At 60.3% G+C, this 56,892-nt stretch carries 54 protein-coding genes and 1 pseudogene (2 of these 55 only partly in view); 18 read left to right on the top strand and 37 right to left on the bottom strand.

Translation table 11 applies throughout. From position 1 onward, the window contains the following. Window positions 1-750 carry the 5' portion of a sugar ABC transporter ATP-binding protein gene (locus tag G9X67_RS02390; protein WP_171597944.1) on the bottom strand. Its footprint begins 795 nt before the window's first position, so only the first 750 of its 1,545 coding nucleotides appear in the window; the start codon lies at window positions 748-750; its stop codon lies beyond the left edge, outside the window. Beyond that, on the bottom strand, window positions 747-1,403 hold the full coding sequence (locus G9X67_RS02385) for a DUF2291 family protein (protein ID WP_171597943.1): 657 nt from the start codon (window positions 1,401-1,403) through the stop codon (window positions 747-749). The genes G9X67_RS02390 and G9X67_RS02385 overlap by 4 nt, the downstream gene beginning before the upstream one ends. 756 nt (window positions 1,404-2,159) lie before the next feature. Between G9X67_RS02385 and G9X67_RS02380 the strand changes: the two genes are divergently transcribed. From G9X67_RS02380 to ligD (G9X67_RS02345), 8 genes are all read left to right on the top strand, one after another. After that, the gene (locus G9X67_RS02380; protein WP_246413284.1) at window positions 2,160-3,734 is read left to right on the top strand and encodes an FGGY-family carbohydrate kinase; all 1,575 of its coding nucleotides are present in this window, start codon (window positions 2,160-2,162) and stop codon (window positions 3,732-3,734) included. Window positions 3,735-3,766: 32 nt separating this feature from the next. Further along, window positions 3,767-5,278: a glycerol-3-phosphate dehydrogenase gene (locus tag G9X67_RS02375; RefSeq protein ID WP_138332990.1), complete on the top strand. Its 1,512-nt coding sequence runs from the start codon at window positions 3,767-3,769 to the stop codon at window positions 5,276-5,278. An 11-nt stretch (window positions 5,279-5,289) separates the two neighbouring features. Beyond that, the gene (locus tag G9X67_RS02370) at window positions 5,290-6,222 is read left to right on the top strand and encodes a TIM barrel protein (protein ID WP_138332991.1); all 933 of its coding nucleotides are present in this window, start codon (window positions 5,290-5,292) and stop codon (window positions 6,220-6,222) included. A 69-nt stretch (window positions 6,223-6,291) separates the two neighbouring features. Next, window positions 6,292-7,227, top strand: a complete 936-nt coding sequence (locus G9X67_RS02365; RefSeq protein WP_018480514.1) for a sugar-binding transcriptional regulator — start codon at window positions 6,292-6,294, stop codon at window positions 7,225-7,227. Between the two features lie 99 nt (window positions 7,228-7,326). Continuing rightward, the gene (locus G9X67_RS02360; RefSeq protein WP_017991649.1) at window positions 7,327-8,103 is read left to right on the top strand and encodes a DeoR/GlpR family DNA-binding transcription regulator; all 777 of its coding nucleotides are present in this window, start codon (window positions 7,327-7,329) and stop codon (window positions 8,101-8,103) included. Beyond that, a complete protein-coding gene (locus G9X67_RS02355; protein WP_171597942.1) occupies window positions 8,100-8,870 on the top strand; it encodes a triose-phosphate isomerase in 771 nt (256 codons plus the stop codon). Before G9X67_RS02360 ends, G9X67_RS02355 begins: the two co-directional genes overlap by 4 nt. Before the next feature lie 11 nt (window positions 8,871-8,881). Then, the gene (locus G9X67_RS02350; RefSeq protein ID WP_017996196.1) at window positions 8,882-9,337 is read left to right on the top strand and encodes an RpiB/LacA/LacB family sugar-phosphate isomerase; all 456 of its coding nucleotides are present in this window, start codon (window positions 8,882-8,884) and stop codon (window positions 9,335-9,337) included. A gap of 298 nt (window positions 9,338-9,635) precedes the next feature. Further along, the gene (gene ligD, locus G9X67_RS02345; protein WP_171597941.1) at window positions 9,636-10,685 is read left to right on the top strand and encodes a non-homologous end-joining DNA ligase; all 1,050 of its coding nucleotides are present in this window, start codon (window positions 9,636-9,638) and stop codon (window positions 10,683-10,685) included. 25 nt (window positions 10,686-10,710) lie between these two features. On the opposite strand, the gene G9X67_RS02340 is transcribed toward ligD (G9X67_RS02345), so the two are convergent. The 6 genes from G9X67_RS02340 to G9X67_RS02315 are packed head-to-tail and all read right to left on the bottom strand — an operon-like array spanning window position 10,711 to window position 15,742. Beyond that, window positions 10,711-11,007, bottom strand: a complete 297-nt coding sequence (locus G9X67_RS02340) for a YciI family protein (protein WP_171597940.1) — start codon at window positions 11,005-11,007, stop codon at window positions 10,711-10,713. Next, complete coding sequence (locus G9X67_RS02335) at window positions 11,004-11,852, bottom strand: dioxygenase (protein ID WP_171597939.1); 849 nt, start codon at window positions 11,850-11,852, stop codon at window positions 11,004-11,006. Before G9X67_RS02335 ends, G9X67_RS02340 begins: the two co-directional genes overlap by 4 nt. A gap of 19 nt (window positions 11,853-11,871) precedes the next feature. After that, a complete protein-coding gene (locus tag G9X67_RS02330) occupies window positions 11,872-12,930 on the bottom strand; it encodes a maleylacetate reductase (RefSeq protein ID WP_171597938.1) in 1,059 nt (352 codons plus the stop codon). A 1-nt stretch (window position 12,931) separates the two neighbouring features. Next, window positions 12,932-13,912 (bottom strand): gamma-resorcylate decarboxylase, encoded by a 981-nt coding sequence (gene tsdA / locus G9X67_RS02325; protein WP_171597937.1) that lies wholly within the window; start codon window positions 13,910-13,912, stop codon window positions 12,932-12,934. Between the two features lie 47 nt (window positions 13,913-13,959). Next, window positions 13,960-15,192 carry a flavin-dependent monooxygenase gene (locus tag G9X67_RS02320; protein ID WP_171597936.1) on the bottom strand — a complete coding sequence of 411 codons (1,233 nt, stop codon included), beginning with the start codon at window positions 15,190-15,192 and terminating at the stop codon, window positions 13,960-13,962. Between the two features lie 10 nt (window positions 15,193-15,202). Further along, window positions 15,203-15,742 carry a flavin reductase family protein gene (locus tag G9X67_RS02315; RefSeq protein ID WP_138333008.1) on the bottom strand — a complete coding sequence of 180 codons (540 nt, stop codon included), beginning with the start codon at window positions 15,740-15,742 and terminating at the stop codon, window positions 15,203-15,205. A 201-nt stretch (window positions 15,743-15,943) separates the two neighbouring features. On the opposite strand from G9X67_RS02315, the gene G9X67_RS02310 reads away from it, so the two are divergent. From G9X67_RS02310 to G9X67_RS02295, 4 genes are all read left to right on the top strand, one after another. Beyond that, the gene (locus tag G9X67_RS02310) at window positions 15,944-16,396 is read left to right on the top strand and encodes a MarR family transcriptional regulator (RefSeq protein ID WP_003562469.1); all 453 of its coding nucleotides are present in this window, start codon (window positions 15,944-15,946) and stop codon (window positions 16,394-16,396) included. Window positions 16,397-16,578: 182 nt separating this feature from the next. After that, window positions 16,579-17,880 (top strand): aromatic acid/H+ symport family MFS transporter, encoded by a 1,302-nt coding sequence (locus tag G9X67_RS02305; RefSeq protein ID WP_171597935.1) that lies wholly within the window; start codon window positions 16,579-16,581, stop codon window positions 17,878-17,880. Window positions 17,881-18,151: 271 nt separating this feature from the next. Then, on the top strand, window positions 18,152-18,385 hold the full coding sequence (locus G9X67_RS02300) for a BrnA antitoxin family protein (protein WP_171597934.1): 234 nt from the start codon (window positions 18,152-18,154) through the stop codon (window positions 18,383-18,385). A 27-nt stretch (window positions 18,386-18,412) separates the two neighbouring features. After that, on the top strand, window positions 18,413-18,820 hold the full coding sequence (locus tag G9X67_RS02295) for a hypothetical protein (protein ID WP_171597933.1): 408 nt from the start codon (window positions 18,413-18,415) through the stop codon (window positions 18,818-18,820). A gap of 102 nt (window positions 18,821-18,922) precedes the next feature. Here the strand turns inward: G9X67_RS02295 and G9X67_RS02290 are convergent, their stop codons facing one another. The 6 genes from G9X67_RS02290 to G9X67_RS02265 form a co-directional block, all read right to left on the bottom strand. Beyond that, window positions 18,923-19,822, bottom strand: coding sequence for a carbohydrate ABC transporter permease (locus tag G9X67_RS02290; protein ID WP_171597932.1), 900 nt, complete (start codon window positions 19,820-19,822; stop codon window positions 18,923-18,925). Between the two features lie 40 nt (window positions 19,823-19,862). Beyond that, window positions 19,863-20,795: a sugar ABC transporter permease gene (locus G9X67_RS02285; protein WP_171597931.1), complete on the bottom strand. Its 933-nt coding sequence runs from the start codon at window positions 20,793-20,795 to the stop codon at window positions 19,863-19,865. 83 nt (window positions 20,796-20,878) lie between these two features. After that, window positions 20,879-22,183, bottom strand: a complete 1,305-nt coding sequence (locus tag G9X67_RS02280) for an ABC transporter substrate-binding protein (protein ID WP_171597930.1) — start codon at window positions 22,181-22,183, stop codon at window positions 20,879-20,881. Window positions 22,184-22,331: 148 nt separating this feature from the next. Next, entirely contained in the window at window positions 22,332-23,399 is a 1,068-nt protein-coding gene (ugpC, locus tag G9X67_RS02275; protein ID WP_171597929.1) for a sn-glycerol-3-phosphate ABC transporter ATP-binding protein UgpC, read from the bottom strand. 166 nt (window positions 23,400-23,565) lie between these two features. Beyond that, window positions 23,566-24,552 carry a D-erythronate dehydrogenase gene (denD, locus tag G9X67_RS02270; protein ID WP_138333015.1) on the bottom strand — a complete coding sequence of 329 codons (987 nt, stop codon included), beginning with the start codon at window positions 24,550-24,552 and terminating at the stop codon, window positions 23,566-23,568. Between the two features lie 21 nt (window positions 24,553-24,573). Beyond that, entirely contained in the window at window positions 24,574-25,302 is a 729-nt protein-coding gene (locus tag G9X67_RS02265) for an FCD domain-containing protein (RefSeq protein ID WP_171597928.1), read from the bottom strand. A 309-nt stretch (window positions 25,303-25,611) separates the two neighbouring features. Here G9X67_RS02265 and G9X67_RS02260 point away from each other — a divergent pair. Together G9X67_RS02260 and G9X67_RS02255 are read left to right on the top strand one after the other, a co-directional pair. Then, window positions 25,612-25,785 (top strand): annotated as a pseudogene (locus G9X67_RS02260) (PRC-barrel domain containing protein); the annotation flags it as partial. A 73-nt stretch (window positions 25,786-25,858) separates the two neighbouring features. Then, window positions 25,859-26,494 (top strand): hypothetical protein, encoded by a 636-nt coding sequence (locus G9X67_RS02255; RefSeq protein ID WP_138389001.1) that lies wholly within the window; start codon window positions 25,859-25,861, stop codon window positions 26,492-26,494. 185 nt (window positions 26,495-26,679) lie between these two features. Here the strand turns inward: G9X67_RS02255 and G9X67_RS35385 are convergent, their stop codons facing one another. Beyond that, complete coding sequence (locus G9X67_RS35385; protein ID WP_129417473.1) at window positions 26,680-27,159, bottom strand: hypothetical protein; 480 nt, start codon at window positions 27,157-27,159, stop codon at window positions 26,680-26,682. 321 nt (window positions 27,160-27,480) lie between these two features. After that, the gene (locus G9X67_RS02245) at window positions 27,481-28,359 is read right to left on the bottom strand and encodes an alpha/beta hydrolase (protein WP_138333021.1); all 879 of its coding nucleotides are present in this window, start codon (window positions 28,357-28,359) and stop codon (window positions 27,481-27,483) included. A 213-nt stretch (window positions 28,360-28,572) separates the two neighbouring features. Here G9X67_RS02245 and G9X67_RS02240 point away from each other — a divergent pair, with 213 nt between their 5' ends. Next, on the top strand, window positions 28,573-29,127 hold the full coding sequence (locus tag G9X67_RS02240) for an isoprenylcysteine carboxylmethyltransferase family protein (protein ID WP_171597927.1): 555 nt from the start codon (window positions 28,573-28,575) through the stop codon (window positions 29,125-29,127). A gap of 345 nt (window positions 29,128-29,472) precedes the next feature. On the opposite strand, the gene ligD (G9X67_RS02235) is transcribed toward G9X67_RS02240, so the two are convergent. Then, the gene (gene ligD, locus G9X67_RS02235) at window positions 29,473-32,118 is read right to left on the bottom strand and encodes a DNA ligase D (RefSeq protein ID WP_171597926.1); all 2,646 of its coding nucleotides are present in this window, start codon (window positions 32,116-32,118) and stop codon (window positions 29,473-29,475) included. Between the two features lie 177 nt (window positions 32,119-32,295). On the opposite strand from ligD (G9X67_RS02235), the gene G9X67_RS02230 reads away from it, so the two are divergent. Further along, complete coding sequence (locus G9X67_RS02230; protein WP_171597925.1) at window positions 32,296-34,062, top strand: SLC13 family permease; 1,767 nt, start codon at window positions 32,296-32,298, stop codon at window positions 34,060-34,062. A 59-nt stretch (window positions 34,063-34,121) separates the two neighbouring features. Here G9X67_RS02230 and G9X67_RS02225 read toward each other — a convergent pair whose 3' ends face one another. The 7 genes from G9X67_RS02225 to araD all read right to left on the bottom strand — a co-directional run bounded on the left by G9X67_RS02225 (window position 34,122) and on the right by araD (window position 43,129). Continuing rightward, on the bottom strand, window positions 34,122-35,183 hold the full coding sequence (locus tag G9X67_RS02225) for an Ldh family oxidoreductase (RefSeq protein ID WP_138333027.1): 1,062 nt from the start codon (window positions 35,181-35,183) through the stop codon (window positions 34,122-34,124). 70 nt (window positions 35,184-35,253) lie between these two features. Next, on the bottom strand, window positions 35,254-36,774 hold the full coding sequence (locus G9X67_RS02220) for an ABC transporter substrate-binding protein (protein ID WP_012755645.1): 1,521 nt from the start codon (window positions 36,772-36,774) through the stop codon (window positions 35,254-35,256). A 186-nt stretch (window positions 36,775-36,960) separates the two neighbouring features. After that, window positions 36,961-37,866, bottom strand: coding sequence for a 5-dehydro-4-deoxyglucarate dehydratase (locus tag G9X67_RS02215; RefSeq protein WP_024321445.1), 906 nt, complete (start codon window positions 37,864-37,866; stop codon window positions 36,961-36,963). A 17-nt stretch (window positions 37,867-37,883) separates the two neighbouring features. Further along, a complete protein-coding gene (locus G9X67_RS02210; protein WP_171597924.1) occupies window positions 37,884-39,401 on the bottom strand; it encodes an aldehyde dehydrogenase (NADP(+)) in 1,518 nt (505 codons plus the stop codon). 60 nt (window positions 39,402-39,461) lie between these two features. Next, window positions 39,462-40,172: a ribonuclease activity regulator RraA gene (locus tag G9X67_RS02205; protein WP_138333031.1), complete on the bottom strand. Its 711-nt coding sequence runs from the start codon at window positions 40,170-40,172 to the stop codon at window positions 39,462-39,464. A gap of 20 nt (window positions 40,173-40,192) precedes the next feature. Beyond that, entirely contained in the window at window positions 40,193-41,383 is a 1,191-nt protein-coding gene (locus G9X67_RS02200) for a mandelate racemase/muconate lactonizing enzyme family protein (RefSeq protein ID WP_171597923.1), read from the bottom strand. Window positions 41,384-41,392: 9 nt separating this feature from the next. After that, window positions 41,393-43,129: an L-arabinonate dehydratase gene (araD, locus tag G9X67_RS02195; RefSeq protein ID WP_171597922.1), complete on the bottom strand. Its 1,737-nt coding sequence runs from the start codon at window positions 43,127-43,129 to the stop codon at window positions 41,393-41,395. A gap of 143 nt (window positions 43,130-43,272) precedes the next feature. On the opposite strand from araD, the gene G9X67_RS02190 reads away from it, so the two are divergent. Then, window positions 43,273-43,992 (top strand): GntR family transcriptional regulator, encoded by a 720-nt coding sequence (locus tag G9X67_RS02190; protein WP_138388954.1) that lies wholly within the window; start codon window positions 43,273-43,275, stop codon window positions 43,990-43,992. A 29-nt stretch (window positions 43,993-44,021) separates the two neighbouring features. On the opposite strand, the gene G9X67_RS02185 is transcribed toward G9X67_RS02190, so the two are convergent. From G9X67_RS02185 to G9X67_RS02150, 8 genes are all read right to left on the bottom strand, one after another. Further along, window positions 44,022-44,969: a 2-hydroxyacid dehydrogenase gene (locus G9X67_RS02185; RefSeq protein ID WP_138333038.1), complete on the bottom strand. Its 948-nt coding sequence runs from the start codon at window positions 44,967-44,969 to the stop codon at window positions 44,022-44,024. Further along, a complete protein-coding gene (locus G9X67_RS02180) occupies window positions 44,966-46,600 on the bottom strand; it encodes an ABC transporter ATP-binding protein (RefSeq protein WP_138388956.1) in 1,635 nt (544 codons plus the stop codon). Before G9X67_RS02180 ends, G9X67_RS02185 begins: the two co-directional genes overlap by 4 nt. Next, window positions 46,593-47,519 carry an ABC transporter permease gene (locus G9X67_RS02175; protein WP_171597921.1) on the bottom strand — a complete coding sequence of 309 codons (927 nt, stop codon included), beginning with the start codon at window positions 47,517-47,519 and terminating at the stop codon, window positions 46,593-46,595. The genes G9X67_RS02180 and G9X67_RS02175 overlap by 8 nt, the downstream gene beginning before the upstream one ends. 3 nt (window positions 47,520-47,522) lie before the next feature. Continuing rightward, on the bottom strand, window positions 47,523-48,437 hold the full coding sequence (locus G9X67_RS02170; protein WP_171597920.1) for an ABC transporter permease: 915 nt from the start codon (window positions 48,435-48,437) through the stop codon (window positions 47,523-47,525). A gap of 159 nt (window positions 48,438-48,596) precedes the next feature. Beyond that, entirely contained in the window at window positions 48,597-49,472 is an 876-nt protein-coding gene (locus G9X67_RS02165; RefSeq protein WP_171597919.1) for a DMT family transporter, read from the bottom strand. Window positions 49,473-49,743: 271 nt separating this feature from the next. Continuing rightward, on the bottom strand, window positions 49,744-50,202 hold the full coding sequence (locus G9X67_RS02160; protein WP_171597918.1) for a hypothetical protein: 459 nt from the start codon (window positions 50,200-50,202) through the stop codon (window positions 49,744-49,746). Beyond that, entirely contained in the window at window positions 50,199-50,663 is a 465-nt protein-coding gene (locus G9X67_RS02155) for an NUDIX domain-containing protein (protein ID WP_171597917.1), read from the bottom strand. Before G9X67_RS02155 ends, G9X67_RS02160 begins: the two co-directional genes overlap by 4 nt. Before the next feature lie 24 nt (window positions 50,664-50,687). Further along, window positions 50,688-50,855 (bottom strand): hypothetical protein, encoded by a 168-nt coding sequence (locus G9X67_RS02150; protein ID WP_171597916.1) that lies wholly within the window; start codon window positions 50,853-50,855, stop codon window positions 50,688-50,690. A 199-nt stretch (window positions 50,856-51,054) separates the two neighbouring features. Between G9X67_RS02150 and G9X67_RS02145 the strand changes: the two genes are divergently transcribed. After that, window positions 51,055-51,735 (top strand): redoxin domain-containing protein, encoded by a 681-nt coding sequence (locus tag G9X67_RS02145; protein ID WP_138333046.1) that lies wholly within the window; start codon window positions 51,055-51,057, stop codon window positions 51,733-51,735. Window positions 51,736-51,788: 53 nt separating this feature from the next. Here G9X67_RS02145 and ugpC (G9X67_RS02140) read toward each other — a convergent pair whose 3' ends face one another. The 5 genes from ugpC (G9X67_RS02140) to G9X67_RS02120 form a co-directional block, all read right to left on the bottom strand. Next, window positions 51,789-52,859 (bottom strand): sn-glycerol-3-phosphate ABC transporter ATP-binding protein UgpC, encoded by a 1,071-nt coding sequence (ugpC, locus tag G9X67_RS02140; RefSeq protein WP_138333125.1) that lies wholly within the window; start codon window positions 52,857-52,859, stop codon window positions 51,789-51,791. Between the two features lie 67 nt (window positions 52,860-52,926). Next, the gene (locus tag G9X67_RS02135) at window positions 52,927-54,225 is read right to left on the bottom strand and encodes a D-tagatose-bisphosphate aldolase, class II, non-catalytic subunit (protein WP_171597915.1); all 1,299 of its coding nucleotides are present in this window, start codon (window positions 54,223-54,225) and stop codon (window positions 52,927-52,929) included. Next, the gene (locus tag G9X67_RS02130; RefSeq protein ID WP_138333050.1) at window positions 54,222-55,175 is read right to left on the bottom strand and encodes an SIS domain-containing protein; all 954 of its coding nucleotides are present in this window, start codon (window positions 55,173-55,175) and stop codon (window positions 54,222-54,224) included. Before G9X67_RS02130 ends, G9X67_RS02135 begins: the two co-directional genes overlap by 4 nt. A gap of 11 nt (window positions 55,176-55,186) precedes the next feature. Next, window positions 55,187-56,020: a carbohydrate ABC transporter permease gene (locus tag G9X67_RS02125; protein ID WP_020486869.1), complete on the bottom strand. Its 834-nt coding sequence runs from the start codon at window positions 56,018-56,020 to the stop codon at window positions 55,187-55,189. A 23-nt stretch (window positions 56,021-56,043) separates the two neighbouring features. Beyond that, window positions 56,044-56,892: the 3' portion of a sugar ABC transporter permease gene (locus tag G9X67_RS02120; RefSeq protein WP_171597914.1), read on the bottom strand. It continues 69 nt past the right edge of the window; 849 of the gene's 918 nt are visible here — the last part of the coding sequence; its start codon lies off the right edge, out of view; the stop codon is at window positions 56,044-56,046.

Raw genomic sequence — 56,892 nt, 5'->3', positions numbered from 1 at the left:
CTCGCCGACCATGTTGCGGACGATCCACTCGAGATCGATATCCTTGCGCTCGGCATAGGCTGTCATGTTTCCGTCGCGCAGAACGACGGCGTGATTGGTGATCTGCAGCGCCTCTTCCAGATGATGCGAGATGTAGACGATCGACACGCCGCGACTCGTCAGATCGTGGATGACCTTGAAGAGCACTTCCACCTCGGTCGCGCTCAGCGCCGAGGTCGGCTCGTCCATGATCAGGATGCGCGAATTGACGGAGAGCGCCCGGGCAATTTCGACGATCTGCTGCTGGCCGAGGCGAAGATCCTCGACGCGCGTCAGTGGATCGATGTCTTCCTCGAGCTCCTCCATCAGCGCGCGGGTCTGACGCGCCTCTTCCGCGAAATCGACAACACCGCCCTTGATGATCTCCCGGCCCATGAAAATATTGTCGCGCACACTGAGATTGGGCGCGAGGCTGAGCTCCTGGTGAATGATGGAGATCCCGCACTCGCGGGCATGGGTCGACGAGGTAAAGCTGATCGGCGAGCCATCGAGAATGATCTCGCCGGAGCTTGGCTGCGCGACACCGGAAAGGATCTTCATCAAGGTCGACTTGCCCGCGCCATTCTCCCCGAATAGCGTTGTGACTTGGCCCCGATGGATGTCGAAGTTCACTCCCTTGAGGGCGTGAACGCTGCCGTAGGATTTTGCGATATTGCGGGCAGCGAGGACGACCTCGCCTATCGCCCCGTTGCTGCGTTGCGGCTGGTTCATTTGAGCTCGACCTTCACCGGCGTGACCAGCCAGTTCTTCGGGTTGATGAGCTTGAAAACGCCGACGACGGTCGCCTGCTTTCCGTCCAGGGCATCAGCATCCAGGCCCGCGAAAACCGCCTTCTTCATCTCGTTATTGATGGCCGAGCCGGCATCCTGATACTGGATCTGGTTGGTAAACTGGCCGAATTCGATGGTGCCGGTTGCATCGCGGAGGTCCGTGCCGTTGACCGCAGGGCCGGTCTGGACACGGACCACCGTCTCGGGAGGCAACCCATCGATCTTCATTTCGTTGGTGTTCGACTTGCGGGCGCCGAAAACGCCGGTCAGCGTGAGGGGAATAACCGGGCCGGTGCTCGTTGCGGTGCCGTATTTCTCGGCCGCCGCCTTCTTATCGGCGGCAATGGCGGCCGCGAGATCGGCGGCCGCAACGGCCCGCTCTTCGACATTCGCCTTGATCTTCGGGAACTGCTCGGCGCCGAAGGTTTCCGGAGAGAATACCTGCTGCCGGACATCGTTTTCGGAGCCGATCCTGACGACCGTCGTATCGAACGCGATCGCTGCAACGACGATGACCGCCAACGCCGCGCTGACAAGGAGCGTGCGATTGCCGCTGCTCGGCTTTGATGCTGGATAATCGGGCGAAGTACTCATGTCCGGACGGCCTTGGCTTGGAATGGCGAGATGGAGAGGGTTAGCGCGATGATGATCGCTGGTGTGCTGAAGCATTGCGTCGCACCGGAACAGATGCCGGCGGGCCGCCCGCAAGAGCGCAACTCTGGACGAAAATTCGCATCGGAAGCCTCCTCAACAAGACCGGCGCTTGTCTCCTCCAACCGCCTGGATCTGTAAATTCTCCATCAGGAAGAGCGCTTCCGTGATAGAAGTATGTTATTTATGCCGCAAATGATGTTATAAATTTTATGAGCTGTCAACGGCGCTTCCGCGGTATCTCGATTAAAATGCACGATCTCACATCTTGTTTATCATGCTGCGCTGCAGCAGAAAGGGGCGGCAAATGCTAACATCTTCACGCACGTCATTCGATTGCGTTACGGCTGTATATAGCTGATTTTAAATCAATAGTTTGCACGTTGAGCATCGCGGGCGCTGCCGTTTCCAATGCCGCACGGCAATCGCTGGGCGGCACAAGCTTAACTTCCGTACCCTTCTATTTTAGATGAAAAAAATTACATCGCTAGAAAAATCTTACTGGCATTATGGTATCTTTATGTTATATTTTCAAGCGAGCTTAGGAGGTTCGGCTGCGCGCTCGATCTGGGTTAAAAACCGAAGTTGGCAGCCGGATGCATCATGCCAGACGAGTTGAGGGATCGGGAGGACTGCAGATGAATTTGATGCGCGTATTGCCCGCCGTGACACTTGCTAGGATGGCGAGATAAGCCTGCAATGACATCGACCGAGAAGATCATCATTGGGATAGATGCCGGCACCTCGGTCATCAAGGCGGTCGCCTTCGATCTGTCCGGCCGCCAGCTCGCCACGGCCTCCGTTCGCAACCGATACGCGACCGGAGACGATGGTTCGGCAACGCAGTCGCTGGATCGGACCTGGCTCGATTGCGCCAGCGCGTTGCGTGGCCTTGGCGAAAAAGTCCCCGACCTCGCATCACGCACCGCAGCCATCGCCGTCACCGGACAGGGCGACGGCACATGGCTCGTCGGCCGCGGCAACAGGCCGGTTGCCGATGCTTGGCTGTGGCTCGACGCGCGCGCCGCGCCGACAGTGACGTCGCTGGCCGGCGGGGCGCAGAACCGTGCCCGCTTCGAGGCAACGGGCACCGGCCTCAACACGTGCCAGCAGGGCGCGCAACTCGCCCATATGGACCGCTTCACGCCGGACCTTCTCGATCGAGCGGAGACGGCGCTGCACTGCAAGGACTGGCTCTATCTCAACCTCACAGGCGTGCGGGCAACCGATCCATCGGAGGCGAGTTTCACCTTCGGCAATTTCAGAACGCGCCAGTATGATGCGGTCGTGATCGACGCGCTCGGCCTTGACCACCGACGGGGGCTTCTGCCCGAAATCATCGACGGCAGCGAGATCAGCCACCCGCTGACATCGGAGGCGGCGAAGGCCTGCGGGCTTCTTGCCGGAACGCCGGTCTGCCTCGGCTATGTCGACATGGTGATGACGGCGCTTGGTGCAGGCGTGCGCAGCGGCGCTCGCAACGCCGCCTGCTCGACGATCGGCTCGACCGGCGTGCATTTGCGCGCCAAGTCCGTTGCCGACGTTCAGCTCAATCGGGAGGGCACCGGCTATGTGATCGCCCTGCCCATTCCCGGCATCGTCACTCAGGTCCAGACGAATATGGGCGCCACGATCAACATCGACTGGATCCTCGATGTCGCCGCCTATCTCATGGCCGAGGCGGGCAAGCCTGCTTCGCATGCAGACCTCATTGCGCGCATCGACGGCTGGTTTGCAGAAAGCCGACCGGGGTCGGTGCTTTACCATCCCTACATTTCCGAAGCGGGCGAACGTGGTCCTTTCGTCAACGCCAATGCGCGCGCGGGCTTCACCGGGCTTTCGATGCGTCACGGCTTCCCCGACCTGCTGCGCAGCGTGATCGAAGGGTTGGGGCTTGCCACCCGCGACTGCTACTCGGCGATGGGCGCGATGCCCGAAGAGCTGCGGGTCACCGGCGGGGCAACACGCTCCGTCGCCCTTCGCCACTCACTTTCGGCCGCCGTCAACGCACCGATCCGCCAGTCGCGCCGCGAGGAGACAGGGGCGGCCGGCGTGGCGATGATGGCCGCGGTGGCTGTCGGCGTCTATTCCAGCATGGACGATTGCATTGACGACTGGGTGACGCCGCTGCTCGGCGATCCGGAGATACCGGATGCCAGCGAGGCCCACCGGTTCGACCGGCTTTTTTCTGCCTACACCGATGTACGCCAGGCAATGGCGCCCGCCTGGGACAAGCTTGCCGAAGCCGCAACGACGTCGCCGGTGGGCGCGTAATTCTGATGCAGCAGGCATCGAAGGAGCATGACATGACCGAACCCGAACTCCTGGATCTCTTCGTCATCGGCGGAGGCATCAACGGCGCGGGGATAGCACGCGATGCTGCCGGCCGCGGCCTGAAGGTCGTGCTGTGCGAAAAGGACGACCTGGCCCAGGGAACCTCGTCGCGCTCGGGCAAGCTGGTGCATGGAGGTCTGCGTTACCTCGAATATTACGAATTCCGCCTGGTGCGTGAGGCGCTGATCGAGCGTGAAGTGCTGCTCAACGCCGCGCCGCATATCATCTGGCCGATGCGCTTCGTCCTGCCGCACAGCCCTGAGGATCGCCCCGCATGGCTCGTGCGGCTCGGCCTCTTCCTCTACGATCATCTCGGCGGCCGCAAGAAGCTGCCCGGGACCCGAACGCTCAATCTGCTCCGCGACCCGGAAGGCACGCCGATCCTCGATCAATACACACGCGGCTTTGAATATTCCGATTGCTGGGTCGACGACGCCCGCCTCGTGACCTTGAATGCGGTCAGCGCAGCGGAAAACGGCGCTCTGGTGCTGACCCGCTCGCCGGCCGTGTCGGCCCGTCGCGAGAACGGCGGTTGGACCGTAGTCACGAAAAGCAACACCACGGGAGAGACGCGAACCTTCCGCGCCAAATGTCTGGTGAACTGCGCCGGCCCCTGGGTGATGGACATCATCAATCGCGTCGCCGGATCGAACTCCGGCCGCAACGTCCGCCTCGTCAAGGGCAGCCACATCATCGTGCCGAAGTTCTGGGCAGGCGCCAATGCCTATCTGGTGCAGAACCACGACAAACGCGTCATTTTCATCAATCCCTACGAGGGCGACAAGGCGCTGATCGGGACGACCGATATCGCTTACGAAGGCCGGGCCGAGGATGTTGCCGCCGACGAGACGGAGATCGAGTATCTGCTCCAGGCGGTCAATCGCTATTTCAAGGAAAAGCTGCGTCGCCACGACGTGCTGCACAGCTTCTCCGGCGTGCGCCCGCTGTTTGACGATGGAAAGGGCAACCCGTCCGCCGTTACCCGCGACTATGTCTTCGATCTCGACGAGACAGGCGGCGCTCCGCTGCTCAACGTCTTCGGCGGCAAGATCACCACATTCCGCGAGCTCGCCGAACGCGGCATGCAGCGCCTGAAGCATATCTTCCCGAACATGGGAGGCGACTGGACGGAGAAGGCGCCACTGCCCGGCGGCGAAATTCCGAATGCCGATTACGAGACCTTCGCCAACAGCCTGCGCGATATCTATCCCTGGATGCCGCGCAAACTCGTGCATCACTACGGCCGTCTCTATGGCGCCCGCGCCAGGAACGTGGTTGCCGGCGCGACAGGTATGGAAGGGCTTGGGCGGCATTTCGGCGGTCAGCTCTATGAGGCCGAGGCCCGCTATCTCGTCGCCACGGAATGGGCCGAAACGGCCGAGGACATCCTCTATCGCCGCACCAAACACTACCTCCATCTGAACGAAGCGGAGCGCGCGGCCTTTGGCGAGTGGTTTGCTTCCACCCGCCTTGCCGCCGCCTGAAGGATGCCGCCATGCCGCTGACCCTTTCGCTCAATACCAATCCGCTGGTGAACCGCTTCGCCGACCCAGACGATCTGATCGACACGGTTGCGCATGACTTGCGGATCCGCGACCTCCAACTGACCCACGAGTTCATCAATCCGAGCTGGCAAGCGCCGGTGATCCGCCGCCTGACGCGCACGATGAGCGCTGCGCTGAAGCGCACGGGGGTGCGGGTTACCTCGGGAATGACGGGCCCCTATGGGCGCCTCAACCATTTCGGACATCCGGATGCCGATGTGCGCCGCTACTACGTCGACTGGTTCAAGACCTTTGCCGACATCACCGCCGATCTCGGCGGCCATTCGGTCGGCACGCAATTTGCGATCTTCACCTATAAGGACTTCGACGATCCGGCCAGACGCGAGGAACTGATCAAGACCGCCATCGATTGTTGGGCCGATGTCGCCGAGCATGCGCGCGCCGCAGGCCTCTCCTACATGTTCTGGGAGCCGATGAGCATCGGCCGCGAGTTCGGCGAGACGATCGGCGCCTGCCTGTCGCTGCAGGAGCGGCTGACAGCCGCCGGAATGGCCATCCCGATGTGGATGATGGCCGACATCGATCATGGCGATATCACCTCTGCCAACCCCGACGACTACGACCCCTATGCCTGGGCGCGCGCCGTCCCACCGGTATCGCCGATCATCCACATCAAACAGAGCCTGATGGACAAGGGCGGGCACCGGCCCTTTACCGCCGAATTCAACGCCAAGGGCCGCATCCAGCCGGCACCTCTGCTCCAGGCGCTGGCCGAAGGTGGGGCGAAGGACAATGAAATCTGCCTGGAACTCTCCTTCAAGGAACGCGAGCCGAATGATCGCCAGGTCATTCCGCAGATTGCCGAAAGCGTCGCCTTCTGGGCGCCGCATATCGACACCGGCGCCGCCGACTTGAACATCTGAGGCGGAGATCTTTAAAAGGCAGCACTGCATACGGCGGAATCGCCGCATGACCTTCGAAAAGGAGCCGTGATGACGGACGCCGATGATACGCTTGCCGTGCGTGCTGCCTGGCTTCATTATGCCGGTGGCCTGACGCAGTCCGACGTTGCGCGCCGCCTCGGCGTGCCGTCGGTAAAGGCCCATCGCCTGATCGCCAGAGCGGTCGCCGATGGCGTCGTCAAAGTTACCATCGACGGGGATATCGTCGAATGCGTCGAGCTGGAGATGCGGCTTTCGGAACGGTTCGGGCTTCAATATTGCGAGGTCGCCCCCGATCTCGGCGAGGAAGGCTTGCCGCTGCGCGCGCTCGGCCATGCCGGCGCCGGCTATCTCAAGCGCGAGATCGAGCGCGGCGACAATACGGTCATCGGCCTTGGTCATGGCCGCACGCTTTCCGCTGCCGTGCAATATATGCCGAGGGTGAGTGCGAAGAACCTGCGCTTCGTCTCTTTGCTTGGCGGGCTGACACGAAACTACGGCGCCAATCCCTATGACGTGATGCATCGCATTGCCGAAAAGACCGGCGCCCATGCCTATGTCATGCCGGTTCCCTTTTTCGCCAATACCGGCGAGGATCGCGAAGTGCTGAAGGCGCAGCGTGCCGTCAAGGAAGTCTTCGATCTTGCCAATAATGCCGATCTGAAGCTCGTCGGCCTGGGAACTGTCGATGCCGAGGCGCAGCTGGTTTTGTCCGGCATGGTCGAACCCGGTGAAATCGACGACATCGCTGCCGCGGGCGGCGTCGGCGAAATCCTCGGTCATTTTTTCGACGCCGACGGCCATATCCTCGACACCGCGCTGACGGCGCGCACGCTCTCCGCGTCTTTTCCCAAGACCAAGAAAGAGCGGCTCGTGGCGCTGGCGGGCGGACAGTCGAAAGTGGCGGCCATCCGGGCAATTCTGAATAGCCGCCGTCTTTTCGGGCTGATCACCGACGAACGAACCGCGCAGGCGCTGCTGAAGTAGCTATGGAAACACAACAATATTTTATCGCAAAATAACATAATAAATGTTGATTATCGCGCATACTCCGTTATCTTAACATCAAATGAGGTGGAGACCGGGATGAGGCGGGAAGAGCGGCAGCAGTTGATCGTCAACCTGCTCGTCGAAAACAAGACCGTCGATCTCGACGATCTTGCCGATCGCTTCACCGTGTCAAAGATGACGATCCATCGCGATCTCGACGATCTCGAGCAGGCGGGCGTCCTGCGCAAGGTTCGCGGTGGCGCGACCATTGATGCCGGAACGCAGTTCGAAAGCGACTTCCGCATTCGCGAGCGCCAAGGCAGCGAGGCAAAGCTGGCAATGGCTGAGACCGCGCTGGAACTGGTCGAGCCGGGAATGACGGTGATGGTAAACGACGGCTCGATGGCCGCCGTGCTCGGCGAAATGCTGCTGCAGAAGCGGCCGCTGACGTTGATCACCAACAATGCGGCGATCATGGAGCGGCTGAAAGGCGAAACAGGCATCACGCTGATCGCGCTCGGCGGCATCTACTCGGCCAAATTCAACGCCTATCTCGGGGTTGTTACCGAGGAGGCACTGTCGCGGCTGAGAGCCGACATCGCCTTCATTTCGACGCCGGCCGTCAGCGGCGGGCGCGCCTATCACATGGACGATAACGTCGTGCGCGCCAAACGGGCGATGATCGCGTCATCGACCAGGACTTGCCTTCTGGTCAACCATCAGCGCATCGGCCACACCGCCTTGCATGTCATGGCGGATCTAGCCGACTTCGACGCGATTATCACCGACAGCGCACCGGATGCTGCTGTCCTGGAGGAATTCGAGCAGGCGGGCATTACGCTCACCATCGCATCAACGCAGGATCCGACATGACCGAAAAGCCGCGCTTCTGGATTGGCACCAGCTGGAAGATGAACAAGACGCTTGCTGAAGCCGGGCATTTCGCCCGCGGCCTCGAGGCTGCCGATGCCGCGCGCGAGCCGCGTATCCAGCGCTTTGTGATTCCGCCCTTCACAGCGGTGCGCGAGGTCAAGTCGCTGCTTGCCAAGACCTCGGTGAAGGTCGGCGCCCAGAACATGCATTGGGCCGACCAGGGCGCCTGGACCGGCGAAGTCTCGCCGGTAATGCTGAAGGACTGCAATCTCGATCTCGTGGAGCTCGGCCATTCCGAGCGGCGCGAACATTTTGGAGAGACCGACGAGACTGTGGGTCTGAAGACCGAAGCGGCCGTTCGCCACGGTCTCATTCCTCTGATCTGCATTGGCGAGACGCTTTCCGACCGCGAAAGTGGAAAGGCTGCCGACATCCTGGCAACCCAGGTGCGCGGCGCGCTTTCGAAACTTTCGGGCGCCCAGAAAGGCGCCGAAATCCTGCTGGCCTACGAGCCGGTCTGGGCGATCGGCGAGAAGGGCATCCCGGCGACCGCGGATTATGCGGATGCCCGCCAGTCTGAAATCATCGCCGTTGCCGAAACTGTGCTGGGCCGGAAGATCCCCTGCCTTTATGGCGGGTCGGTCAACCCGCAGAACTGCGAAGAACTGATTTCGAGCCCGCATATCGACGGGCTCTTCATCGGCCGTTCGGCCTGGAATGTCGAAGGCTACCTCGACATCCTGGCCAAATGCGCCGCCAAACTCTGAGGAGAAAGACAATGAAACTTGCCATTGCAGGAGACAGCGCCGGCGAAGGCCTCGCCAAGATCCTGGCCGACCATTTGAAAGAGCGCTTCGACGTCTACGAAGTCTCGCGCACGAGCGCCGGTGCCGATCCTTTCTACGCCAACCTCTCGGATCGCGTTGCCTCGGGCGTCATCGACGGCACCTACGACAAGGCGATCCTCGTTTGCGGCACCGGCATCGGCGTCTGCATCTCGGCCAACAAGGTTCCGGGCATCCGCGCCGCCCTGACGCACGACACCTATTCTGCCGAGCGTGCCGCGCTTTCCAACAATGCGCAGATCATCACCATGGGAGCCCGCGTCATCGGAACCGAGCTTGCAAAGTCGATCGCTGACGCGTTTCTTGCCCAGACCTTCGACGAGAACGGCCGCTCTGCCGGTAACGTCAAGGCCATGGATGATCTCGACGCGAAGTACAGCGCCCGTTGAAGAATGGGACGACTGCTCGGCCCGATCCAGATCCGGCAGCGATTTCGGGCCGGAGGCACCGACACGTTAAGTCGTTGAATTGAGATTCGTTTCGACTCGGAACAATCGGCCGAATGATTCGGTTGAGTCGCGTTGTTGCCATCGAAGCGAAGAAGAAGCAGATGAAAAGGCCGTACAGGGCAAAGCCCAAGAGCAGGGAAAAGCAAGGGCCGGCACCGAGCAATGTCATCAGAACCATGAATGTTCTGCGCAACTCGGTCGACGCCGAAATCCAGCCGGGGAGGCGTCGGACATACTCATGAAGCGCCCGCGCCGCCCCATTCTGCCCTTGCTCGACGAATCTCGCTCAACGCTGCAGTCTCGTCCGATCCGCAAGCGCGACCCCGACCAGCCCAGTCTGCCCTTCGATCCAATGCCGTCGCGCGTCGAGCCCTGCCTTGCGCTGCTGAAGCCGACCGTGCCCGTGGGACCGGACTGGCTCTACGAGGTGAAGCTGGATGGCTATCGTTTGGCAATCCACGTTGAGCCGAAAGGGGTGCGGGTCCTCACTCGCGGTGGCCATGACTGGACCCACCGCTTCCCCACCATCGCCGCCGCAGCGAAAAAGCTTGGCGTGACGACCGCCATTCTCGATGGCGAGGCGGTTGTACTCGATGATCATGGCCGATCGGATTTTGGCGCCCTGCAGCGCTCGCTCGGCGGGCGGGGCGGCAGGCGTGTCTCGACCGAGTCGATCCTCGTCGCCTTCGACCTTCTTTATCTCGATGGACACGATCTGACCGGCACCGAGCTTGAGGTACGCCGGCACCTGCTTGAAGACCTGATACCGGAAGGCGACGATAAAGCGATCCGCCTCTCCGAGGAGATAGAGCTGCCGGCCGAAGAACTCCTCGAGCACGCCTGCCATCGACATCTGGAAGGCATCATCGCCAAGCATCGCGACCGGCCCTACGGCAGCGGCCGCACGGGCGACTGGCTGAAGATCAAATGCGTCCAGAGCGAGAGCTTCATGATCGTCGGTTATGAGCAGTCCGCATCCGCCCGCGGCGGGATCGGCAGGCTGCTGTTGGCCGGCAGACGAGGCCTCGACTGGATTTACGTTGGCTCCGTCGGAACCGGTTTCGGTACGAGCGATGCTGAATACCTGAAAAAGACGCTGGACCGGTTGAAGACGAGCCGGCCCGTTGTTCCCCTGAAGGGCAAGCGCCTCGTCCTCGTGCAGCCGACGCTGATCGCCGAGATCGAGTTTCGCGGCTGGACGGATGATGGCAATCTCCGCCATGCCTCGTACAAGGGGCTGCGCGAGGTTCAAGACAACGCCGCTGTCTTCGATATGACCTACATCTGATCGCTTTCAGCAGGTAAAACGCCGATCAGAGACTCTCCAGAAGAAGCCCAAAACTGGGCCGCCATTCGAATATATCGACGCTCGCGTAAACACCGGAGCGGACGAAGGGGTCTCCTGCGCTGAACGCCTCGAACTCGGCGAGCGTTTCGACTCGCGCCATCACGATTGCGGTGGAACCCTTGCCCTCCGCTGGCGGTGCGGAAGGTCCGGACAGCAGGATGCGGATCGCCGCGCCATGCAGATAGGCCTTGTGCTCATCGAGCAATCGGGAGCGTTCGGCAGCCTTGCCGGGGTCGGATATCGCGTAGCGGGCTACGATCATTGTCTATTCTCCACCGGCGTCAGCACGAAATCGAAATCGGAGCGCCAGATCGTCGGATGATCGACACGCTCGAAAGGCGCGACCAGGCTGTTTTTGACACCAAACACCGTATCGGATTCCAGATAGGGGTCGTCGCCGACAAACGTGTGGGTTACCAGCTTCTGATAACCTGAAGCGGTGATCAGGTAATGGGTATGGGCAGGACGGTAGGGATGGCGGCCCAGGGACGTCAACATCTGGCCGACCGGGCCATCATCCGGGATCGGATAGGAAACCGGCTTTATGCCGGCGAAGCTATAGGCTCCATCTGCGCCGGTGACGAAAATGCCCCGGTTGTTCCACTTCGGCTGGATATCCGGCTGCTGGACGTCGTAGAAGCCATCGGAATTATCCGACCATACATCGATCCAAGCTCCCTCGATCGGATTGCCGTCAAGATCCAGCACTCGCCCGATGAAGAGACAGCTCTCTCCCTTGCCGTCGAGCGAGATGTTTTCACCCATCTGCCGGATGGGCGCCCCTTCGACATGGAATGGTCCAAACACGGTATTTTCCGTGGCGCCTGGCGGACGCCGGTTGTTGATTGCATCCACCAGCATCGACAAACCCAGCGTATCGCTGAGCAGGATGAACTCCTGCCGCTCGTCATGACAGAGATGGCCGGTGCGGGTCAGGAAGCCGATGGCCAGCTCCCATTCCTCCTGGGTCAGGCTGATGTCCTTGGCAAAGGCATGCAGGTGCTTGACCAGCGACGCCATGACTTCGGCAAGGCGCGGATCAACGCCCCGCCCCATCCGCGAGTTGACGGCTTCCACGGATCTCTCTTCGGTGAAATATTCAGGCACGTGGCCATCCTCCTAAACATTAACGCGGCCGCGAGCCTTCCCAGGCGCTCTGCAACAAAGCCCGGATCGCTTCCCGTTCGATCGGGCGCGGGTTCCAGTAGGGGTTCTGGGCGGCGAGTTCCGCCGCACGGTCCAGATCGGCTTCCTTCATACCCAGATCGCGCAGCGCCAAGGGCGCGCCGATCGAAGCGGCAAAATCATAAAGACCGCTGCCCGGCGAGCCGCCGAAAAGATCGGCAGCCGGTTTTAGCGCATCCGCTGCGGCTACGGCGTTATAGGCAGCAGAATGGGGAAGAATGACAGCATGGGTTTCCGCATGCGGCAGATCGAAGCTACCGCCCAGCGTATGGCAGAGCTTGTGATGCAGGGCCATGCCAACCGCTCCGAGCACCGTGCCGCACAGCCAGGAACCGTAAAGCGCTTCGCTTCGCGGCTCGATGTCCCCAGGGGCATTGACGATTTGAGGCAAAGCCTGCTTCAGCGCGCGCAGGCCCTCGATCGCCATCATTGACGAAATGGGATTGCGATCCTGCGCATAGAGACCTTCGACCGCATGCGCCATTGCATTGAGCCCGCTGCTGACGCTGATGTTGACCGGCAATCCCAATGTCAATTCAGGGTCGTAGATCACCACTTCGGGCAGGATGCCGGCCCCGCGGACCGTCGTCTTCTGCCCGTTTTCTGTCTGGCCGAGGATCGGTGTAACCTCCGACCCCGCATAGGTCGTCGCCACCACGATTTGTGGCGCGTCGTTGCGATAGGCGATTGCCTTGCCGAGACCGATCGTCGATCCGCCGCCGATCGCGACGACGCAATCGGCACCGGCTGCGTTATATGCCGCCATTGCGCGCTCGGTCACCTCGACCGGCGTATGCATCGTCGCATCGTGGAATAGTCCCGCCGCAAGCGGGCCGAGGGAAGCGGCGATGCGTTCAGCCTCCGCTTTCTGGTGCGGGGTCGAAAGGATCAGGGCGCGTTTGCCGCCCTGTCCTGCAATCGCCTCGGCGAGACGGTTCAACGAGCCACTCCCGAAGAAGACCTGGGCCGCGCTGGCCGTGTATCTGAAAGGTGTAACCATGCTATCGATCGAGTTTGAAGAGTGAAACCGCGTTGGTGCGACCGATCTTCAGACGGTCGGCTTCGGAGATGGTCGTGCTGTCGAACCAGTTTGCAGCATGGTCGATGTTCTCGAATGGCCAGTCTGTCGAGAACAGAATTCGGTCCGCGCCGATTTCCAGCATAGCATCGATCAGCGATTGCGTGCGGAAGTTCCCCGACGTCGTGATGTAGAAATTCTCGTTGAAATAATCGGCAATCGGGCGTTTGGCCGGATAGCTCTTTTCCACCTTGACCCACGCATTCCGGTTGTCGATGCGCCACATCATGTATGGCAGTCCCTCGCCCATGTGGCCAACGATGATCCGCAAGGCCGGATGTTCGTCAAACAGGCCGGATCCCATCAAGCGTAGCGCATGAACGGCGGTCTCCTGCGCGAACGCCCATGTCGGACCCATCAGCCAGGAATGGCCAGCATAGATCCGGCTGTCCTGCGGCAGAGGGTTGCGCGGATGCAGATAGAAGGGAACGTTGAGTTTTTCGACTTCGGCCCAGAACGGACGGTATTGCGGCAGGTCGTAGTAGAGCGGCGTCGTACCGTCGCCTTCCTGCGAGAAACCATTAACCAGTGCGCCGACGAAACCCATCGTCGTCACGCAGCGCTGCAATTCCTGTGTTGCGGCATCCGGATCCTGTAGCGGCAATGCTGCAAATCCCAGGAAGCGGTTCGGGTTCTTAACGCATTGCTCCGCCAGAAAGTCGTTGGCGCGTCGGGAAATCTCCAGGGCCTTTGCCTTATCCGGGATCGCCTGCACGGCCGGAGCGTTCAGCGACAGGATCATTTTCTCGATGCCGTGGGCATCCATCAGCCGCAAACGCTTTCCCTGGATATCCAGGAGACGGGCGGACAGTTCCGTCCAGTAGTCGCCCGGCACGAATCCAGCCGAATCCTGCAGTGTCTCGGGAATGGCGAAATGTTCTTCAAGCGCGATCTTGCCTTGCACGATATGCTCTCTTTCCTGTCTTGAATCGAAATGCTGAGGATGGCGGATCAGAATTGTCCCTTGGGCGGAAGACCGAGCAGTTGCTGGCCGGCCATGGTGCCGACTGCATCCCAGTTCATGGAAATGTGGCGTCCGACGGCATTTGCATCGCGCCAAGCCCGCTGGACGGGGTTGGACATCTGGAGGCCGAGGCCGCCTGTCGATGCATTGAGTGCTTCGACGGCCCGAAGCGCCAGGCTGACCGCAAAGGACTGGCTCCGACGGGCGAGAATCCGATCGTCCTCGGTGATCTCGCCGGTGCCATCCTCGCGGGCCTGGGCCAGTTGCTGTGCCCGGGCAATATCGCGCAGAATGATTTCGCGGGCGGCATCCACGGATGCGGAGGCTTCCGCCACGCGAAGCTGGATCGTCGGAAACTCCGCGATCTTGTTGTTGCCACCGGCAACTGCACCACGTGTCACACGTGTCCCGATCTGGTCGATATAGCTATCCAGTGCGCCCTTCGCCGCACCGACGGCTGCGCTGCCGAGGCAGAACGGAACGCCCATGAGAAGCGGAATGTTGAAAAGCCCGATACCCTTGTAGCCACGTCCCCCCGGCGTTCTGCCGGAGGTCGCATCCGGAAAGCTCAACATGCGGTATTCCGGAACGAAGACATCCTCGAGGATCAGGCTTTTTGAGCCGGTGCCCGCGAGGCCGACCACGTCCCAGGTCTCGGCAATGGCATAATCGCTGGCGGGAACCAGAAGGAACGCCGGCACAGGACGCTCCCCCTCGCCGTTTGGCGGAATGATCGCCGCACAGAGCGCCCATTGGGCATTTTCGCATCCGCTCGCAAAGGCCCAATCGCCGGATAGCCGGAAGCCACCCTCGACGCGTTCCGCCATGCGGACCGGCGCATAGGAACCGCAGAGCAGCGCATCCGGATTGCTGCCCCACACCTCCTGCTGAACCCTTTCATCGAACATGGCAAGGAGCCATTGATGCGCGGAAAGGAGGCCGGCAACCCAGCCGGTGGAGGCGCAGGCCGACGACAGCTCGATATTTGCATCGACGAGCTCGGCAAAGGATCCTTCGTCGCCGCCAAAGCGGGCCGGCTTGACGATATCGAAATAGCCGGCGGAGCGCAGCAGATCGATAGAGCGCGCCGGCACACGGCCGGATTTTTCGGTGTCGCGCGCGCCGGCACGGATTTCGTCCAGCACCGGGGCGATGCGATCTGCAAGACATGCGGTCTTGACCCGCGCCGAGGCGGGAAACAGGGCGGCTGTATTGTTCATGGAACTACCTTCAGTTCTGGGATGCAGGAAGCGCGTGCTGTGGCGCGCAATATTTCGAATTCTCGTACATCAGCGCGATCGTGTCGTCGGAATGGCGTGTATCCACCACCTGCCCGATGAAGATCGTGTGCGTACCATAGGGAACTGCGCCCATGCGGCGGCAGACAACCGAGGCATGAGCGGAATTCAGCACCATCATGCCGCGCTCATGGCGAACCCAATCGGCAGCGTCGAACCGACGCTCAGGCGCAATCTTGCCGCTGAAACCTTCCGATACGGCTGCCTGCCTGTCGGTCAGAATGCTGACTGCGAATTCCGGCACCTCAAGCAGCATGTCATGCAGGTAGGTGCGATTGTTCAGGCAGATGATAAGAGATGGCGGATCCATCGAAAGTGATGTGACGGCGGTGGCCGTCATTCCATGATCCGAACCGTTGCGACAAGCAGAAATGACCGTCACCGTCGCCGGGAAACGGCGCATGGTCGATCGAAACGCATCGCTGATGGGTGCGGGGGCCGGCGCTATATCGAGGGCAGCAGTGGCAGACATGATTTCCTCCCGTGTCTCCTTGGCATCTAGATTATTGCATTTGCAACTATTGTCAATGCAAGTTTATAAATTGGGCGGGAAAATGCTTGCCTTACTCAGCCTTTCTCGACGGCTGAAAGCCAATCGTGTTGTCATTCCGGTAATTTAGGTGCATGTCGGAGAGAGCCCTCAGCAAGCGAAATCCCGCCAGCAGACAGAGACATGTACAAACTTACCGATTCCGTTCCGTATCTTCTCAATCGCGCCGGCGTGCGGATAGCCGAGGTATTCGCGCAGAGAATCGCTGAAGACAATCTCAGCGTGGCGATGTACCGGGTTCTGGCCATGCTCAAGGAGCGCCGGGAAAGCACCCTTGGAGATCTCGCCGACGTTGTCTCTGTCGAGATTTCGACGCTTTCGCGCCTCGTCGGCACACTGGCCAAGCGCAAGCTGGTGTCGAGAACACGTCCGGAAGACAATGGCCGTATCGTCATCGTAAGGCTGACCCCGCAGGGAGAGGCGCTGACGGAAAGGCTCATGCCGCTTGCCGTCGAGCTTGAACGCACCGCGGTTCAGGACATGTCGGACGAGGAGGTCGCAGCACTGAAGAAGGCGCTGCGCCGCATGCACAGCAACCTGCCGGCAATGTCCGGAAAGGGAAAAGTTGCGAGCTGAAAAGTTTGCAGTTGCAAATATTTTATTCGCAAGTATTTAATAGCGTGTCATCGTTGTCTTGACATAGCCCGTTTGCGGGTGAGTCTGGCGCTGGGAGGAACCACGCCGGCAACGATCCAGGAGGGTTTGTACACGGATCGACGCGGACCTGCCGCTGGCAGGAGCGTACTTCCTGTACGCAAATGTATGGGGAGGGAAAATTGGCCATACAAGATCTCGCTATTATCAACGAACGCGTTCGCAGCCCGAATATCATCATCGCCCTTTGCGGTCTGCTGATCCTGTTCGACGGCTACGACCTGATCGTTTACGGCGCAGTCGCGCCGGCGTTGCTCGGTGAAGCCAGTTGGGGCCTGACTCCGGGCATGGTCGGACGGGCTGCCTCCATCACCCTGTTCGGTATGCTGCTGGGCGCTCTCGTTGCCGGAACACTTGCTGACAGGATAGGTCGTCGCAAGGTCATCATCGGCAGTCTGCTGAGCTTTTCCGTGATGATGATCGGCAGCGGTCTTGCGCCGAACTTTCTCGCTTTCGAGGGAACACGCTTTCTCGCCGGCCTGGGGCTTGGAGCTCTTTTTCCGACGGTAACCGCTTTGATCATCGAGTTTTCTCCGCCGAAGCGGAAGGCAATGGCCTATTCGATTGCTCTTCTCGGTTACCTGGCCGGCGGCATCATCTCGGGTATCCTCGGAATGCTGCTGATACAGAAATACGGATGGCGCCCACTGATGATTATTGGCGGTGCACCGATCCTGCTTCTGCCTTTCTTCATCCGCCTCATCCCCGAGTCTCCCGAATGGCTGGCAACAAAGAACCGCCAGACCGAAGCCAACCAGATCGCAAACCAGTACGGGCTGCCCAATCCCGTAGCCAGGCCCGTTGCGTCACGCCAGGTGGGCATCCGCTCGCTGTTTTCCGAAGGTCGCCTGCTGCCGACGTTGAACGCATGGGGCATTCACTTCTGTTCGCTTCTGCTCACATTCGGCATGGTCAATTGGCTTCCGACCATCATGAACAAGATGGGCTATGACCTCGGTTCTGCCCTCCTTTTCTCCGTAACGCTCAATCTCGGAGCGGCCGTCGGCCTCCTGATCGGCGCAAGGATTGCCGACCGCGGAAACGTCAAAATAGTCGTGGCAGGCATGTTTCTTCTCGGAGCCTGCTCGATCTGGTTGCTGACGCAAGTGGATCAGGGCCTCCAGGTTTATGGTCTCGTCGCACTTGCCGGTACGGGAACGATCGGCACGCAGATCCTCGCCAACGTTCTCGTTGGAAACCTCTATCCGGTCGAAATCCGTGGAACCGGCCTTGGCTTCTCGCTCGGCATCGGCCGTATCGGCGGCATGATAGGACCGGCCATCGGCGGTGCGGTTCTGGGTGCGGGCCTGGCTCCGCAGTGGAACTTCTACATCTTCGCATCGGTCGGAGTCTTGGGATGTGTCCTCGCGCTCATGACGTTGCTGTATCGCAAAAAGGCTGATTGACGGCCAGATTGTCGGCAGGTCTTACATCCAGAACCTGCCGGCAATGCAAACCTTGTGAAGCTGATTCCCGATCATAGCCGACGGCTTTACGCGGTCACCGAGGCGAAAGACCGGAAGCGCAAGGACAAGTGGTTTCTGCCGCCGCCACGCTGGCGATCGAGCAGGTCGGCTAAATTCCCGTGTCGTAAAACAAGCTAAATAGTCGACGAAGCAGCCGAGATCCCGTATGCCGCTCATATGTCGATCCGACAGGCAATAGAAAGTCATAACGATGGCAAACTCGCCCCGCAGACCTGTCAATCCAATGGATGCTGCCGAAGCGTTGTTCAAACCCGCGAAGAAGAAGGCGGAGCCAGCGGTTGAGCGGCCGGCGCTGCCGAATACAAAGGAGCTTGTTTCGCTCAAGATCGACAGCGATGTGCTTTCCTTTTTCCAGGAAGATGGCCCCGGCTGGCAGGATCGGATCAACGATATATTGCGCGCCGCGATGAAGAACGGGCTCTGACCTGTTGCACCATCTTGTCCGCTACGGGTGGTTGTTGTGATACCGAATGCACTGCAGCGGCTTCTCCGCAGCGGCGTTGTCCATGTTCTCTTCGCCTTTTTGGCAATGGGCAGCTGGGCGGTTTTCGCCAATCGCGCGCACGCCATGCCATTGCCGCTCTATGCCGGCCTTGTGCAGGGTACGATATCCGCCTGCCTGACGCTTTTCCTGAAATCTGTGATCGACTGGCTTTCGAAGCGCTTCGTCGGATCTGCGCGATTTTGGGCGCCGCCTCTCATTGCTTGTCTCGGCTCAGCCAGCATTCTCGTGGCAATTCATGCGGTGACCGGCACACCGGAAATACTCAAGACCATCGCACTTCCGCTGCTCGTATCGACGAGCTACGCGGCAATTTACAATTATTCGATCTCGGCACGACGAGGTTTCGATACATGATGGGAAGGCAGCTGATCCCATTTTGCGGACACTCCTCCTCCGGTGCGCGGTAACAAGCAGTCGCAACTGCTGCAGAAGCAGGGGCGTGTCCGCGCTAGACTGTCACTCCTTCACCGCCCCGGTCATCGATGAGACGTAGTAGTCCACGAAGAACGAGTAGAGGATCACCACCGGGAGCGAGCCGAACAATGCGCCCGCCATCAGTGCTCCCCATTCGAAGACGTCGCCGCGCACCAGTTCGGTCAGCACGCCGACCGGGATGGTTTTGTTTTCCGAGGACTGGATGAAAGTCAGCGCATAGATGAATTCGTTCCAGGACAGTGTGAAGGCGAAGATGCCAGCCGAAATCAGCCCTGGTACTGCGAGCGGCAGAATGATCTTGGTGAGAATCTGCCATCTGTTGGCGCCGTCCACCAGCGCGCTTTCCTCTAGCTCGAATGGGATCGAGCGGAAATAGCCCATCAGCAGCCAGGTGCAGAAGGGAATGAGGAAGGTCGGATAGGTGAAGATCAGCGCCAGCCGCGAGTCGTAGATCCCGAGCTTGAAGACGATGAAGGCAAGCGGGATGAAAAGGATCGACGGTGGCACGAGATAGGCGAGGAAGATGACGAGGCCGACCGAACGGGACCCTGTAAAGCGGACCCGCTCGATGGCATAGGCGCCGAAGACTGACGCCACCAACGAGAGGACGGTGGAGCAGACCGCGACCAGCATCGTGTTCCACAGCCAGCCCGGATAGGATGTCTCAAGGAACAGGTATTTGATGTGATCGAGCGTTGCTCCCACCACCCAGAAGGGGCTGTAGTTGCTGTAGTCGGTCAGCTGATCGTTCGGCTTCACCGCGGTGATCGCCATCCAGTAGAACGGGAAGAGCAGCACGACGACGAAGACGGCCATCGGCAGGTAGAGCATTACGATCCGCCGCGGCAGGCGGTTCAGATAGCTCATGCCTTCGGCATTGTCGGTCACGACCTGATCGGCGGCGTTTGAATTTATCGACATCATCACTCTCCCTAACCCCAATTTGGCTCTAACCCTGGCCTTAATCCTGGCCGCCCTGTTGCCATTTGCGCCGTTGCAGGCCGAAGAAGCTGAACATGATGGCGCCGAGCAGGAAGGGCACCATGGCGACTGCGATGGCCGCACCTTCACCGAGCTGACCGCCTGGAATGCCGCGCTGGAACGATAGCGTCGCCATCAGATGCGTCGCGTTGACCGGTCCACCCTTGGTCAGCACGTAGATGAGCTGGAAATCCGTAAAGGTGAAGAGCACCGAGAAGGTCATCACCACGGCGATGATCGGCGTCAGCATCGGCAGCGTCACATAGCGGAAACGCTGCCAGCTCGTGGCGCCGTCGAGCGAGGCGGCCTCCTGCAGCGACGCCGGAATGGTCTGCAGGCCCGCGAGCAGCGAGATCGCCACGAAGGGAATGCCGCGCCAGACATTGGCGACGATGACGGATATGCGCGCATTGATGGGATCGCCGAGGAAGTTGATCGGCCCGCTGATCAGCCCGAGCTTCATCAGCGACCAGGAGATGATCGAGAACTGGGAATCGTAGATCCACCAGAAGGCCAGCGCCGAAAGCACCGTCGGCACGACCCAGGGAAGCAGTACGATTGCCCGGAAGAAGGACTTGAACGGCAGGTGCTGATTGAGCAGCATCGCCAGCCAGAGGCCGAGCGCGAATTTCAGCACCGAGGCAACGGAGGTATAGAGAATGGTGTTGAAGACCGACAGCCAGAAGACGCTGTCGTCCATCAGGAACTGGTAGTTCTCCAACCCGATGAAGACGCCGTCGCGGCCGATCCTCGTATCGGTGAAGCCGAGCCAGACACCAAGCCCCAGCGGATAGGTCAGAAAGCAGACGAGGAACACCGCCGCCGGCAGCATGAACAGGAAGCCGAGCACATTGTTGTTCTGCAGGAGCGAGGAGATCGGCCCGCGTCTATCCTCCGGATTCACCATCGACATTGCTTATCTCCCAGATTGCACTGAACTCCCAGAGGACTTTGCGGCATGCCGAAGCCGGCATGCCGCTTGTTTTGAAGCGCGGCTCAGACGCGATAGTAGCGGTTTGCCCGCCGTTCAGCTTCCTTCATCGCATCCTCGGGCGACATCTGGCCGGTGACGGCGGCCGCATACATGTCGACCAGAACGTAATCGGCCATGGTCGCTGCCGAGGCATAACCGAGTGGGCCGGCATAGCCGTTCGGACGCAGCTTTTCCGAAGCACGTGCATAAGGCGCGTGGATCGGATCGGATGTCCAGATCGGGTTCTTGGCGAAAGCCTTGAGCGGCTGGCAGCAATAGGCGCTTGAGCCCTGGATCCAGGCATTCATCTGGTCGGCTTCCATCATGAACTTGATGTAGGCCTTCGCCGCCTCCGGATACTTCGTATGCTTGAAGAGAAGCAGTGAGCTCGTCTGGAAAAGCTCGACGCTCTGGCCAACCGGGCCGACGGGGAAATTCGTCGTGCGGATGTCCTTGGCGATCTCGGCGAGCTTCGGGTCGTTCTTGGCCGTGTAATAGACCGAGACGCCGTTGGCGATCAGCGACACTTGGCCCGCGAGGAAGGCGCGGTTGTTGTTGACGTCCTGCCAGCTTTCCGTGCCTGGAATGAAGGTCGCATAGAGCTCCTTGGCGTAGTTGATCGACGCCAGCGTTTCCGGGCTGGTGATCGTCACCTTGCCGCCTTCGTCGACCATCTTGCCGCCATGGCTCCAAAGCAGCCAATGGGCGTAGTTGTTGCCGTCGCCGACGGCCTTGCCGTGCGGGAAGCCGGCCGGCGTGCCCTTGGCTTTCATCGCCTTGCAAAGCTCGAGGAAGCCTGCCGTGTCTTTGGGGAACTCGCTGAAGCCGGCTGCTTTCACGTGAGTGTCGCGATAGACCACCGCATTGCCGATTGCCGCCAGCGGCATGGCGATGAAGGTGTCGCCGCGCGCGGCATAGCCCTTCACACCGTCATACCAGCCGTCATATTTGTTGCCGAGATAGTTGGCGAGTTCGGTCAGGTCGACCAGCTTGTCGGGATACTGGTGAGCGTCATCGAACCAGCACATGATGAGGTCCGGGCCGGAGCCGACATTGGCCGCGACGGCAGCCTTCGGGCGGATATCTTCCCAGCTTTCCTTGTCGATGCGCACCTCGACGCCGGTCGCTTCGGTGAACTTCTTTGTGTTGGCAAGCCATGCCTCCTCGTCGCCCTTGACGAAAGGTGTCCAGCGCAGCAGCCGCAGGCTGGCGCCGCTTTCCGGCGTGTAGGTCGGTTCAGCCTGCGCGAGGGATGGCCGAATGCCGAGGCCAGCGGCGCCGGCAACGGCAGCCGAGGCGGCAAGAAAGTCACGTCTCTTAAACCTCATGATATTCCTCCTCTTCAAAAAAGCGGGTGCGAACTCCCCCGCCATTCACCTCCCGCTTGGTGAACGACGGTCCTTGCATCCCTGAAACGGGGTGCTGCCGGCCTGCAGGCGACGGGGCTCCTCCGCCCCGCGCAGCCGCCGGACGGCGTCAGTCGGTCAATCTCCGGCCGCTCTCGGCATCGAAGAGATGAACATGCGCGGCGTCGATCGCAACGCGCAGGGCCTCGCCCGGCCGCGCGCTGACGCGTTCGCGGAAGACGCAGCTGAGATCGCTGCCGCCGAGCCTGAGGATAAGATGCGTCTCGTAGCCGGTCGGCTCGATCACCACGATTTCACCGGGCAGGCCATTGGCATCGAGCAGGATGTATTCCGGGCGAAGCCCGTAGACGAGGTCGCGGCCCAGGGCGTCGGCAGGCGGATTGGCAACCGGCAGCGCCGTGCCGTCCGGCGCCTTGAAACTTGTCGGGTTTTCGGGGTCGAGCCTGCCCTTGATCATGTTCATCGCCGGCGAGCCGATGAACCCGCCAACGAAGAGATTGGCCGGCTTGTCGTAAAGCTCGAGCGGCGTGCCGATCTGCTCGACGACGCCGTCATGCATGACCACGATCTTGTCGGCCATAGTCATGGCCTCGATCTGGTCGTGGGTGACGTAGACCGTCGTCGTTTTCAGCCGCTGGTGCAGTTCCTTGATTTCGGCGCGCATGGCGACGCGCAGCTTCGCATCGAGGTTGGATAGCGGTTCGTCGAACAGGAAGACTTCCGGATCGCGGACGATCGCCCGCCCCATGGCGACACGCTGGCGCTGGCCGCCGGAAAGCTGGCGCGGATAACGGTCGAGCAATTTGTCGAGACCGAGGATGCCGGCGGCATATTTCACCCGCTTCTCGGCTTCCGCCTTCGGCGCTTTGTTCAGCATCAGCGAGAAACCCATGTTCTCCTGTACCGTCATATGCGGATAGAGCGCATAGTTCTGGAACACCATGGCGATGTCGCGGTCCTTGGGCGGCAGCGTGTTGACCACGCGCCCGCCGATCTTGATCTCGCCGCCGGAAATATTCTCAAGTCCCGCCAGCATCCGCAGAAGAGTGGATTTTCCACAACCCGACGGGCCGACCAGGATCACGAACTCCCCGTCGGCAATGTCGATATCCACGCCTTTGATCACCGGAAATGTCCCGAATGATTTCCGCACATCCGCGAATTGAACGCCTGCCATACCCACTCCTCCCAGAAATCGAGCGCTACATGCTATGTATTCGTATTTTCGTATATCTTGCCGGTGGCCTTATCTTCTCAAGTCCTTCTGCCGCCGCAATCCCGCATCTGCGGGTGTGCCTGGGCCGTACTCTCCTCTTATGGGGCGGTTTTAGCCCAGCTCAATCTCATCCGGACGCACCCGGAGCGTCTTCGGCGAGGTAGACCTCGATCAGCTCGTCCACCGTGGTTTCGGCGACGAAACCCAGTTGCGTCGCGCGTTCGGGCGTAAAGGACTTCGGCCATCCGGCGACGATCCCTTCAATGACCTCGTCGCGGCGACGATCGATCAAGTCCGCCGCCTCAGGACCGGCAGCACGGCGCAAGGCGGCAATCTGGTCGGCAACGGTGGCGGCGACGCCCGGCATGGTGAGCGTGCGCCGAACACCCAGCGCTGCCGTGTCGAGCGTGGCAGCATGGATCAGGAACTTGATGGCGGAACGCGGGCTTGCCAGCCAGTGCTTGACCGTTTCCTCGACCGGAAGAACAGCCCGCTGGCCTGCAAGCGGTTCACGCAGGATTCCGGAAAAGAAGCCCGATGCGGCGGCATTCGGCGCACCCGGCCGGATCACGATGGTCGGCAATCGAATTCCGACGCCGTCGATAAAGCCGCGCCGCGAATAGTCGGCGAGCAGAAGCTCGGATATCGCTTTCTGGACTCCGTAGCTGGTCAGAGGTGCGAGCACGTAGTCGTCGGGAATGGGATCGGGAAACGGCGAGCCATAGACCGCGATCGACGAGGAGAATACGAACCGGGGAACATAGGCTTGGCGGCTTCCTTCCCGGCGGATCGCTTCCAACAGCAATCGCGTGCCGTCGAGATTGACCTTGTAGCCGAGGTCGAAATTGCGCTCGGCTTCACCGGAAACGATCGCGGCGAGATGGAAGATCACGTCGGCCCGGCGAGCCGCCAGGGCTTCCGCTGCGCCGCTTTCGGAAATATCGGCAGCCAGCGCTTCCGCCGGCACGGAGACGTCGGCGGGCACCGGCGGAGGCGTTACATCCACAAGCGTCATGCGCGTGATTGTATCGCCGCCGAGTGACCCGCTGCGCCCCAGTGTGGCGGCGAGCTTCCGGCCGATCATTCCTCCCGCCCCGATAATGAGAATATGCATCGTGTTTCGCCTCCCTGCGAACTACGAGAAGAGTAACTTGGTCGTCGTATAAATACGGGTTTCGTGGATTGCGAAGGCCGCGGCCGCGGCATCCGGCTCCCGCGTCTCCAAACCAGCGAGGATCAACCGGTGATCGGCGATGCTCGTGGCGATACTCCCGGGCTGCGATACGACGCGCCTTCGGTGGCTCAGAAGATAGGAATAGAGGTCGGCGGCCATATCAGCCAGCACCGCGTTGCCGCTGGAACGGTAGATAGCGGTGTGAAATTCCCGGTCACATATCAAAAAACGAACAGGATCGTCACAGGCGGCCTCCTGCGCTGCGATCGACTTGCGGAGATAATCAAAAGTTGAAGGCTCCATCTTGAGCGCGGCAGCCCTGACGACCTGTGCTTCGATAAGAAGCCGGGCCTCATGAACATTGTCGAGACTGTAGGCCGCGATGTCGCGATACCGCGCAGCCTGGACGGCCAATTCGCCGACGTCCTCCGATGCCACCACTGTGCGCGTTCCGTGCACAACCGAGAGAATCCCATGGGTGGAAAGGATCAGGATCGCCCCACGGACGGTCTCGCGGCTGACCGAGAGTGCGGAGGCGAGCTCCCGTTCGCTGGGCAGCGGGTCGCCGGCTTTGAGGATGCCGGTGGCGATGAAGGTCGCAATCTTCTGGACGACGAAGTCTTTTATCGACTTCTTCGGCGCTCCACCGAGCGCCGCAACGTCGTCTTCGAGCATCGCTCGAACGTCCATTGCTTTTTCCTCCCCACGCTCAGGTCTACTGGTCCGGTAAGTGGACCACTAGACCTGAGCAAAAGAGGATTGTCAACGCATGATGGCACGCGATCTACCCAACCGTTATTTGGAGCAGTTTTGTGAATGGCAATATCAGCACGCCGAGAAAACCAGCTGATCACAGTGCCGGACGGACTGTAGTCCGATAACGCTCAAGCCACTTTGGAGACTTTCCCGAGGAGCTTGATCGCCTGTTCCAGCGGACGCTTGCCGTCACTGTAATCTTCCCAGGCGGAAGATTTTGACAGCAGGCCGGAACGGTGCGCGGGCGCCGGCGGCTCCGCGGTCATCGACGTCGGAGGCTTTCTGGGTATCGGCGCGAAGCCTGTTGCAGTTCCGATCTTGGATCTTGAGTTCATGCGCGATGAAGACGGCGACGTTCATGCCTTTACGAGCTGGACCAAGGACGAGCTCAAGCAGATGCCCGTGTACCGCGACTGAGCGTAATCATATGATGCCTTCCGTCCTGGCGTAGTCGTTGACGCTGCAGAGCGGAAGGTCCATCTACTCGTACATGGCAAAACCCAAGACCACCGACGATGCGGAGCTGATCAAGGAGTGGCCCCTATCGACCGCAGCCACGCTCGGATCATCCGTTCGCGCGAAGGGGATTCTGCTGGAAATTCGCGCACGTCTGCCTTTGGCGGTGAGAAAGTCGCTCGAAATCGAGGCGGGTGCTCTGACATTGGCGATGGCTGAAACGGCGAAGAGTGCGTTCCGTGCTGCTTCGTCAGTCGTTTCCAACGCGCTCGAAGACATCGAAAGCCTGCCTGTGATCCCCCGTGAAATCCAGGATATCCTGACGATCTCTACTACCGAGAGACATCGCTGGCTCAGCGACGGGCGATTGCCCAGTGCAGGAACCCGCACGGTGAAGCTGCGTGGGCGGGCGAGGAAAATTACCTTCCACGTATTCGACCCGCGCGTGGTGGAGGACATCCTCGACCAAGACCTGGTGACAGTCTGGCGCGAAGAGGATGCTGAAGCTACGGCCGAGAAACGACGACGGGCAGCCTTGAAAGCGAAGTTGACGCGTTCGCTGAAGACCAAGGCCAAGACCCCTTCCAAGCCTGATGCCGCCCCCGACGATGCGTCACGTTCGAAACCTCTCGGCTGGGAAGAGTTCAGTCGCGATGGGTTGCTCCGCTAAGGCGGCGGAACCTCTGCAACGCAGTCTTCGATCCCTTCCCAATAGTCGCCGAAGGCATTTCGGCGACCGGGCACACAATGCGTGACTCCATCCCTCGCGTCTCACCGATGTCCTTCGTTCTAAGGCTGGAGACACTTTTCGGCGGCTTCAATCCGCAACTCTGTCTAACGGTGTCGATCCGCTGATCACTTCTCGCAAAGCTTGGCCAAGTTCTTCTCCAGACTTCGCCGGAGGGCGCCAGAGATTTCAGTCTCAAGTCCTTTGACGATGTCGCCGAACCTGCCACCGGTCTTCACGATCTCGATGGAGGTCTCGGTCATCTTGCAGGTCGTAAGGTCGACCTTCAGCCGAACCTCAGCGGTCGCTGAAAACCCTCCTTCTACCAGCGCTTCGTCCGAGGTCTTGCAAGCAAGCGTGCCGCGGGCGCTCGCCTCCGCGGTGTTGCCATTCACCGACAATTGCAGGTTTTCGATCTTCACGGAATCGAGCTTGTCGACGCCTACCTCCACACTGATGCCGAAGCTCGATACTTTGGTCTTCAACGACCTGCATGGCTGCGCATCTCCGATGGCCCTCTCCAGGGCATTCGGTGCCTGTGCGTTGGCGAAGGAGCATAGCTGGAGGAGAGAGACTCCTGCAGCTAGCAGGCCTAAACAATTCCGCATCGCTCTCCCATCTCCCTGGATTTCATGCAGGTGCCTCTGAATGATAGGGCGGGATCGGTCTGCGGGAAAGGCAATGACGGTTGCCCGACCATGACCGTCGCACAATGAACTTAGACGTCAAATATTGTCTAACGACCGATGGAAACTACGTCGTTTGCAGTACGAGCTCGTGGCCGCGGCGAATGGCGAGCCACATCCCTCGCATTCAGATCCGATTATCTGCCCTGAAAGATCCTGTGTCGTCTTTCGAGCCACTCGTCGATCTTCCCGCGACTGTTTCGGAAACTGTAAGCACAGGAACCGCATCTCTGCGGATCGCTCTTAGAACACTGATCTGTTCGAAAGAAAGTGATGATCTTTCAGACCGGTATTGGCTTCATGAGCGGCGACTGTGTTCAGGAACCGGTCGAGCATCGAGTTGAAGCTCTCCGGCTTTTCCCAGAAAGGCGCGTGACCAGCACCTTCCACTACATGCGCTTTGCCTTCGAAGAGCAACTGGATGTTCAGGCCCGAAAAATAGCTGAGTTTGACAAAGGGGTCATAAAATCCATTCACAAAAGCAATGGGTATATCTGCCTGTTCGACGGTGCGGCGCTGATCCACCCCCTGCCCCCGCAACATTGCGCGAGAAAAAACGCTCCTTAGTCTCCCGTCTGCGCGCGCTATAGCATCGCGAAAGGAGGGGTTGCTCGTGTCTCCAAAGCAAAGAGACTGAAACCGCTCCACGTCACGCGACGTAAAGTTCTCTTTTGATGCCAGAAGAACATCAAATGATGGATGGAATCCCCGCAGCATTCCGAGGAGACCGCTGGGGACCGGTGGCGTGCCGCACAACATCAGGCCCGAAATGCCGTTGCCGCTGCCCGCCATCTCAATCGCGACGTGACCGCCAAGCGACCATCCGAGCACGGGAAAGCGATGAAGCCCCAGGCGGGCTGCCACCTCTCCTATGCAGTCGGCAAGACCGGTGACAGTGTAAGTTGACTGCGGATCTCGAGCGTCGCTCGATTCGCCATGTCCCGGAAGATCGAGCGCAATCAGACGCCAATTCCGGGACAAATGGCTGTGTAGTTGCCGTGAAAAGACCGTCCGTGAGCTGCCGGAACCGTGTATCATAACCAGTGGTGCAGCGCCATCGATAGTGTCACTGATGCGTACAGCGCCGTGGCTGGTGTCGATTGTACAGTGAAATACGTCCATAAGCTGCGACCCCTAAAGCGCAGCCAAAATCTTGCACAAAAATATCTACGGCAGGTGCATGATCATCGTAAACCAGATCTAAACCAGGCCGTGCAATCACGACACGTTTCGGTGCGGTTACGTATCATACATCAATCATTTGCCTTGGCGTTTTATACGGGTTAGGTCTGTCGCAGCAGCAATTGTAACCAACCTTTCAAGCTGGGTATCGAGATGCAATTTCTTCTGGACTTCATTATTTCGATCACCAGCCTGATTATCGTCGGGTCCTACGCGTGGTCGTTGCGAGGCCACTTCAACTCACCGAAGATGGAAGCCGGAGCAAAGCTGATCACCGTCGGCGTCATCGCGACGACGGCGTTTTTCCTGTACCTGGTTTGGTCCGAGACGCAGATGCTATGGGTACAGGTAGTAGGACTGGGATTTGAAATCGGGTCGGCGGGCTTGTTCTGGTGGGCGGTGTCGGCGTCGCGAGAGGCCAGGTTGCGCTTTGTGTTCACCCTCGATCATCCAGATAGTCTTGTCACCGACGGTCCCTATCGCTACCTGCGGCACCCTTTTTACACGTCCTACCTGCTCTTCTGGTCGGGGTGGGCGCTGGCATCTTGGTCGATATGGTCGATCCTGCCGGTCTTATTTTTTACGGTTGTCTACGTGATTGCAGCCCGCAATGAGGAGAGGAAGTTCTCCCTATCACCGCTGGCATCCGAATATGAAGCCTATCGGCGCAAGACGGGCTTGCTGACACCGTGGTTCGATTGGCGGTAAACCCGCCTCCGAGGGAGGGTACGCATGGTGGAACCGCGTCAGACGCGATGAAGTAGTACCACGAGGCAGCGGCCCGATAGGCGACTGACCTCTCGACGATGCGATACAGCAATCAGCGTCGAAAGCCTCCGACCGATGGACTTTTCGGACTGCTCCACGGAAACTGTCGATCGTGGCCAGGCGAGTGTCGTTGCCTGCAACAAATCCAACTTCAACACCACGGCATTAATCCGACGCCTGGCCCGGCTGTCGCCACGGTGGATCGCCGGGCGGGACCCGAACTCCCAAAGCAATTCCGGTTTGGGCTAACTATCACCTCGAACCGGTCCGCGGTAAGCCCCTCAATCAAGCCGTCACCCGAGCCTTGGCAAGCCGCTTGATCGCCTGTTCCAGTGGCCGTTGGCCGTCGCAATAGTCTTCCCAGGCCGACGATTTCGCCAGAAGCGCAGGAACGGTGCGGATGGTGAAGCGCTTGGGGTCCAGATCTGATTTGACCTGCGTCCAGCTGAGCGGCATTGAGACGGTGGCTCCCGATCGGGCGCGCGGCGACAAAGGTGCAACCGCCGTCGCCATGCGGTCATTGCGCAGATAGTCGAGGAAGATCCGGCCGTTCCGCAGGCTCTTCGTCATCTTGATGAGATAGAGATCGGGATTGTCGCGCGCCATCTGCTGGCAGACACCGTGCGCAAAACCCTTCGCTTCGGCCCACGAAAGCGGCTTGCGCTTGTTGACCGCAAGCGGAGTGACGACGTGCAGACCCTTGCCGCCAGTCGTCTTGCAAAAGCTGATCAGACCCAGCGCGTCGAGACGGTCCCGCATTTCGCGGGCTGCCGAAACGACCGCGGAGAATGGCACGTCCGGACCTGGATCAAGGTCGAAGACGAGCCGGCCGGGCACCTCAGGCTGACGCGGTTCGCAATTCCAGGGATGCAGCTCGACGGCGCCGATCTGCGCGACGGCAGCCAAGCCTTCGACCCGGTCGATTTGCAGGTAGGGCTTTTTATCGCCGAAGACCTTGACCAGTTCGAGAAGGTTCGAGGTGCCGGGCATCGCATGACGCTGAAAAAACTGCTCGCCGCCGATCCCGTCGGGCGTACGGATGATCGAACATGGCCGTCCCTTGATGTGCTCGATCAGCCAGGAGCCGACGGCTTCGTAATAGCGGGCCAGTTCCTCCTTGGTGACGGGTTTGCGGTCATTGGCATCCGGCCATAGCGGCTTGTCCGGGTTGGAGATCAGCACCCCCATGACCTCGGCCTTGGCGCTTTTTCGGCGGACGGGTTTGGCCTTCGCCTCCACCGCCGGCTGCGGCACGTCAGTTTGCGAGGGCTTTGCCGGCCGTTCGGCCTTGACCTCTTTGGCCGGCTTGTCTTCCCGCAGTCCCTTGAAGGCCGCCTGCCGGACAATGCCGTCGGCGGTCCAGCCCGCGAATTCGATTTCCGCCACGAGCTCGGGCTTCAGCCAGGTGACCTCGGCCTCCTTCTTCGGCGCACCAATGCCGGTGAATGGTGATTTTGCCGTCTCGAGCGCTTTCAACTTCGGCAGCAGCGTTTCCACTTTCTTTACGCCATATCCCGTACCGACGCGGCCGACATAGACGAAGTGGTCACCGTGATAGACGCCGACCAGCAGGGATCGGAACTTCCCGTTGGTCTTGGCATAAGCGCCGATCACCACCTCGTGGCCGGCGCGGCATTTCGACTTCGCCCAGCTTTCGGTACGGCCGGATTGATAGGGTGCATCCGCCTCTTTCGAGACGATGCCTTCCAGTGAGAGTTTGCAGGCAGACCGGAGAACTGCGTCACCGCCGGTGTCGAAATGCTCGACGAAGCGGATGCGCGGATCATTGCCGGCGTCGGAGAGAAGGCTTTGAAGCCGCGTCTTGCGCTCGATGAGCGGCAGAGATCGCAAGTCCTCGCCACCCTCATAGAGAAGATCGAAGGCGAAATAGACGAGCTCGCCGGTCTTGCCTTCCGAAAGGGCCGCCTGCAGGGCAGCGAAATCAGGAACGCCATTATCGTCCAGGGCGCAGATCTCGCCGTCGATGATCGCATCGGGCAGCGTCGATGCCGCCTCGGCGATCTCGGGATATTTTGCCGTCCAGTCGAGCCCTTTCCTGGTCTTCAGAGTCGCCTCGCTATCCAGCACTCGCATCTGGATCCGGTAACCGTCGAACTTGATCTCGTGAAGCCAGCCGGTGCCGGCCGGAGGGCGTTCCAGTGTCCGGCAGAGCTGCGGCGCAATGAAATCCGGCAGATCGACCTTTGTGACTGGTTTCGATTTCCGACCGCCTCCGACGTTCTCTTTTCGCTCTTCGGCAGCCAGTCCGTGGTTGCTGTCCCAGACGGCATCAGCCTGAACGTCGCCATCCTCGATCATGAAAGGCTTGGGCTTTCGTCCCTTGCCGGCGGCAATCATCTCCATGGTTCGGCCGGAGGCGACAGAGGTGTTGTTCTCCTCGAGGATCGCTTCGCCATTGTTTTCGACGGAGAACTCATCATGGTGTTTGATGAGCAGCCAATTTGTCCGGTTGCCGCCGTTGCGATCATTGCGCATGCGCACCAGCACGAAGCTGCCGTGCAGGCGTTTGCCTTCCAAGGTGAACTTGAAGTCACCCTTGGCGAGTGCCTGCTCGGGGCTCTTATTTCCTTCCGGTTCCCAATAGCCCCGATCCCAGAGCATGACCGTCCCGCCGCCATACTGACCTTTAGGAATAGTGCCTTCGAAGTCGCCATAGTCGAGCGGATGATCCTCGACCTCAACTGCCAGCCGCTTGTCGTGCGGGTCGTGAGACGGGCCTTTGGTGACCGCCCAGGATTTGAAGACGCCATCCAACTCGAGCCGCAGATCGTAGTGCAGCCGGGTGGCATCATGTTTCTGGATCACGAAGCGACGGCGATTGCTGCGCGCGAGGCGTTTTTCGCCGCTTGGCTCATCCGTTTTTTTAAAGTCGCGCTTCGACCGATAGGTCGATAGTTTGTCACTGGCCATGGTCGTTCCCGAAAGCAACCCCGACAGCGAAATGCCGCCTGGCGGCTGGAAGTTCCATCAGAGTACTCCTCCAGCCGTCAGCGGACAAAACGGCTGGGATAGACGAGAAAAAATTTCACCACCTTGTCGCATCGTTCTCTTGCTTGAAACGTTAATTGCCACCACCGGGATGCAAACATGCGCGCTGATCAATGGCTTTCTCTTCTCATCATCGCGCTGATGATGGGCGCGTTCCTGTGGGGGCGTTATCGATACGATATAGTCGCCGTAAGCTCCCTTCTCGCTGCAATCATTGTCGGCATCGTCCCTGCCAAAAATGCTTTTTCCGGCTTTTCCGATGACATTGTTATCATCGTTGGCAGCGCGCTCATCGTCAGTGCGGCGATATCCAGATCGGGGATTATGGATGTCGCCTTGCGCAGATTTTCTCCCGAACGACGCGGGCCACGGATGCAGCTGATCATTCTGGTTGCCATTGTCGCAGCCCTGTCGGCTTTCATTAAAAACATTGGTGCGCTGGCGATCATGATCCCGGTCGCTGTGCAAATGGCCCGGAAATCACGCGTATCACCGTCGATGTTCCTGATGCCGATGTCTTTCGCCTCTCTGCTCGGAGGGCTTATGACGCAGATCGGCACATCGCCAAACATCATCGTTTCCCGGGTGCGCGAGGAGATCACCGGGCAGCCGTTCATGATGTTTGACTATACGCCTGTCGGCCTGGCGCTCTCGGTCGCCGGCGGTGTCTTTCTGGCGCTGTTCTACAAGCTGCTGCCTGAAAGATCACGGGTCGAAACGTCGATGGATGAGGCGGTGGCGATCAAAAACTACACGACCGAGGCCAAGGTCACCACGCCATCAGGGGCAATCGGGCGGTCCGTCAGCTGGCTACAGAAGCCGGCGGGCGGCGATGCGATGGTGACTGCGATTATCGGTGGCAACGGCCAAAGACGAACGCCCCTTCCCGACACGGTGCTTAAGGATGGCGACCTTCTTATTATAGAGGGGGAGCAGAGCGCCCTCGACAAGATCGTCAGTGAAGCCAAGCTTCAACTGTCCGACCGTAAACACGAGCCTGAGACACGCCAAGACATCAGTTCTGTTGAAGCTATCGTTGGCGAACATTCCCGATTGATCGGCGTCAGCGCAAAAGACGTTTCTCTCTTCCACAATACCGGGCTCAACCTTCTTGCCGTCAGCCGCCGCGACAGGCGCTTCACCGAGCGCCTGGGCGAGATCAAGATCCGCAATGGCGACGTCGTGGTCTTACAGGGCGACTTGCAGAAACTACCGGATCTTCTACGCGAATGGGGATGTTTGCCGCTGGTCGAACGAGATATGAAGCTCGGCAACGCCCGCAATGGCATGATCCCCGTCATTATCCTGATGGCAACGATGGGGGCGACAGCTTTCGGGGGCATTCCCGTCGCGACAGCGTTTTTCGCCGCCGCTTTTCTGATGGTGGTCACCGGATCCGTTCCTTTGCGGGAAGTTTATCAGCATCTCGATGCGCCCATTCTGATCATGCTGGCCGCTCTCATTCCGATCAGCGACTCGCTCAGGACCACAGGAACCACCGACATCATCGCGGACCTCCTCTCGCGAACCGCCGAAATGCTCCCGCCCTTCGGTGCCTTGGCTCTGATCCTGGTTGCGGCCATGGCCGTAACCCCGTTTTTGAACAACGCAGCGACGGTTCTGGTCATGGCCCCGATCGCCGCGACCTTTGCCGAGAAGCTGGGCTTCAGGCCCGATGCCTTTCTGATGGCGGTGGCAATTGGAGCCGGCTGCGACTTCCTCACGCCCATCGGACACCAATGCAACACGCTCGTGATGGGACCGGGCGGATATCGATTTGGTGACTACGCCCGACTGGGTCTGCCGCTCTCGCTCATTGTGGTGATCGTCAGTGTGCCGATCCTATTGCTGGTTTGGCCGATTTGATTACAACTGACACCGGGCATTGCGGCGACCGACAAGAAGGTTTGAAGCAGATGTGTTCCTCACGCGGCGACGTCGGGAATAGGCAAGCCTAGGATCTCGGCATGTTTGCAAAGCTTCGCCCAAGTTGCATCGCCGACCGGCACGCCCTCTTCCAACGCCGCGCGGCGCCTTCGCGCCGCATTGTCGCCCGGCATGCGAACGGGGCCATTGTTCCAGGGCGCCGGAGGATTGCTGCGGCATGCAGCGGCGAGAAAATCAGACTGCGCCGTAAAGGCGTCCAGCCCGGCGAAAAAGGCGGGATCGATGACCTGAAGGAAAGCGCTTTGCGAAAACACACCGGACGGCGTGTTGGCCCGTCCTTTGCCGGAAAGCCCCTGCCCCAGCAATTCGACGATCAGCCCGAGCCCAAAACCCTTGTGTCCCTTCAGCTGACCGCCAAGAGGCATCATTGTCCCGCCCCGTTCCGTCACCTCGCGCGGATCATCGGTCGGCTCGCCTGCGGCGGTGAAAGCCCAGGCCTCAGGAAATTTCTTGCCGGCCTTCGCCAGGTTTTGCGTCATGGTCGTGGTGGTGATCGAGGCCGAGACGTCGATCAGGATCGGATCCTTAGACGTCGGGAAGCCGGCAGCCATCGGATTGGGTGTCAGGAGCGGCTTCGTGCCGCCATAGGGCGCAACGCGGCTCGCCGCGGGATGCGAGACAGACAGCTGTACGATGAGGCCCCGTTCGGTCACCTGCCGCATGAAGGCTGAAAGCGCGCAGGTATGGTGGCAGTTGCGGATCGCGGCGGTGACGACGCCATGATCGCCGACCCGTTCGCAGGCCTGCTCGATCGCCTTTGTCAGCAGCCATGCGCCCGGCAGGGATTTGCCGTCCCAAACAAAGGCTGCGCCGCGGTCATTGACGACCTCATAGCTGCCGGACTTTGCCAGCGAGCCGTCTTCCAACGCCTCGACATACCAGTTCAAAAGACTGACGCCATGGGTTTCGTGGCCGATCATGTCGCCTTCCACCAGGACGGTGGCAGTCGTTTCGGCCTTGTCGGCCTCCATGCCGGCGCGGGTCAATATCTGCTTTGCGAATTGAGTCAGGGCAATGCGGTCAATCAGGGGCATCGGCATTTCTCCCTCACGTCATGGAAAGCACGGGCCGCTGTTCGCGGCGGCCCGTGGTTAAGTGCAGCATACCGGCTTACTTGAAGCGGATCTGCGACAGCTGCAGTTCGGAATTCGTCGCGATCGTCGGCTTGAAGTCGAGACGCGGCGAGACGCGGGTGAAACCGACCATGTGAAACATCGGGATGTCGGCGATGATTTCGGTGTTCACCTTGGCGAAAAGCTCCTTCCAGAGTTTTGTGCGCTCGTCGCCGGTGGCAGACGTCGCCTTGGCGATCAGCGCGTCGACGGCGGGATCGCGAACCATGGAGTGGGAACCGTCGGTCGCGTATTTCACGAATGCGGTGAAGACGGGGTCGCCGGTCGCGTTGTCGTGCTGCGATTGGGTCAGCGTCGGACCAGAATCGGCGACAAAGGGTGCAACGAAGTAGCCGTTCCACACGGACACGTCATACATGTCGAGCTTTACGTTCAAGCCGACTTCCTGAAGCATCGCCATCATCGCTTCCATCGCTTCGGTGGCATTGGGATATTGCCCATTGCGACCGATGATGCGGATCTCACGATCGACCGGGACGCCGTCCGCTTTCGCTGCTGCGACCAGTTCCTTTGCTTTTTCGGGATCATAGGGCCAAGCGGGGATATCGGCATTGTAGCCGATCGTGGTCGGCACGACGAGCTGTGTCGCGATCTTCGCCTGTTCGGGGAACAACGTTCCGAGCATCGCCTGACGATCGATAGCGAGGTTCATCGCTTCGCGGATGCGCCGGTCGTTAAGGGGTGCTGCGCGCGTATCGATGCGCAGCGATGTCGTCTCCGAATTCGGGTAGGCGAAATCGGTTTCCTTGTTGGTGGCATCCTGTACGGATACCGCCGGAACGATATCGGCTTCGCCGGCATCGACCATGGCGGCAGCAACGGCGCTGTCGGAGCGGAACAGATAGGTCGCCTGTTCCACCTGGGGTTTCTCCCCCCAATATTCCGGATTGCGTTTCAGCACGATTGACTGGCCGATTTCCCATTTGTCGAACGTATAAGGGCCGGTGCCAATCGGCTTGCGGGTGAATTCGTCGGCTGGTGTCGCCTCGGCCGATTCCACAGCCATCACCGTCATCAGAAGCGGAAGAATCGGCTGCGCCGGTTTTGTCGTAATCCGGATCGTGTTGGCATCGGGCGTTTCGAAGCTGAACTCCGTGCCGCCGAAATATTTGCCGCCGGTCTCACAGCTGAGCTTCTTATTCTTGTTGCGCTCGATGGTGAATTGGACATCCTTGGCGGTGAACGGCTTGCCATCGTGCCATTTGACATTCGGACGCAGCTTAAACTCCCAGGTGTCGTCATCGATCTTCGACCATTCCGTCGCCAGGCGGGGCTTGAGGCCGCCATTGACGTAGTCGAATTCCACCAGCATCTCGTTGACGTTTTCGGAAATGACCCGGCCGACGTCCTGGCGCGCTGCCATACAGGGTTCGACGACATCGACGGTTTCGGCAAGCACAACAGTGACGTTGCTCTTGGCATCCTGAGCGTGCGCCGTACCGCCGCTCAGCGCGAGCACCGTTGTTGAAAAGCAGGCAGCTAACAAATGCAGTTTCATTTCGTTCTCCTCCCATGCGCCTTTGGCGCTCCTCACAGTGAATCTGCGTCCCGTTTCCGGTGCTCCGGCATCCATCTCCTCATGGTTTTACAAAGCACAAGTGCACTAATATACTAGTTAACGACGGCCTTCAACTCAGGCGCTCCGAAGCATGGAGCCCTCAACCGTGTCCGGAACCCTTCATTTTTACCGGGCCGAGGCAATCAGTTCGCGCATCATCTCGACTTCCTCGTCGGTGAGATCCGTCAGCGGCGCCCGCACCGGTCCCGCCTCAAAGCCGCGCAAGCGCACGCCTGCCTTGACCGCGGATACCGCATAACCGGCTTTGCGATCGCGAATACGGGCAAAGGGATAGTAGAAATCGCGCAGCATCTGTTCACAGGCTGCGTCGTCACCGGCAAGGAATGCCTTGTGGAATTTCAATGCCGTTTCAGGCACGAAATTGAAGACTGCGGAGGAATAGGTCGGCATGCCGGCTCCGCGATAGGCCTGGGCAAACAGTTCGTGTGTCGGCATGCCGCCGATATAGGAAAGGCGGTCGCCGAGCGCGATCGTGACACGGCGCACCGTATCGATGTCACCGGTTCCATCCTTGAAGCCGATCAGATTCGGGCATTCGTCGGCAAGCTGAGCAAGCTGCTCGGCCGAAACCCGCGCCTGGCCACGATTATAAACGATAACGCCCATATTGGTGGCCTTGCAAACGGCCCGTACACGCGCGGCAATGCCATCTGCCGGCGCCTCGGTCAGGTAATGCGGCAGCAGAAGAATGCCGTCGCCACCGGCCGCCTCGATCTCGCGCGCCATGTCGCAGGCAATACGCGTGCCGTAGCCGCATCCGGCAATAACAGGTGCATCGCCGGACACGGCGCGGGCGGCCTTTACCACCTCAACCACCTCACCCGGCGTCAGCGAGAACAGCTCACCGGTGCCGCCGGCAACGATCAGGCCGGCAACGGGGTAGGATGACAGCCATTCCAGATGCGCTGAAAACGGCTTGGCGGCAAACCGGTCCTCGGCATCGAAAGGAGTGACGGGAAAAGACAGCAGGCCGTTGCGAATGATCTCGCGAAGTTCCGTCGGGGCAATCAATTTGGCACTCCTCGGTTTCAGTTGCGCAGGTCTTGCGGCAACAGGTCGGCGGGGAAATTCTGGTAGGCAACGGGGCGCAAAAACCTGCGGATCGACATGGTCCCGACGCTGGTCGCGCCGAAGTTGGTCGAGGCCGGGTAGGGTCCGCCATGCACCATGGAATCGACAACCTCGACGCCGGTTGGGAAGCCGTTGACCAGCACTCTGCCCGCCTTCCGTTCGAGGATTGGCAGCAGGTCGCGGGCAAGGCCCAGATCGGCGTCGTCCATATGGATCGTTGCAGTCAGCTGTCCCTGAAAGCTTTCGGCAAGGGTGAGCAACTTTTCAGGTGAGCCGACGCGCACGACGAGGCCGAGAGGACCGAATACTTCTTCGCTGAGCGAGTGATCGGCAAGCCAGGCCGAGCCGTTGGTCTCGAACAGGTTTGGCGTTGCTTCGCGGCCGTCGCTCTGTGCCGCGAGAACCGGCGCGACGGCATTGCTTGCCCGCATGCGCTCGACACCTTCGTGATAGGCCGTGGCGATGCCTTTGGTCAGCATCGTCTGCGGCGCCACCTTTTCAAGAGCCGCCTTGGCGGCACTGGTGAACTTGTCTGCCTCCGGCCCGTCGACGACGACGGCGATACCGGGTTTGGTGCAGAACTGGCCGGCACCAAGCGTCAGGGAACCGGCCCAGCCTGAACCGATCGCCTCTGCCCGGGCAGCGGTGGCGGCCGGCAGCAGGAACATCGGATTAACGCTGCCGAGTTCCCCGAAAAAGGGGATCGGCTCAGGGCGCTGGGCGCAAAGGTCGAAGAGCGCCCTTCCGCCGGCAAGCGAGCCGGTAAAGCCAACGGCTTTGATGGCCGGATGCGTCACCAGCGCCGTTCCGACATCACGACGGCCACCCTGGATCAGGCTGAAGACGCCGGCCGGCATTCCGGTGCGCTCGATAGCGGCTGCAATCGCCTCGGCAATGATCTCACCTGTGCCGGGATGGGCTGAATGTCCCTTCACCACGACCGGGCAGCCCGCGGCAAGCGCGGCTGCCGTATCGCCGCCGGCCGTCGAGAATGCCAGCGGAAAATTCGAAGCGCCGAAGACGGCGACCGGGCCGATCGGCCGCTGCACCAGACGGATCTCGGGCCGCGGCGCCGGCTGCCGATCGGGTTGGGCCGCATCGATCCGAGCGTCGAGATGCGCGCCCTTGCGGATATGGTCGGCAAACAGTCTGAGTTGGCCGGTGGTGCGAGCGCGTTCGCCGTTGAGCCGGCCCTCCGGAAGCCCGGTTTCCTGCGTTCCGATGAGGGTGACGGCCTCGCCGCGCTTGTCGATCTCCTCGGCGATTGCCTCGAGGAAAGTGGCGCGCTCCTCGCGTGTCGTTGCCGAAAATGCTGCAAAAGCAGCTTCGGCGGCGCGGCAGGCGCGGTCGACCAGTTCCGTTGTGCCGACAGCGAAGTCACGTGCCTGCCCATGCGCCGGCTCTGACCGAAATGTCGTCGTTCCGGCAATCCATTCGCCGGCGATGAAATGCTTGCCTGAAGGGGTCCAGCTCATTGTTATTCTCCTCGGCGGAGCCTTGCTCCGTCCTGATTCCGTTGTTCAAGATGCGCCGCCTTAGCGGCCATTCACCTTCCGCCATTCGGCAAAAAGCGTCAGATTGCTTTCGTCGGTGGCCGGGTAGAGGCCAATGATCGTGTGACCTTGCTTGACGCGTTCCGTCACGAAATCCTCGTAAGCGGTCATCTCCACCGCTTCATCGGCGATCTCGTCGGCAATCTCCGCAGGGATGACGATCACGCTGTCATCGTCGCCAACCATGATGTCGCCCGGGAAGACCGCCACATCGCCACAGCCTATCGGCACATTGATGTCGATTGCCTCATGCAGCGTCAGGTTCGTCGGGCTGGAGGGACGATGGTGATAGGCGGGGATATCGAGGCCGCCGATCGTCATGGCGTCCCGGAAGCCGCCATCGGTGACGACGCCGGCGCCGCCGCGCATCATCAGGCGGGTAATCAGGATGTCGCCGGCAGAGGCTGCACGCGGATCCTTGCGGCTGTCCATCACCATAACAGAGCCTTCCGGGCACGTCTCGATAGCAAGCCGTTGCGGATGTTTCGGGTTCCGAAAGACGTTCATTGCATTGCGGTCCTCGCGCGCCGGCATGTAGCGCAGCGTAAAGGCCGGTCCGACCATATTGCGGCCCTTCGGCTGCACCGGCCGAACATCCTGGACCGTCTGGTTTCTCAGGCCACGCTTGAACAGCGCTGAACAGAGCGTCGCGACGGAGACACCCATCAGCTTTTCACGGGTTGCGGGGTTCATGTTTCTCTCCTCGTTCTCATTCAGACGCCGAAACTGCGGGTTTCCACGGTCCAGTCGCGGGCTTTGCCCGCCAGGCTGCAACCAAGCCCCGGACGAGCCGGCACGATCATCCGGCCGTCCTTGATTTCGAGTTGTTCGTTGAACAGCGGCGCCAGCCAATCGAAATGCTCTACCCACGGCTCATGCGCATAGGCAGCCGCCAGGTGCAGATGGATTTCCATGGCGAAATGCGGCGCCAGGCGCATGCGTTTCGCCTCGGCGTGTGTGCAGATGCGCAAAAAGGGTGTGATGCCGCCGACACGCGGCGCATCCGGCTGAATGAAGTCGACCGCATCGGCCTGGATCAGCGCCATGTGCTCGTCGGCGCTTGCCAGCATTTCGCCGGTGGCGATCGGCGTGGCAAGTTCGCGCGCCAGCGCCGCATGGCCCTCGGCGTCATAGGCATCGAGCGGCTCTTCGATCCATTCGAGGTTGAGCGGTTCGACCAGCCGGCCGAAACGCAAGGCCGTGGTGCGGTCCCATTGCTGGTTTGCATCGACCATCAGCGGGACACGGCCATCGATATGGCTGGTCACCGCATCGAGCCGGCGAAGGTCGATCATCGGGTCCGGCTGCCCGACCTTGATCTTGATGCCGCCGATACCGGAGGCGATCGAGTGATCGATGGCATCGCGGATTTCCTCGACAGTCGATGACAGGAAGCCGCCGGAGGTGTTGTAGCAGGCGACACTGTCGCGATGGGCGCCAAGCAGTTTTGCGAGCGGCAGGCCGGCGCGTTTCGCCTTCAGGTCCCAGAGGCAGATGTCGATGGCGGCGATTGCCTGGGTTGCAATGCCGGAGCGGCCGACCGAGGCCCCGGCCCAGCAGAGCTTGTCCCAAATGCGCGCGGTATCGTTGGGATCTTCGCCAATCAGGTTGTCGGCAAGCTCGCAGGCATGTGCATAAAGGGCAGGTCCGCCTGCCCGCTTCGAGTAACTGAAACCGAGCCCATTATGGCCAGCCTCGGAGACGATCTCGCAAAACAGAAAGGCCACCTGCGTCAGCGGCTTCTGCCGGCCCGTCAACACCTTGGCATCGCTGATCGGCCGCGCCAACGGCAGGTAAACGAGCGACAGGGTGACCGATCGGATAGCGTCCAGCTTGGACGGACCGGCAGCGAAGCCAGCCTTCGGAGGCTGTGCGGGAATCGTACGTCGATCGGGATCAAACATCGTGGTGCCTCAGTTGATTGCCGGTTCCGGCGTCTTGCCACCGAATTCCGTGGTCAGGAAATCAAAGTCGCAGCCTTTGTCGGCCTGCTCGATATGGCCGGAGAACATGAAGCCGTAACCGCGCTCGTAATGCCGCGTCGGCGCCACCCAGGCGGCCCGCCGCGCTGTGATCTCTTCTTCGGAAACCAGCATATTGAGGCTGCGTGCCGGAATATTAAGCTCGACCATGTCCCCTGTTCTCAGCAGCGCCAGAGGCCCGCCAACATAAGATTCCGGTGCGACATGCAGCACGCAGGCACCGAAACTGGTTCCGGACATGCGGGCGTCCGAGATGCGTACCATGTCGCGCAAGCCGAGCTTCAACAGCGCCTTCGGCATCGGGATCATGCCCCATTCCGGCATGCCCGGCCCACCCTGGGGGCCGGCGTTGCGGAGCACGAGAACCGTGTCCGGCGTTAATGGATAGTCGGGATCATCGATGATCTTCTTCATCTCCGCATAACTGTCGGCGACCAGCGCCGGGCCGCAATGGCGATGGAATTTCGGGTCGCAGGCCGCTGGTTTGATAACCGCGCCATCGGGACAGAGGTTCCCCTTGAGCACGGCCAGCGAACCTTCGTGATAGACCGGGTTCGACAATGGCCGGATAACGTCGTCATTGTAGATCTTCACCTGGTCGAGACCATCCAACAAGGGTTTTCCCGTCACGGTAATCGCGGTGGGATCCAGTTTGTCGCCGAGCTGCTTCATCAGGGCGCGCAGGCCCCCTGCATAAAAGAAATCCTCCATCAGATAGGTCGAACCAGAAGGCCGGATGTTGGCGAGAACCGGCGTCGTGCGACCGATGCGATCGAGATCATCGAGCTCCAACGGGACACCGGCGCGGCGGGCCATGGCAATCAGGTGAATGATGGCATTGGTGGAGCAGCCGGTCGCCATGGCGACCGTGACCGCGTTGTCGACGGCCGCCGGAGTGATGATCTGATCCGGCGTCAGATCCTCCCACACCATGTCGACGATGCGGCGGCCACAGGCCGCCGACATGCGCTGATGGTTGGCGTCGGCCGCGGGGATCGAGGATGCGCCCGGCAGCGTCAACCCCATAGCCTCGGCGATCGCCGTCATCGTCGACGCCGTGCCCATGGTCATGCAATGGCCGTAACTGCGGGCGATCCCGCCTTCTATGCCCTGCCACTCCTCCTGGGTGATCGTGCCGGCACGCCGCTCGTCCCAGTATTTGAAGCCGTCGGTACCGGAGCCTAGCGTCTTGCCGGCATAGTTGCCGCGCAGCATCGGGCCGGCAGGGAGATAGACGAAGGGAATGCCCATGCTGACTGCGCCCATGACCAGGCCCGGTGTCGTCTTGTCGCAGCCACCCATCAGAACGGCGCCATCGACAGGATGGCTCCGCAGCAGTTCCTCGGTCTCCATCGCCAGCATATTGCGATAGAGCATCGTGGTCGGCTTGACGAAGTTTTCGGAAAGGGAAAGAGCAGGCAGTTCCATGGGGAACCCGCCCGACTGAAGAATTCCGCGCTTCACCCATTCGGCGCGTTCACGGAAATGCATGTGGCACGGCTGCGCATCGGACCAGGTGTTGATCACGGCAATGATCGGCTTCCCCTGCCAATCCTCCGGCGCGTAACCCATCTGCATGGTCCGCGACCGGTGGCCGAACGAGCGCTGATCATCCGGCAGCATCCATCGGGCGGACCGCAATTGCTCGTAGGTTTTCTTCGCGGTCACGGCTTTCTCCCACCTTTTCGCTTGCTTATCTCAGCGTTTGCACCAACTGATATTTTAGTTTGACATATATATCAATGGAAAGTTTGCATTCTTGTGCATTAGGTCGTGCAAAGCTATGAATGGAATCGAAAAGGACGCCTCACATGAATTCCCAGTTCGCCTCCACATTTGGCCTGACTGCGCCCGGCTTTCCGGTCGTCGCCGGCAGTACGGTCCAGCGGGTCTATGATGATCTGCGAAAGCGGATCATCACCATTCAGCTGCCGCCGGACACCACTCTGTCGCGCACCGAGCTCACCGAGACTTATGAAGTCAGCCAGACTCCCATTCGTGACGCATTGCAGCTTCTCAAACAGGAGGGTCTGGTTCGCATTTATCCGCAGTCCCGCACTGTGGTGACCAGGATCGACGTGCTGCAAATTTACGAGGCGCATTTCCTTCGCGTCGCGCTGGAATCGGAAGTCTGCCGCCGCCTCGCGACCGATCCGGATCCGGATCCAAGCGTCATCACCCGCGCCCGCTCGATCATCAAAATGCAGTCGGCGGTCGCCGACGACGCCGATCAGATCGCGATCTTCCAGGAGCTCGACGAGCTCTTTCACCAGACATTGTTCGCAGGCGCCAAGCGCAGCAGCCTGCATCAGCTGGTTCGCGAGCGGTCCGGCCATCTCGAGCGCATTCGTCGTCTGCATCTGCCCGAAAAGGGCAAGATCATGAGCATCCTCGAGGGTCACCACGCCATCATCGACGCAATTGCCGCCCGCGACGAACAGGGTGCCGTCGACGCGATCCGTGAGCATCTCAGCCAGACCGTCGCAAAAGTCGAAGAGCTCAGGAAGGAGTTCCCGGATTACTTCGTCTGAACCTGCCGCGTCGCGGGTTTCAGTCGGGGTCAATTGACCGGCGTCAGCAGCGGCCTGCCTGCGAAGAAGGCGGCAAGGTTGTCGACCGTCAATTGCGCCATCCTGTCGCGCGTTTCCTCGGTACCGCTGGCATGATGGGGATAGAGCACGACGTTGTCGAGCGCTGCGAAGCGCGGATCGGGATTGGGTTCGTTGAGGTAGACATCGATGCCGGCCGAGGCGATCCGCCTTTCCTGCAAGGCCTTAATCAAGGCCGGCTCGTCGACCACGGTGCCGCGGGCAATGTTGATGAAGCTGCCCGTCGGTCCGAGCGCATTCAGCACGTCTGCCGAAATCAACCCTTCGGTCGAGGGCCCGCCAGGGGTTGCGACGATCAGGATATCGGCCCAGTCCGCCAGTTTGACCGGTGTGTCGAAATAGGTAAAATCGTTGCCGGCTTTCTTCGTCCTTCCATAATAGCCGACCGTCAGCCCGACAGCTTCGCATCGCTTGGCAATCGCCATCCCTATGCGGCCGAGGCCGACGATCCCGGCCTTCTTGCCCGACGTCGACGTCGTCAGCGGCATCATGCCCTTCTGCCCCCAGTCGCCGGAGCGCACATAGCGATCGCCTTCCGGCAGGCGCCGTCGTGCCGCCAGCATCAGAAGCAGTGCCATGTCGGCAACGTCGTCGCAAAGCACCTCCGATGTGTTGGTGAGCTTGATGCCGCGCCGTGTCATCGCCTCGACATCCATCTGGTCGTAGCCAGCCGAGGAACAGGCGGCGAGCTTTAATGCCGGCAATTTCGAAAGCAGGGCTTCGTCGATCGTCACATGGCCGTTGCAGACCAGTGCGGAAGAGATCGGGCCGGCTTGCTGCAAGAGAGCATCCCGCTCTTCGCCTTTGACAAGATCGAGCCGGTGCAGCGTATAGGTCTCCTCCAGCATTGCCATCTGATGGGGCCGGAGCGGATAGGCGACGATGACATCGGGCTTCATGCGGAAACGAGTCCTTCCTGTAGTTGGCGGGCGGCGCGTCGGGTGGCCTGGATTTCCGGATCGGGATCGAGGCTCGCGGCAAGAAGCGCCTGCGTGTAGGGGTGGGAGGGCGCGTTGAAGATCTGTTCCACCGGCCCCTCCTCGACAATCTCGCCGGCCTTCATGACAATGACGCGATCGGCGAAATCGCGAACCACCGGCAGGTCGTGTGCGATGAAGAGGTAAGACAGGCCGAATTCGCGGCGCAGGCCCTCAAGCAGGGCAATCACCTGTGCCTGGATCGACACGTCGAGCGCGGAAACCGCCTCGTCGCAGATGATCAGTTTCGGCTCCATAGCCAGCGCCCGGGCAATCGCGATGCGCTGGCGCTGGCCGCCGGAAAACTGATGTGGATACCGATCGGCCATATCCGGTTTCAGGCCAACCTTGACCAGCAACTCGGCCACTCTCTCCTTCCACCTCGCTTTCGGCAGGATATCCGGGTGAATGACCCAGGCCTCCGAAATCAACCGGAACACGCTCATCCGCGGGTTCAGTGACTGGGTGGGGTCCTGAAAGACCATCTGCAAATCGCGACGCAGCCCGAATATTTCTCTCGGGGTCATCGCAAGCAGATCGTTGCCGCGGTAGAGAACCTGGCCCTCCTGCGGATCATCGAGCCGAACGATCGCCCGGGCAAGGGTTGACTTGCCGGAACCGCTCTCGCCGACAACGGCAACCGTTTCGCCGGGCATGATGACGAAATCCACGCCCTTCAGCGCCTGGAATGCGCCAAAACTCTTTTTCAAGCCAATGGCGCGCAGCAGCGGTTCGCCCTGCCGGTCACGCTCCTGGGCCATCGCACCCTTCCCCGGTGCGGCAGCAATCAGCTTCTTCGTATAGGCGTTCTGCGGGTTGCGATAGACTTCGGCCGCATTGCCGGTTTCGACGACACAGCCGGAATTCATCACCACGACCCGGTCGGCGATCTCGGCAACGACGCCCAAATCGTGGGTGATCAGCAACAGGCCCATGCCGGTTTCCTGCTGCAACTCCTGCAGAAGTTCGAGCACCTGCGCCTGCACGGTAACATCAAGCGCGGTGGTGGGTTCATCCGCGATCAGGATATCGGGCTTGCAGGCAATTGCCATGGCGATCATCAGGCGCTGCCGCTGGCCGCCGGAGAACTGGAACGGATATTTTCGCATCGCCGCCTGCGGATCGCTTATGCCGACGCGCCCGATCAATTCGAGCGCCCTCGCGCCAGCGCGTTCCGCCGACTGACCATGCGTCGTCATCATCTCGGTGATTTGCCAGCCGACCGGATAGACCGGATTGAGGTGGGCGAGAGGGTCCTGAAAGATCATGGCGATCTTGGCGCCGTTGATCGAGCGCCGCTCCTCGGGCGTCATTTTCAGCATGTCGCGGCCGTTGAGGAGAATGGTGCCGCTGGTGATCTTGCCAGGTGGCATGTCGATCAGGTTCATGATCGCCGAGGCCGACACGGACTTGCCCGAACCGCTTTCCCCAAGGATCGCCAGCGTCTCGCCGCGATCGAGATGCCAGCTGACATCCTGCACCGCCTTGACGGTCCCGCTGGCGGTGTGGAACTCGACCGAGAGGTCACGCACTTCCAAAAGATGTTCAGCCATTTTTCCTGCCCCTCATTTCAAGGCGCCAGCGTTGCGTCGGATCGAGTGCGATACGCAGCCAATTCGACAGAAGGTTCAGCGACAGCGTCGTCAGAATGATTGCAAGGCCCGGCCAGAAGGAAAGCCACCAGGCATTGGTGAGATAGGGTCGTCCTTGAGCAACCATAAGACCCCAGGTGATCTCAGGCGCCTGAATGCCGATCCCAAGGAATGACAGGGAGGATTCCGCCAGCATGACGAAGGCGAAATCCAGCGTCGCGATGGTCACCAGCGTGGGGAAGATCACCGGCAGGATGTGATGGAAGATAATGCGCCAGTACGATGCTCCCATGACCTTCGCCGCCTGCACGAACATCCGCTCGCGCACTTCCAGCACTTCGGCGCGCGTGGTGCGCAGATAGATGGGAATGCGGGTGATCGCCAGGACGAGGACGATATTGGTGACCGAGGGCTCGAGCATGTAGAGCACGATCACCGCCAGAAGCAGCGACGGAAAGGACATGATGACGTCGCCGAGGCGCATGATCCATTGAGCCGCGGAGGAGCGGCTGTAACCCGCCACCAGACCGAGCGCCGTACCGACGACGGATGATGCGAGCACGGCTGCCGCGGCAACCAGGATGGTATTTTGCGCCGCCACGATGACGCGGGCAAGAAGCGGCCTGCCCAGCGCATCGGCGCCGAGGACATAGAGCAATCCGCGGGTGATATCGAACGGCGGCGCGTTCCGGCCCCGCAGGTTCTGCTTGGTGGCGATGGCCTCCAGCAGGAACGGGCCAAACAGCGCGCAGAGCAGAACGATCAAAAGGAACAGAGCCGCGAAAAAAGCGAGCTTGTCCGCCCACAGCATCGTCAGCCAGCGCCCGATCGGGCTGTTTGGTTTTTTCTCGGCGAGGATTTGTGTGTCGGCCATCGTCATCGCTCAATACCGGATGCGCGGATCGAGCAGCGCATAGGCGATGTCGATCAACAGGTTCATGATGAAGATCGCGAGTGCCGAGACCATGATGACGGCCAGCACGACGGCGAAATCGCGAAGCAAAATGGAATCGATCATCAGCTTGCCGATGCCCGGAAAACCAAACACCGTCTCGACGACAACGGCGCCGTTCAAGATGGCTGCCGCCTGGTCGCCGATGACTGTGATCACCGGCAGCATGGCGTTGCGCAGTCCATGAATGAAGATGATCGAGTTCGAGTGGACCCCCTTGGCGCGGGCCGTCTTCACATAGGCGGAAGACAGAACACTGATCATCGAGCCGCGGACCACCTGCAGGATCAGGCCGAAAGGCCGGATGAACAGCACGCTGACCGGCAGGACCCAGTGCCAGAAAGTTCCCGTTCCCGATGTCGGCAGGACATGCAGTTTGACGGCGAAAATGACGATCGCCACGATGGCCAGCCAGAAATCCGGCGCCGCAGCGCCGATCAGCGAGAAGAAAGTGGCAAGACGGTCGAAGACGCCGCCGACACGAAAGGCCGCCAGAGAACCGATGACGATCGCGGCGACCGTGACCAGCGCCATGGTGATGGCAGCCAGCCAGAAGGTCCAGACGAAGGCCTCCAGCACGACATTCATGGCCGGACGGGCCTGTCGCAGTGACTGACCGAAATTGCCTTGGGCAAGATCCGAGACATAACGGCCGAACTGGATGATCAACGGATCGTTGAAACCGTTCATCTCACGGAATTGCTGGCGCATTTCCGTGGTCGCATCGATCGGCAGATAGAGGTCGGTCGGATCGCCCGTCAGCCGGGAAAGGAAGAACACGATGACGATAAGCACCACGAGTGATACGCCACTGGCGATCGCGCGCTTGCCGATGAAACTCTTCATGCCACTCCTCCCGAGTGAACCCCATAGGGGCCGTGATGTCCGGTTTCGTCTTCGTCTACGCTGCCTGTCATACCCCTCCGGCAATAGGCACGGCTCGACGACCAGTCGCTACAACTGAAATATTAGTGCATCTAAAATTTTTGTGAACCCCAAAAATGATCAGGGCTTATCAACCGGCGGCTTGCGTCGCCATGTCACGCCGCGGGTTCCAATAATGGCCGCGCCGATGATCACCGCCGCGCCGATCCAAGTCTGTGCGGCCGGAACTTCCGCGAAAAATGAGAAGGCCATGAGGGCCACGACGGGCAGTCGGAGAAAGTCGAGCGGTGCCAGAACGCTTGCGGCCGCCATACCGAAGGCGCGTGTGATCAGCGTCATGTTGAGTGCGCCGAGTGCCCCTTGCATGGCAAGCAGTCCGAGTTGGCTCCAGCTTGGCATTGACCAGACCGGCAGCATGACGATCAGGCCAAGCGGCACCGTCGCTATCAGATTCCATGCAACCAGCCGGTCGGCGCTATCCCTCAATGCCATGCGCCGCAGCATCAATTGGCTGGCTGCCGTCAAGACCGCTCCTGCCAGCGCAAAAAGCAGCCATTGGTCGAAACCGGACGCTCCAGGGCGAATGATGATCATGACGCCGATAAAACCTGCGACAATGCCGGCCAAGCTGGAGATGCCGACATGTTCCTTGAGCACCAGCCACGCACCGAGAACGAGAAACATGGGCATGGTGAAATTGATCGCCGTCGCATCGGCGAGTGGCGCGTGCGCAAAGGCGACGAACAAAGCAACCAGTGAGGCAAGCTTCAGACCCGCACGCACGACATGCAGGACACGATAGGGAGAGGCTTTCAGGTCGACCCGTGACACGATCCAGGGCGTGACGACAAGAAGTCCGAAAAACGACCGGAAAAAGCCGATCATCAATGGATGCACGTCACCGGCCAGCAAACGCACAATGACTGCGTCGAGACTATTTAAAAAAGCGGCGGCCACCATTAAGCAGACGGCAAGGCCTGTGCGACCAGGCTGCATCACACTTCTCCTGATCGAACAAGGGTGAACCCTGCTATATCGACCATTCGATACAGCTGCGCGTTGAACCGGCAATCCATTGGAAATAAAGCCTTCCTGGCGTGTCTGCTTATCTCCCGCTCCCACGGTTTGCCGCGGCTGAGACCACTCGTTCTCACCAGGGGCCGGCAGCATCCGTTATCTCCGGCGCGGATTAACGGCTTTATCTCAATCCATCAGCCGCCGTCCACACGGACAGAGCGCATTGCGTACAGGGCCGCCCTCGCCCCCGCTAGTGGATCACTCCGTTCGTTTTCGCCCGGTTCGAGAACTGGTGGACGAGCATGATCCCCTGCTCAAGGAGCAACTCGGCCGCCTGCAGATCGCGTGGCGTCAGGTCTCCGGATAGACCGCGAATCGTATTGGCGACGCAGATGGAGTTGGCGACGAAGCGGGCGTCGCCCTCACCTTCAGCCTCCTCGGCCGTTGCTTCCAAGGCGTCGGCGACGGTGTCGAGCAGGCTCGAGCGTTCGACGAGCGTCATGTCGTTCAGGGTTTTGGAAATGCCGTTCATAATTGTCTCCTCGCGTGTGCTCAAGGCGGATCGCAGCTCCGTTTTCTCGATTTCAGTGACGTGGCGGTGACTGTCAGATAGGCTGGCTGTTTTCAGAAGCAACTCATGGCTGCCGCGCGCCTGACGCATGAGTGAAGCGAGATCGGACGGCTCAATCAATAATTTCGGGCCGATCATTCCAGATGCGTCAGGAGGTCGGCAATCATCGGTCGCTGCCCTTTCAACAGCTTTATGGCTGCGTTGGGCGGGGAAAACCACCCCGCGCGATCGACCTCCTGAAAGCTCTTTACCTGGCCCGACCGTGGTGGCCATTCCATTTCAAATTCGGAACTCTGTATCGAATTCACGTCCAGTACCGGATCGGCTTCGATCGACCACGCAACAACCATCTTTCCGCCAGGTTGTCGGTATTCGCCCAACGGCGTGAACCTGCCATCGACTGCTACACCCAGCTCTTCGGCAGTTTCCCTTATTGCCGCCGCGAGCTCATCTTCTCCAGGTTCGATCAACCCCTTCGGGATCGACCACGCAGCCTCGTCTTTCCTGGCCCAGAAAGGGCCGCCCGGATGGACGAGAAGCACTTCGATGTCCCTGGAAACACGCCGGTATAGCAGAAGTCCGGCGCTACGGATTGCCATCGCCTTGTGCCCTTGTTGTGTCGATCACGAGGCCAGGCATTCCTCACAGATGCCGCAGCCGTCATCGTCCATCCACTGACGCCGGCGCTTACAGCAAAGGCAAGCACGACTATCGGGTTGTTCCTTCGTGTCTTCCGGTGGAATGATCTCGATCGTCGTGTCGATTAGAGTGTCGGCCACAAGTTCCGCCATCTCGTTGCTCCATCAGTCTATTCTAAATAAGATAGGAGCGGCGATCGATACCGGCAAGCTCTCGACGCCGGTCGGAGCGGCAAATGGCATTCCGAACCACATTTGGCGATCTCAACATCGAACGCTGGGCCTTCTTGCGACAAGTGGTATAGTTAAATTTCGGTCGTCTACCTAGACGATACGACAAAGGAATTGTTCCATGGGAGACCAGAAGCGCCCGCTGCAACCAGGAGAAACCGCCCCGGCCTTCGCACTGGCCACGGCCAACTTCGACGGAACGGTCTCTTTCGCCGACTTGAGCGGTCGCCCGTTCGTGATCGGGTTCTTTCGCGGGCTGCACTGCCCGTTCTGCCGGCGCCAGCTAGAGCAGCTTGCCGGCGTACAGCCGACCCTGCGCTCCGCCGGGGTGGAGACTGTTGCCGTGATCAACACGCCGGTGGAACGTGCCCGCCTGTATTTCCGCCACCGGCCGACGCCGATAACGCTTCTGTGTGACCCGGATTGCCGCACGCACCGGGCCTACGGTGTGCCGCATGGCGAGTTCCTGCCCGAAGGAAGCTGCGAGCAGCCCGAATGGCCCTATGGCGCAACGATGGCGCAATTCCAGGCGGCACGCATCAACCCCACGGGCGAGCTGCCGGAACCGCTGCACCCGATGGAAGCCAACACCGTACTCAACGCCAAGGACGGCTTCGAGCTTGACGAAGTCGATAATGCGATCTTCGCGAACCACGCTACCCAGCTCGTCGGGCACTTCCTGGTCAATGCGAACGGCACCATCGGCTGGGCACAAATCGAGGCGCTCGACGGACCGAACAGCCTCTCCATCTTCCCGACCGCGGCGGAGATCATCGCCGCCGCTGGCAGCCTTGGACGCTGACCTGCAGCGAACCATCTGCCAGCGTTGGCGAACTGTCCGGAAAAATTGGCACGTTACACGGACCTTAACCGTTTTTCGGTTTTTGCGTCGAACAGATGCAGTTTACTGAGATCCGGGGTAATGACGATCTGGTCGCCGGCGCGGAGATCAAGGCGCTCTCTTACCGTTGCAACGAGGTGATCGGCGCCAAACTTCGTGGTTATCTGGATCTCAGCACCGGTAGGCTCGACGAGAACGACCTCAGCGGCAACAGGGCCTTGTCCGATTGCGAGATGTTCAGGGCGAATGCCGTAGATAAGCTGCGCGCCGCGTTCCAGTGACGCTGCTTCCGGCAGCGGCAACCTGCCTCCGCCGTCCGCGATCAACTCCAGCGGCCCCGAAGTGCTGACCTGGCCTCGAATAAGGTTCATCGCCGGCGAACCGATGAAGCCCGCCACGAAAAGGTTTGCCGGCCGGTCGTAGAGATCGAGCGGCGAGCCTATCTGCTCGACGAAGCCGTCCCGCATCACAACAATCCGATCGGCCATCGTCATGGCCTCGATCTGGTCGTGGGTGACGTAAATGGTCGTTGTCTTCAGTCGCTGATGCAGTTGCTTGATTTCCGAACGCATCTGGACACGCAGCTTTGCGTCTAGGTTCGACAATGGTTCGTCAAACAGGAAGACCTGCGGATTTCTGACGATGGCACGGCCCATCGCCACACGTTGGCGTTGGCCACCCGACAGATTTTTCGGATATCTATCGAGCAGATGCTCGAGCCCCAGAATTTCAGCGGCCTCTCGAACACGTTGCCTGGTCTGTTCCTTGGGTGCTTTCGCCAGCTTGAGCGAAAAACCCATATTCGCCTCGACTGTCAGATGGGGGTAGAGCGCATAGGACTGGAAAACCATCGCAATATCGCGTTCTTTTGGCGCGACATTGTTCACGACCTTGCTGCCGATCGATATCCGGCCAGCTGAAATCTCTTCGAGGCCGGCGATCATTCGCAACAATGTCGACTTCCCGCACCCGGACGGACCGACCAGGATCACGAATTCGCCATCTTGGATATCAATATCCACCCCATGCAGAACTTCGAAGTGACCGTAGCTCTTGCGGGCATTCGCCACACTTACTGACGCCATAACTTTCTCCGGCTGAATGTTGATATCTTCGGGACGCAGCCGCTCGTCTGACACGGCTGTCGATTGCTTATCGGATTGCCGTGGCGGCTGAATAAGGCGCCAATGCCGCGTCGATCGCAGCAAGGCAGAGTTCGCGGGCCTTCGGAGCGACCCGCTGTGACACCACGTCGGAATATAGTCGGCCGAGATATTGGCTGATCAGAGTTTCGGGGATTTCATCGGGGAGCCGGCTGAACAATTCGCCGACCGCGGCGGATGCTCGAGGATCCGGCCAGTAATAGCGAATTCGATCACTATAGCTGAAATGCCGTTGCAGTCGCTCCTCATCGGGACTGCCGCCATAGTGGCCCGTCCAGCTTGCCGGCTGCTCGACCATGATTTTTTCCATGGCGGTCACCAGTCCGGCTCGTTGGGTCCTCCCGGCAAGCACATCAGCGATCGCATCGAGACCGTACAGCGCTTCGCGCAGCGCGAAAGTCAGCCCCGGCCCGACCTTGAGGATTGCAAAGCCGCCGTCAACGAGAGCAGACAAGGCTTCGGCCGGTTGGTAGTCGGTGGAATGTGCTTCGAAAACCAAGCCGGGCATGTCGTTCAGCGAACGAATGAGGCTCTTGGCCCGTTCAGGCTTGTAGAGCGCCACGTCCGTGTTGCCAAATTCCACGCCCGGCTGAACCACGATCCCAATGACCCGCTCCATTGCCGACGCCAAACCTGCTTCGGCAAAAGACGCCCGGTGAACCGCCAGCGTTGTCATCGCCGCATCGGCCCGGGTAATTTCGATTTCATCGAGTGCGTGCGTTGCACCACCTGGAGGCGGCACCTCGGTTCCGATGATATAGACCGGCGGACGGCGGCCTGAACGAAGAGCGGCCTCCTCGGCGACCTTTGCCAATCGAGCAGCCCGCGCCGCGGTCAATTCGTCATCGAGCGCCGTTGGTTCACCGGCACAGCCCATCGACGTGTCCAGGTGAATCTTTTCAAACCCAGCCTCGACATAGGCCGTCACCATAGCCGCGGCGCGCAGCATCGCCTCTTCGGCCGCCAATTTTCTCCATGGGTTGGGACCGAGGTGATCGCCTCCCAGGATGATGCGTTCGGCTGGAAAGTCAGTCGCTGCGGCGATGTCCTCGATGAACCTGCGAAAGTCCGCCGGCGTCATCGCGGTATAGCCGCCCTCCTGATTGACCTGATTGCAGGTGGCTTCGATGAGGACCGCCCGGTGCTCCATGCCGGCACGCCGAAGCGCTGCCTCGATGACCAGCGGATGCGCCGAGCAGACCGAAGTGACGCCATGGGGAAAAGGCAGGCTTCGGGCACCGAAAAGCTTTCGCAGCGCGATCTGCCGGTTCTCTTCGATCGACGTCATGCGAGCGTTACAACCTTCGTCAGGTGACGGGGAGAGACCGTGTCGATTTGCCGAGCCTGCGCGGCGCGTTCGCCGAGGACCTGCAGCGCCGGAAGGACAACGAGACCCGCAAGCGACAGATCGACATCGACGGCCAGTTCCAGATCGCCTGGACCACCCACACCGATGACGACCGCGCCTTTTTCTCTCAGTTCTCCCACCAGTTTCGTCTCCGCCTCCCTTTGGTCGGAGCTGTACAGCATGACCGCAACGGTCTTCCCGTCAACGAGGCTGATCGGCCCATGCCGGTATTCCAGCGGATGGAAAGCCTGGGTCATGATCTGGCTCATTTCCATGAGCTTGAGCGCTCCCTCCAGGGCGACACCGAAGAGGGGGCCTCCACCGAGAAAGACGAAGTGCGACCGGTCGGCGATAATTCCAGGAAGTGCGGCATCGAGAGCGCTCGCCAGCTGGCGGGCGGAATTCACGACAGAGGCGGGAACCTTCTGCCCGATCATCTGCAAACCGAGAAGGACCATGAGACTCGCGGATACCGTCATGACGATCCCTTCGTCCGGATGGGTTTCGGCCGCGACCATCCGATCGCAATTTTTCGCCAGAGAGCTTTCCGGTTCGACGGTTATCGCCGTCACGAAGGCGCCGGCGGCGCGGCTTGCCTTTGCTGCGGCGACTGTCTCTGTCGTCTCACCGCTCCGGGAAAGTGCGACGACGTGCGTGTTGCGCCACTCCGGCCAGAAGGCCGAGGGGCGGTTTTGCCATTCGGCACCGGGCACCGCGATTGCCTTGCGTCCGGCCATATTGGCATAGGCTGCTAGCGCAAGCGCCAGATTGAAGGACGTGCCGCAGCCGACGAAGACGAGCAGCTCCGCCCTATCGGCAGCTGAATTCGAGCCGATCGCCTTCTCCCAGTAGGGAAATTGCTCGAAAATGACTTTTTCGGTCGTGTTCATGAAGTCTCCGATTATTTGACTGAACCAGCCAACAGGCCGCTGACGAGGTAACGGTTGAGGAAAATGACGACGAGGGCGGGGATGACGATGGCGATCGAGCCGCTCGCTGTGATGAGCCCGTAGTCGATGAAGTTCTTCGTTACGAATTCCGGGATCAGAACCGTTAGCGGCTTCGTTGCCTGCGGCGAAAAAATGAGCGGCACGAGATACTGTCCCCAGGCACCAAGAAAGGTGAGGATCGCCGCGGCCGTCAGACCCGGTCCGGCCAGCGGCAGGACGATATTGAAGAAGATGTAGAGCCGGCCGGCTCCGTCGAGTTGTGCCGCCTCTTCCAGTGCGATCGGAAGAGCTTCGAACACGCTTCGCAGCAGCCAGAGCGACAGGGGCAGGAAGGCTGAGACATAGATCAGCGAAACACCCAGATAGGTATCGACGAGATGCAGCTTGATCATGATCTGATAGAGCGGGATCAAGACAGCGTAGGCGGGAATGGCCAGGGTCGCGACCACAGCGACAAAAAGCGCTTTGCGGCCGGGAAACTGAAGCCTGGTGAAGGCGTAAGCCCCAAGAGAGGATATTGCGACGCAAAGCAGCGTGGCAGCGATCGATGTCACCACGCTATTGAGCAATGCGGCACGGAACTGTTTGAACACCTCCACACCCCCGATCCGGGCGATATTGATGCCGAGCAGCCGGGAGTAGTGATCGAGCGTAAAGTGCTGCGGAAAGAAGTTGATCGGTCGGGTCGAAAAGTCTTCGCTTGGCGTAACCGAACTCGCGATGGTCCAGTAGATCGGCCCCAGAGACCAGATCAACAGGACGACGACACCGGTCCAAATCATCATTCGATAGGCAATAGTGGATCTCATCAGTCGAACCGTGTGTTGCGATAGACACGAAGGACGTAGACGAGCGAAATCAGCAGAGACACGAGAGTGATCACGACCGATAGCGCCATGCCATACGAGAAGCGGAGGTTCTGGAAGGTTTCGAGGTAGATCTGGACGAGCACCGATCGGGTCTCGAGGCTGGCACCCGCCAGAACCCAGGCCTCGTCGAAGAGATTGAAAGCGTTCACGGTTGCGTTGGTCATGGCGACAGCGATCGCACTGCGAACCAGCGGCAGGGTTACCCATCCGAACATCTGAATGCGCGTGGCTCCATCGATCCGCGCAGCCTCATAGAGATGAGCTGGGATACTCTGCATCGCGGCAAGGACGATGACGATCGTCAAGGGCATCATGCGCCAGACGTGGACGATTGTTACGGCAACGATGGCGCTGGTGCGATCGTTGAACCAGACGTGATTTTCGAAGGGGAGCCCGAGCGCCGAAAGAATACCGTTCAACAGGCCCGCGCCAGGTTGATAAATCCAAAGCCATATGACCGAGTTCACAACACCGGGCAGCGCCCAGGGCAAGATCACTGCTGCGAGCACCCACTGCCGCCCGACCTTGATCTGATTGATGAGAGCAGCGGCAAGAACGCCGAACACGGTTTCGGCGACGACGGCCAGAACAACGTATGTGAGCGTGTTGCTCCAGGTGGTCGCGAGTTGGCCATCCGACAGCATTCGGCTGTAGTTTTCCAGGCCGATGAATGGCGTGCCGGCCTGCATGGGGTTGACCCTGTGCAGGCTGTCCCAGACGGTTCTTCCCATCGGGTAGAAGACCAAAGCTGCCATCGTGATAATGATGGGCGACACCAACAGCAAGCC

Source organism: Rhizobium sp. WYCCWR 11152 (genome assembly GCF_013087615.1).
GTDB lineage: Bacteria > Pseudomonadota > Alphaproteobacteria > Rhizobiales > Rhizobiaceae > Rhizobium > Rhizobium indicum.
Note: the sequence above shows the minus strand (reverse complement) of the source record. Positions and strands in the feature narration are given on the sequence as shown.

Coding starts and splice junctions, on each gene's coding strand:
- G9X67_RS02165 (WP_171597919.1), bottom strand. CDS start 49,472: ATGCAGCCTGGTCGCACAGGCCTTGCCGTCTGCTTAATGGTGGCCGCC.
- G9X67_RS02320 (WP_171597936.1), bottom strand. CDS start 15,192: ATGAACAATACAGCCGCCCTGTTTCCCGCCTCGGCGCGGGTCAAGACC.
- G9X67_RS02230 (WP_171597925.1), top strand. CDS start 32,296: ATGCGCGCTGATCAATGGCTTTCTCTTCTCATCATCGCGCTGATGATG.
- G9X67_RS02155 (WP_171597917.1), bottom strand. CDS start 50,663: ATGGCAATCCGTAGCGCCGGACTTCTGCTATACCGGCGTGTTTCCAGG.
- G9X67_RS02365 (WP_018480514.1), top strand. CDS start 6,292: ATGACGGACGCCGATGATACGCTTGCCGTGCGTGCTGCCTGGCTTCAT.
- G9X67_RS02380 (WP_246413284.1), top strand. CDS start 2,160: ATGACATCGACCGAGAAGATCATCATTGGGATAGATGCCGGCACCTCG.
- G9X67_RS02130 (WP_138333050.1), bottom strand. CDS start 55,175: ATGAACACGACCGAAAAAGTCATTTTCGAGCAATTTCCCTACTGGGAG.
- G9X67_RS02385 (WP_171597943.1), bottom strand. CDS start 1,403: ATGAGTACTTCGCCCGATTATCCAGCATCAAAGCCGAGCAGCGGCAAT.
- G9X67_RS02265 (WP_171597928.1), bottom strand. CDS start 25,302: ATGGACGTTCGAGCGATGCTCGAAGACGACGTTGCGGCGCTCGGTGGA.
- G9X67_RS02240 (WP_171597927.1), top strand. CDS start 28,573: ATGCAATTTCTTCTGGACTTCATTATTTCGATCACCAGCCTGATTATC.
- ligD (WP_171597941.1), top strand. CDS start 9,636: ATGAAGCGCCCGCGCCGCCCCATTCTGCCCTTGCTCGACGAATCTCGC.
- G9X67_RS02285 (WP_171597931.1), bottom strand. CDS start 20,795: ATGTCGATGGTGAATCCGGAGGATAGACGCGGGCCGATCTCCTCGCTC.
- G9X67_RS02205 (WP_138333031.1), bottom strand. CDS start 40,172: ATGAACCCCGCAACCCGTGAAAAGCTGATGGGTGTCTCCGTCGCGACG.
- G9X67_RS02210 (WP_171597924.1), bottom strand. CDS start 39,401: ATGAGCTGGACCCCTTCAGGCAAGCATTTCATCGCCGGCGAATGGATT.
- G9X67_RS02305 (WP_171597935.1), top strand. CDS start 16,579: ATGTATGGGGAGGGAAAATTGGCCATACAAGATCTCGCTATTATCAAC.
- G9X67_RS02300 (WP_171597934.1), top strand. CDS start 18,152: ATGGCAAACTCGCCCCGCAGACCTGTCAATCCAATGGATGCTGCCGAA.
- G9X67_RS02315 (WP_138333008.1), bottom strand. CDS start 15,742: ATGTCTGCCACTGCTGCCCTCGATATAGCGCCGGCCCCCGCACCCATC.
- ugpC (WP_138333125.1), bottom strand. CDS start 52,859: ATGGCGTCAGTAAGTGTGGCGAATGCCCGCAAGAGCTACGGTCACTTC.
- ligD (WP_171597926.1), bottom strand. CDS start 32,118: ATGGCCAGTGACAAACTATCGACCTATCGGTCGAAGCGCGACTTTAAA.
- G9X67_RS02190 (WP_138388954.1), top strand. CDS start 43,273: ATGAATTCCCAGTTCGCCTCCACATTTGGCCTGACTGCGCCCGGCTTT.
- G9X67_RS02175 (WP_171597921.1), bottom strand. CDS start 47,519: ATGACGATGGCCGACACACAAATCCTCGCCGAGAAAAAACCAAACAGC.
- G9X67_RS02160 (WP_171597918.1), bottom strand. CDS start 50,202: ATGATCGGCCCGAAATTATTGATTGAGCCGTCCGATCTCGCTTCACTC.
- G9X67_RS02330 (WP_171597938.1), bottom strand. CDS start 12,930: ATGGTTACACCTTTCAGATACACGGCCAGCGCGGCCCAGGTCTTCTTC.
- G9X67_RS02355 (WP_171597942.1), top strand. CDS start 8,100: ATGACCGAAAAGCCGCGCTTCTGGATTGGCACCAGCTGGAAGATGAAC.
- G9X67_RS02170 (WP_171597920.1), bottom strand. CDS start 48,437: ATGAAGAGTTTCATCGGCAAGCGCGCGATCGCCAGTGGCGTATCACTC.
- G9X67_RS35385 (WP_129417473.1), bottom strand. CDS start 27,159: ATGCGGAATTGTTTAGGCCTGCTAGCTGCAGGAGTCTCTCTCCTCCAG.
- G9X67_RS02180 (WP_138388956.1), bottom strand. CDS start 46,600: ATGGCTGAACATCTTTTGGAAGTGCGTGACCTCTCGGTCGAGTTCCAC.
- G9X67_RS02125 (WP_020486869.1), bottom strand. CDS start 56,020: ATGATGATTTGGACCGGTGTCGTCGTCCTGTTGATCTGGTCTCTGGGG.
- G9X67_RS02255 (WP_138389001.1), top strand. CDS start 25,859: ATGGCAAAACCCAAGACCACCGACGATGCGGAGCTGATCAAGGAGTGG.
- G9X67_RS02245 (WP_138333021.1), bottom strand. CDS start 28,359: ATGGACGTATTTCACTGTACAATCGACACCAGCCACGGCGCTGTACGC.
- G9X67_RS02150 (WP_171597916.1), bottom strand. CDS start 50,855: ATGGCGGAACTTGTGGCCGACACTCTAATCGACACGACGATCGAGATC.
- G9X67_RS02310 (WP_003562469.1), top strand. CDS start 15,944: ATGTACAAACTTACCGATTCCGTTCCGTATCTTCTCAATCGCGCCGGC.
- G9X67_RS02360 (WP_017991649.1), top strand. CDS start 7,327: ATGAGGCGGGAAGAGCGGCAGCAGTTGATCGTCAACCTGCTCGTCGAA.
- G9X67_RS02185 (WP_138333038.1), bottom strand. CDS start 44,969: ATGAAGCCCGATGTCATCGTCGCCTATCCGCTCCGGCCCCATCAGATG.
- G9X67_RS02220 (WP_012755645.1), bottom strand. CDS start 36,774: ATGAAACTGCATTTGTTAGCTGCCTGCTTTTCAACAACGGTGCTCGCG.
- G9X67_RS02225 (WP_138333027.1), bottom strand. CDS start 35,183: ATGCCGATGCCCCTGATTGACCGCATTGCCCTGACTCAATTCGCAAAG.
- G9X67_RS02200 (WP_171597923.1), bottom strand. CDS start 41,383: ATGTTTGATCCCGATCGACGTACGATTCCCGCACAGCCTCCGAAGGCT.
- G9X67_RS02375 (WP_138332990.1), top strand. CDS start 3,767: ATGACCGAACCCGAACTCCTGGATCTCTTCGTCATCGGCGGAGGCATC.
- G9X67_RS02280 (WP_171597930.1), bottom strand. CDS start 22,183: ATGAGGTTTAAGAGACGTGACTTTCTTGCCGCCTCGGCTGCCGTTGCC.
- G9X67_RS02290 (WP_171597932.1), bottom strand. CDS start 19,822: ATGTCGATAAATTCAAACGCCGCCGATCAGGTCGTGACCGACAATGCC.
- G9X67_RS02135 (WP_171597915.1), bottom strand. CDS start 54,225: ATGACGTCGATCGAAGAGAACCGGCAGATCGCGCTGCGAAAGCTTTTC.
- G9X67_RS02350 (WP_017996196.1), top strand. CDS start 8,882: ATGAAACTTGCCATTGCAGGAGACAGCGCCGGCGAAGGCCTCGCCAAG.
- G9X67_RS02370 (WP_138332991.1), top strand. CDS start 5,290: ATGCCGCTGACCCTTTCGCTCAATACCAATCCGCTGGTGAACCGCTTC.
- G9X67_RS02340 (WP_171597940.1), bottom strand. CDS start 11,007: ATGATCGTAGCCCGCTACGCGATATCCGACCCCGGCAAGGCTGCCGAA.
- ugpC (WP_171597929.1), bottom strand. CDS start 23,399: ATGGCAGGCGTTCAATTCGCGGATGTGCGGAAATCATTCGGGACATTT.
- denD (WP_138333015.1), bottom strand. CDS start 24,552: ATGCATATTCTCATTATCGGGGCGGGAGGAATGATCGGCCGGAAGCTC.
- G9X67_RS02145 (WP_138333046.1), top strand. CDS start 51,055: ATGGGAGACCAGAAGCGCCCGCTGCAACCAGGAGAAACCGCCCCGGCC.